Source organism: Bacillus sp. SIMBA_154 (genome assembly GCF_046536015.1).
GTDB classification, from domain to species: Bacteria; Bacillota; Bacilli; order Bacillales; family Bacillaceae; genus Bacillus; species Bacillus pumilus_P.
Genome location: NZ_JAWJBV010000022.1, coordinates 1 through 44079 on the forward strand (window position 1 = coordinate 1; position 44079 = coordinate 44079).

43 protein-coding genes and 2 riboswitches are annotated in these 44079 nt (G+C 42.0%); of the genes, 10 read left to right on the forward strand and 33 right to left on the reverse strand.

The window, feature by feature from the left end; genetic code table 11:
- Nucleotides 1-112: 112 nt before the first annotated feature.
- The 6 genes from R0K30_RS19340 to R0K30_RS19365 all read right to left on the reverse strand — a co-directional run bounded on the left by R0K30_RS19340 (nucleotide 113) and on the right by R0K30_RS19365 (nucleotide 5839).
- Complete coding sequence (locus R0K30_RS19340; RefSeq protein ID WP_099727186.1) at nucleotides 113-538, reverse strand: YwqH-like family protein; 426 nt, start codon at nucleotides 536-538, stop codon at nucleotides 113-115.
- Nucleotides 539-825: 287 nt separating this feature from the next.
- Nucleotides 826-1089 carry a YwqI/YxiC family protein gene (locus R0K30_RS19345; RefSeq protein WP_008355536.1) on the reverse strand — a complete coding sequence of 88 codons (264 nt, stop codon included), beginning with the start codon at nucleotides 1087-1089 and terminating at the stop codon, nucleotides 826-828.
- Between the two features lie 38 nt (nucleotides 1090-1127).
- The gene (locus tag R0K30_RS19350; protein ID WP_099727187.1) at nucleotides 1128-1553 is read right to left on the reverse strand and encodes a YwqH-like family protein; all 426 of its coding nucleotides are present in this window, start codon (nucleotides 1551-1553) and stop codon (nucleotides 1128-1130) included.
- 296 nt (nucleotides 1554-1849) lie between these two features.
- Nucleotides 1850-3256, reverse strand: a complete 1407-nt coding sequence (nhaC, locus tag R0K30_RS19355; RefSeq protein ID WP_099727188.1) for a Na+/H+ antiporter NhaC — start codon at nucleotides 3254-3256, stop codon at nucleotides 1850-1852.
- Between the two features lie 140 nt (nucleotides 3257-3396).
- Nucleotides 3397-4821, reverse strand: coding sequence for an aspartate ammonia-lyase (gene aspA / locus R0K30_RS19360; RefSeq protein ID WP_099727189.1), 1425 nt, complete (start codon nucleotides 4819-4821; stop codon nucleotides 3397-3399).
- Nucleotides 4822-4849: 28 nt separating this feature from the next.
- Nucleotides 4850-5839: an asparaginase gene (locus tag R0K30_RS19365; RefSeq protein ID WP_099727190.1), complete on the reverse strand. Its 990-nt coding sequence runs from the start codon at nucleotides 5837-5839 to the stop codon at nucleotides 4850-4852.
- Nucleotides 5840-6045: 206 nt separating this feature from the next.
- On the opposite strand from R0K30_RS19365, the gene R0K30_RS19370 reads away from it, so the two are divergent.
- Complete coding sequence (locus R0K30_RS19370; RefSeq protein WP_099727191.1) at nucleotides 6046-6393, forward strand: helix-turn-helix domain-containing protein; 348 nt, start codon at nucleotides 6046-6048, stop codon at nucleotides 6391-6393.
- Nucleotides 6394-6454: 61 nt separating this feature from the next.
- Here the strand turns inward: R0K30_RS19370 and R0K30_RS19375 are convergent, their stop codons facing one another.
- From R0K30_RS19375 to R0K30_RS19395, 5 genes are all read right to left on the reverse strand, one after another.
- Nucleotides 6455-6922 carry a helix-turn-helix domain-containing protein gene (locus R0K30_RS19375; protein ID WP_012011745.1) on the reverse strand — a complete coding sequence of 156 codons (468 nt, stop codon included), beginning with the start codon at nucleotides 6920-6922 and terminating at the stop codon, nucleotides 6455-6457.
- A 97-nt stretch (nucleotides 6923-7019) separates the two neighbouring features.
- A complete protein-coding gene (locus R0K30_RS19380; protein WP_410612341.1) occupies nucleotides 7020-7547 on the reverse strand; it encodes a YfjD family protein in 528 nt (175 codons plus the stop codon).
- A 21-nt stretch (nucleotides 7548-7568) separates the two neighbouring features.
- Entirely contained in the window at nucleotides 7569-8327 is a 759-nt protein-coding gene (locus R0K30_RS19385; protein WP_256499145.1) for a hypothetical protein, read from the reverse strand.
- A 12-nt stretch (nucleotides 8328-8339) separates the two neighbouring features.
- Nucleotides 8340-9536, reverse strand: coding sequence for a DUF6861 domain-containing protein (locus R0K30_RS19390; protein WP_099727310.1), 1197 nt, complete (start codon nucleotides 9534-9536; stop codon nucleotides 8340-8342).
- 4 nt (nucleotides 9537-9540) lie between these two features.
- Nucleotides 9541-9864 (reverse strand): WXG100 family type VII secretion target, encoded by a 324-nt coding sequence (locus tag R0K30_RS19395; RefSeq protein ID WP_410612343.1) that lies wholly within the window; start codon nucleotides 9862-9864, stop codon nucleotides 9541-9543.
- A gap of 226 nt (nucleotides 9865-10090) precedes the next feature.
- On the opposite strand from R0K30_RS19395, the gene pepT reads away from it, so the two are divergent.
- The 7 genes from pepT (at nucleotide 10091) to R0K30_RS19430 (ending at nucleotide 18355) form a co-directional block, all read left to right on the forward strand.
- On the forward strand, nucleotides 10091-11323 hold the full coding sequence (pepT, locus tag R0K30_RS19400; RefSeq protein ID WP_230031622.1) for a peptidase T: 1233 nt from the start codon (nucleotides 10091-10093) through the stop codon (nucleotides 11321-11323).
- Nucleotides 11324-11611: 288 nt separating this feature from the next.
- Entirely contained in the window at nucleotides 11612-11791 is a 180-nt protein-coding gene (locus tag R0K30_RS19405; protein ID WP_008345664.1) for a hypothetical protein, read from the forward strand.
- A 408-nt stretch (nucleotides 11792-12199) separates the two neighbouring features.
- Entirely contained in the window at nucleotides 12200-13057 is an 858-nt protein-coding gene (locus R0K30_RS19410) for a MurR/RpiR family transcriptional regulator (RefSeq protein WP_180275507.1), read from the forward strand.
- Between the two features lie 198 nt (nucleotides 13058-13255).
- The gene (gene garR, locus R0K30_RS19415) at nucleotides 13256-14149 is read left to right on the forward strand and encodes a 2-hydroxy-3-oxopropionate reductase (protein ID WP_249705647.1); all 894 of its coding nucleotides are present in this window, start codon (nucleotides 13256-13258) and stop codon (nucleotides 14147-14149) included.
- A gap of 7 nt (nucleotides 14150-14156) precedes the next feature.
- On the forward strand, nucleotides 14157-15578 hold the full coding sequence (locus R0K30_RS19420) for a four-carbon acid sugar kinase family protein (RefSeq protein ID WP_410612346.1): 1422 nt from the start codon (nucleotides 14157-14159) through the stop codon (nucleotides 15576-15578).
- Between the two features lie 50 nt (nucleotides 15579-15628).
- Entirely contained in the window at nucleotides 15629-16948 is a 1320-nt protein-coding gene (locus R0K30_RS19425) for a gluconate:H+ symporter (RefSeq protein ID WP_230031626.1), read from the forward strand.
- An 82-nt stretch (nucleotides 16949-17030) separates the two neighbouring features.
- Nucleotides 17031-17143, forward strand: a riboswitch (SAM riboswitch).
- Nucleotides 17144-17230: 87 nt separating this feature from the next.
- A complete protein-coding gene (locus R0K30_RS19430; protein ID WP_410612348.1) occupies nucleotides 17231-18355 on the forward strand; it encodes a 5-methyltetrahydropteroyltriglutamate--homocysteine S-methyltransferase in 1125 nt (374 codons plus the stop codon).
- Between the two features lie 53 nt (nucleotides 18356-18408).
- On the opposite strand, the gene bglH is transcribed toward R0K30_RS19430, so the two are convergent.
- From bglH to R0K30_RS19485, 11 genes are all read right to left on the reverse strand, one after another.
- Complete coding sequence (bglH, locus tag R0K30_RS19435) at nucleotides 18409-19827, reverse strand: aryl-phospho-beta-d-glucosidase (protein WP_410612350.1); 1419 nt, start codon at nucleotides 19825-19827, stop codon at nucleotides 18409-18411.
- The gene (locus R0K30_RS19440) at nucleotides 19799-21706 is read right to left on the reverse strand and encodes a beta-glucoside-specific PTS transporter subunit IIABC (protein WP_410612352.1); all 1908 of its coding nucleotides are present in this window, start codon (nucleotides 21704-21706) and stop codon (nucleotides 19799-19801) included. The genes bglH and R0K30_RS19440 overlap by 29 nt, the downstream gene beginning before the upstream one ends.
- Before the next feature lie 326 nt (nucleotides 21707-22032).
- Entirely contained in the window at nucleotides 22033-22866 is an 834-nt protein-coding gene (gene licT / locus R0K30_RS19445; protein WP_099727203.1) for a BglG family transcription antiterminator LicT, read from the reverse strand.
- 224 nt (nucleotides 22867-23090) lie between these two features.
- On the reverse strand, nucleotides 23091-23903 hold the full coding sequence (locus tag R0K30_RS19450; protein WP_230031633.1) for a YwqG family protein: 813 nt from the start codon (nucleotides 23901-23903) through the stop codon (nucleotides 23091-23093).
- A gap of 172 nt (nucleotides 23904-24075) precedes the next feature.
- Nucleotides 24076-24915 carry a methyl-accepting chemotaxis protein gene (locus R0K30_RS19455; protein WP_410612355.1) on the reverse strand — a complete coding sequence of 280 codons (840 nt, stop codon included), beginning with the start codon at nucleotides 24913-24915 and terminating at the stop codon, nucleotides 24076-24078.
- A 149-nt stretch (nucleotides 24916-25064) separates the two neighbouring features.
- Complete coding sequence (locus R0K30_RS19460) at nucleotides 25065-25799, reverse strand: energy-coupling factor transporter transmembrane component T family protein (protein ID WP_099727206.1); 735 nt, start codon at nucleotides 25797-25799, stop codon at nucleotides 25065-25067.
- The gene (locus R0K30_RS19465; RefSeq protein WP_410612358.1) at nucleotides 25789-27387 is read right to left on the reverse strand and encodes an ABC transporter ATP-binding protein; all 1599 of its coding nucleotides are present in this window, start codon (nucleotides 27385-27387) and stop codon (nucleotides 25789-25791) included. The genes R0K30_RS19460 and R0K30_RS19465 overlap by 11 nt, the downstream gene beginning before the upstream one ends.
- Nucleotides 27362-27961: an ECF transporter S component gene (locus R0K30_RS19470; RefSeq protein WP_230031641.1), complete on the reverse strand. Its 600-nt coding sequence runs from the start codon at nucleotides 27959-27961 to the stop codon at nucleotides 27362-27364. Before R0K30_RS19470 ends, R0K30_RS19465 begins: the two co-directional genes overlap by 26 nt.
- Nucleotides 27958-28644, reverse strand: coding sequence for a thiaminase II (gene tenA, locus R0K30_RS19475; RefSeq protein ID WP_099727209.1), 687 nt, complete (start codon nucleotides 28642-28644; stop codon nucleotides 27958-27960). The genes R0K30_RS19470 and tenA overlap by 4 nt, the downstream gene beginning before the upstream one ends.
- An 87-nt stretch (nucleotides 28645-28731) precedes the next feature.
- Nucleotides 28732-28835, reverse strand: a riboswitch (TPP riboswitch).
- Between the two features lie 56 nt (nucleotides 28836-28891).
- Nucleotides 28892-30019, reverse strand: a complete 1128-nt coding sequence (locus tag R0K30_RS19480) for a hypothetical protein (protein ID WP_099727210.1) — start codon at nucleotides 30017-30019, stop codon at nucleotides 28892-28894.
- Between the two features lie 141 nt (nucleotides 30020-30160).
- Complete coding sequence (locus tag R0K30_RS19485) at nucleotides 30161-30817, reverse strand: type 1 glutamine amidotransferase domain-containing protein (protein ID WP_099727211.1); 657 nt, start codon at nucleotides 30815-30817, stop codon at nucleotides 30161-30163.
- A gap of 254 nt (nucleotides 30818-31071) precedes the next feature.
- Here R0K30_RS19485 and R0K30_RS19490 point away from each other — a divergent pair, with 254 nt between their 5' ends.
- Complete coding sequence (locus tag R0K30_RS19490; protein ID WP_003214630.1) at nucleotides 31072-31236, forward strand: hypothetical protein; 165 nt, start codon at nucleotides 31072-31074, stop codon at nucleotides 31234-31236.
- A gap of 224 nt (nucleotides 31237-31460) precedes the next feature.
- Here the strand turns inward: R0K30_RS19490 and R0K30_RS19495 are convergent, their stop codons facing one another.
- The 11 genes from R0K30_RS19495 to R0K30_RS19545 form a co-directional block, all read right to left on the reverse strand.
- Complete coding sequence (locus R0K30_RS19495) at nucleotides 31461-31832, reverse strand: DUF1304 domain-containing protein (RefSeq protein WP_099727212.1); 372 nt, start codon at nucleotides 31830-31832, stop codon at nucleotides 31461-31463.
- 5 nt (nucleotides 31833-31837) lie between these two features.
- Nucleotides 31838-32092 (reverse strand): ORF6C domain-containing protein, encoded by a 255-nt coding sequence (locus R0K30_RS19500; protein WP_099727213.1) that lies wholly within the window; start codon nucleotides 32090-32092, stop codon nucleotides 31838-31840.
- A gap of 205 nt (nucleotides 32093-32297) precedes the next feature.
- On the reverse strand, nucleotides 32298-34679 hold the full coding sequence (locus R0K30_RS19505; protein ID WP_230031643.1) for an immune inhibitor A domain-containing protein: 2382 nt from the start codon (nucleotides 34677-34679) through the stop codon (nucleotides 32298-32300).
- 188 nt (nucleotides 34680-34867) lie between these two features.
- Nucleotides 34868-35161, reverse strand: a complete 294-nt coding sequence (locus tag R0K30_RS19510; RefSeq protein WP_099727215.1) for a putative quinol monooxygenase — start codon at nucleotides 35159-35161, stop codon at nucleotides 34868-34870.
- A 25-nt stretch (nucleotides 35162-35186) separates the two neighbouring features.
- Nucleotides 35187-35825 (reverse strand): nitroreductase family protein, encoded by a 639-nt coding sequence (locus R0K30_RS19515; protein ID WP_099727216.1) that lies wholly within the window; start codon nucleotides 35823-35825, stop codon nucleotides 35187-35189.
- 13 nt (nucleotides 35826-35838) lie between these two features.
- Nucleotides 35839-36282 (reverse strand): MarR family winged helix-turn-helix transcriptional regulator, encoded by a 444-nt coding sequence (locus R0K30_RS19520; protein ID WP_099727217.1) that lies wholly within the window; start codon nucleotides 36280-36282, stop codon nucleotides 35839-35841.
- Nucleotides 36283-36608: 326 nt separating this feature from the next.
- Nucleotides 36609-37910 carry a pyrimidine-nucleoside phosphorylase gene (locus R0K30_RS19525; protein ID WP_099727218.1) on the reverse strand — a complete coding sequence of 434 codons (1302 nt, stop codon included), beginning with the start codon at nucleotides 37908-37910 and terminating at the stop codon, nucleotides 36609-36611.
- 24 nt (nucleotides 37911-37934) lie between these two features.
- On the reverse strand, nucleotides 37935-39116 hold the full coding sequence (locus R0K30_RS19530) for a NupC/NupG family nucleoside CNT transporter (protein WP_410612365.1): 1182 nt from the start codon (nucleotides 39114-39116) through the stop codon (nucleotides 37935-37937).
- 167 nt (nucleotides 39117-39283) lie between these two features.
- Nucleotides 39284-39955, reverse strand: a complete 672-nt coding sequence (gene deoC / locus R0K30_RS19535; protein ID WP_256499151.1) for a deoxyribose-phosphate aldolase — start codon at nucleotides 39953-39955, stop codon at nucleotides 39284-39286.
- 84 nt (nucleotides 39956-40039) lie between these two features.
- Nucleotides 40040-40984 (reverse strand): DNA-binding transcriptional repressor DeoR, encoded by a 945-nt coding sequence (deoR, locus tag R0K30_RS19540; RefSeq protein WP_410612368.1) that lies wholly within the window; start codon nucleotides 40982-40984, stop codon nucleotides 40040-40042.
- Between the two features lie 61 nt (nucleotides 40985-41045).
- Nucleotides 41046-41921, reverse strand: coding sequence for an aldose 1-epimerase family protein (locus R0K30_RS19545; protein ID WP_230031650.1), 876 nt, complete (start codon nucleotides 41919-41921; stop codon nucleotides 41046-41048).
- Nucleotides 41922-42151: 230 nt separating this feature from the next.
- Here R0K30_RS19545 and R0K30_RS19550 point away from each other — a divergent pair, with 230 nt between their 5' ends.
- Nucleotides 42152-43981 (forward strand): acyltransferase family protein, encoded by a 1830-nt coding sequence (locus R0K30_RS19550; protein WP_099727222.1) that lies wholly within the window; start codon nucleotides 42152-42154, stop codon nucleotides 43979-43981.
- The last annotated feature ends 98 nt before the right edge of the window (nucleotides 43982-44079 follow it).

A 44079-nucleotide genomic window follows, 5' to 3' on the forward strand; every position in this document is an offset into this window, starting at 1 on the left:
TTTTCTCTATTATAAAATGAGGAGATGTAAATTTTAAGGAAAAAAATAAAGCTGTCGAGATTTTCTCGACAGCCTGACAGCCGCTCATAGGGCGGCTGTTTCGTTTATTGTATTAAAGAGCTTTCCAGCCTCGTTCAATCAAATGTTTAACATCCTTTGCAAAATCCTCGCCCTTTTCCATCACGTCCTGGGCTCTTCCTGCAAAATTACTGGCGACAGCCAGCTCCATTTTTTTCAATTCAAAGTGCAGGATTTTTTGGTCAATCTCAGACATATATTTTTCATACTCATTATTCACGATGTCGTGCATCACACTGTAGGCTTCTTTCCGATGGCGATGAAAGTCTATTCCTCTCTCACCTTTCCATGACGAATCTAGAGCAGGCTTTTTGATTTCCTTTAAGTCTGACTGCACAAGATCTTGTTCTGTTCGAATATTGCTTTTGGCTGTCTTTAACCGAGAGATCATTTCGTCAAATTCTGCACGTTTGTTTTCAATTCCCATATGCAGATGATGCAGCATCTCGGATAAACTCATGTCATCCACCTCTATCGGACCTCATACGAAAGCACTGCGTCAGAGCCTTTGGAACCGAGCAGCTCACCTGCTTTTTCCAATCCTGACATTTCTATCGTTCGCTTTCATTAAGTATAGTATAAGGTGAAAAGCCTTATGCTTAAATAGGGAAAAGGTGTCCTTTTAACGTAGTGATTGGAAGGAAAACGGAATAATCATAGGACATGAATCTCGAATTATATATGAGTCTTTATAACTACATTTCACACCATATCAATGTAAGCAATAAATAAAACGATTATGCTGATTTATTTTGCAGCAATCGCTTCATCCTGTTCTTTTAACGTCTTCACATTAGAGCGCGTATCTTGAACATTTTTAATCAAGGCTTCTTTAAAGCTTGAGACCATTTCGCCCACCTCTGCTTCACGTGCCGTCCACTTGGTCACAAATTCAAGGCTGTTTTCACCCGCTTTATCTGCTGCTTTTTTCATTGTTAAAGCTTCGACTGCTTGGGAGACTTCATCTAATTTATCCATGACTGTTTGGTAGTTTAACTTAATTTGTCCCATTGTGATATCCTCCAGATTTGTTCAGCATGACAGTAGCTTTACAAGCTGCTCCATGCTTTTGAGATCAAGCGTTTTGCGTCCTCTACTGCGTCTTCTCCTTTTTCAGCAAGACGTGCGGCGTCTCCAGCTAAGGAACTGGCAAAGGATAAGGCAGCTTGTTCAGCTTCTAATGTATTGATTTTGAATTCAATGCGGCTCACGTAGCGTGGGTATTTGTCGTTCACGATCGTTTGCAGCGCATCATGTGCTTCATTCCGCTCTGATTTGAAATCCTGGCTTCTCTCACCTTTCCAAGAGGTCCCAAGCTTTGGCTGCTTGATTTGCTTTAGGTCTGTTTCTGCCGCATCTTGTTCACGTTCAATCTTGCTTTTCGCCTTTTTGAGTCGAGCGATCTTCTCTTCGATCTCTGCTTTTTTATTTGAAATGCCTCCGTTAAGGGCAGTCAGCATATCCGATAAGCTCATAGGGGTTCCTCCTCCTGTCAAAATATAAAAACGCTGCTTAGATTCCCTCTAAACAAGCGTAATGGTAAATAGCATTTTTTCCAATATTGTTATTATAAGGCTCAAAGACTCATGTTTGAATAGGTATTTGTGCCCTTTTTATGGTATAAATACGCTTTCACTCTCCTTCATACTACACCTAAAGACCTCTTCTGTAGGGGGTCTAAAATCACGATCACCTACTTTGTATCACATATAGTCTCTCGGTCCTAGGACAAACAAAAGCCGCCCAGTGAGGAGCGGCTTTTGCAAACGGCTTATGATGCCGATTCTTCTTTTTCTTGCTGATCTTTGACGTACCAAATGAATTTCCCAGTATATCCGTAAATAATCGCAAGACCAATGGCGACAAAGCTCAACCACATAAATGGTAAATAAGAGAATGTCGATACGCCTAGAATTCCCGCCATGTAAATCCCGTTATCTGACCATGGAACCATACCAGACGTAAGCGTACCACCGACCTCAGAGTTTCTGGATAAAACACGTCTGTCTAATTTTAATTTATCATAGCTCTTTTCCATAATTTTTGGCGTAAGGATGATTGATACATACATAGCACAGCCAAAAATATTCGCAAAGAAAGCAACAACTAGTGTGGATAGAGTGACGTTTCCTGCATTATGCAATTTCTTCTCAAACGTAGAGACGATGACTTTTAATACTCCTAAATATTCAAGTACACCACCGAAACCAAGACCGAGGATAATCACCACTAAAGATCCTAGCATATTGACAATACCGCCACGGTTTAACAGGGTATTTAAGAAATCTACATCTGAGTTAATGGAAAAGCCATTATAAGCCGTAGCAATCGCATCTGCCGGATTCATTCCTTGAAAAGCCATGGCCCAAATCGAGCCTAGGAGAGCACCAATGGCGATAACAGGCATTGAAGGTTTCTTAAATACGAGCAATAACACAACAACTACAGCCGGAATAACCATCCAGATATTAATTGTAAATGTATCATGAAGTGCATTTTTCAAAAACTCTACTTTATCTTGATCAATGTTTCGACCGCCATACATAAACCCTGTAATCGTAAACATAATCGCTGTAATCACAAAGGCTGGTATGGATAAGACCATCATAGCTCTTACATGCGCCAGCACGTCTACTTTAGAAAGAGAAGCGGCGAGTACGGTGCTATCTGATAATGGCGATAATTTATCACCAAAGTAGGCTCCAGATAAAACGGCACCTGCAACAATTGGAAGCGGAATCCCAAGACCTTCACCAATCGCAATCATGGCAATACCTGCCGTTCCAACCGTCCCCCAAGAGGTTCCTGTTGCAATGGACATAATGGCACAAATAACAAGTGTAGCTAATAAGAAAATGTTAGGATGAATAAATTCTAGGCCATAATAGATTAATGTAGGTACAACACCACCAGCAATCCATGTTCCAACAAGTGCACCAACAGCAATTAAGATCAAGATAGCATCTAAACCATTTGATATCCCTTTTGTAATCGCATTTTGAAGATCCTTATATGAATGTCCCAATCGAATCCCTAAAGCGATCACCATAAACCATGAGATAAACAGTGCTAGTTGAATATCTAATTTGAAGTAAAGAGTAAATGATAAAACAATTGCTAAAAACAAGCCAAGTACAGACACGACCTCTGTCAAAGACGGCAGACGTGGTGATTTCATTTTGTTTCCTCCCTTTGTGCGTGTGTTAAGCGTTTTCAAAATATTGTGAAAAAAGTGTGCCAATTCGAAAGAAAGTGAATTGCCTGTTTTTCTCTTTGTCACAGGCAATTCGTCATATTGATAAAATAAATTTTTTGATATTATTGTCGCTCTAGCAGCTCTTGACCCGCAATACCAGGCTTTGTCATCTCGTAAGGATTTAAGATAATATCAAGTTCTTCTTCCGTTAAAACATCATACTGCAAGCAAAGATCTCTGATCGATTGTCCCTTCAAAATAGCTTCTCTTGCAATTCTAGCGGCTGCTTCGTAGCCTAAGTGAGGGTTCACGGCAGTGATCACGCCTGCACTTTTTTCTACATATTCTTTCAAACGTTTTTCATTTGCTTCAATGTCCGCTAAACAATGATCTGTGAATGAACGGAATCCGTTATTCATTATACTAATAGATTGAAGCAAATTAAAGACCAGAACAGGCTCCATCACATTTAACTCAAGCTGACCCGCTTCAGAAGCAAGACAGATGGTGTGGTCGTTCCCAATGACCTGGAATGCGATTTGGTTAATGAGCTCTGCCATGACTGGATTGACTTTCCCAGGCATAATCGATGATCCAGGCTGACGGGCTGGCAATGCAATTTCAGCAAGACCTGCACGCGGACCAGATGCCATTAAACGAAGATCATTGGCAATCTTAGACATGTTCATCATACATACTTTTAATGCGGCGGACACTTCTGTGTAAGCATCTGTATTTTGCGTCGCATCCACAAGATGCTCTGCGCCTACAAGCGGAAGACCAGAAATATCTGCTAGCTTCTTCACCACGATCTCAATATAGCGTGGATCTGCGTTTAAGCCTGTCCCAACAGCTGTCGCACCCATGTTTACTTCATATAAATGCTGCTTCGATTGGTTAATCCGTTTAATATCACGGCTTAGAACGCGGCTGTATGCTTCAAATTCCTGTCCCAAACGGATCGGAACAGCATCCTGCAGGTGCGTACGACCCATTTTGATCACATGATCGAATTCTTTCGCTTTCTTTTGAAATACGTCCTGCATCACCTGCATCGTCTCAAGCAGAATGTCTAACTGCTTGAGCACAGCAATATGGATAGCGGTTGGGAATGAATCATTCGTCGATTGCGACATGTTCACATGTGTGTTTGGACTTAAATGAATGTATTCACCCTTTTGATGTCCCATGATCTCTAAGGCTCTGTTACCAATGACCTCATTGGCATTCATATTCATCGAAGTTCCTGCGCCGCCTTGAATTGGGTCTACAATGAAGTACTCATGCAGCTTACCTTCAATGACTTCATCAGACGCTTGAACGATGGCATTGCCAATTCCTTCATATAAACGTCCAACTTCCATATTGGCTTGAGCTGCTGCTTTTTTGACGATGGCAAAGGCTCTGATAAGTTCCTCGTGCATGCGATACCCTGTAATCGGGAAATTTTCTTTTGCACGAAGGGTTTGAACACCATAATACACGTCTGCCGGAATTTCTTTTTCACCAAGAAAATCCTTCTCGTAGCGATAAGTTGCTTGAACCATCTGATATGACCTGCTTTCTATAGAATAGTTAAATTACTAAATCTTCTGCGATTGGCGTTTCCATAATCTTTTTCACTTCTCTTGGATCTGTTGTTTTGCCTAATGCCCACATGAGTTTCGGCACGATGGCTTCTGTGTTCATGTTTCGTGAACGTGCCACCAGTTCTTGATTGATCTTGCGTCCTACTTCATACACACTCATGTCTTCTCCTTCTTCGAGACACTGAGTTGTGATGACAACAGAAATGCCTTCTTCCAGCAATTCGTTGATCTTTTCTAAAAGGTTTCTTCCTTCGAAAGGAATTCCGCCGCTGCCGTAGCTTTCGATGACGACCCCTTTGTACACACCTTTAATCGCCTCTAAAAACTCAGGCTTAAGTCCTGGGTGCAATTTTAATAGACAAACATCCGTGTTCAAGGATGCATCTAATTTAAGCGGTTTCATTGATGTTCTTTTTACTTTGCTATTGTATTCAATTTGATGGTTTTCAATCGATGCAATATATGGGTAGTTAATACTTTCAAATGCATCGTAACTTTTCGTTCTTAGTTTGATTGCGCGTGTTCCTTGAATCACTCTTCCATCAAACACGACGTATACGCCGCCTACACCGTCACATGCAAAACGAATCGCATCTGTGATGTTTTTCTTCGCATCTGTTTTCTTAAACGTAATCGGAATTTGTGAACCTGTAATAACAATCGGCTTATCAGGATTTTGCAGCATATAAGATAGAGCTGCTGATGTATAGGCCATTGTATCGGTTCCATGAGTGACGACAAAGCCGTCGTATTGATCATAATTCTCATAAATGGCTGTTGCGATATCCACCCAGTATTCAGGCTGCATATTTGTACTATCTATACTCATCAGGGACTTTGTGTCCATTGTGTACTCTGCATTAATTTCGTTTAAATAGCTTAAAAGGTCCTCAGCTTTAACACCTGGAGCCAAACCATTTTCACTCTCTACAGATGCAATCGTCCCACCAGTGGTTAAAAGCAATAATTTCTTCAACAGGTCCACCTCTTTCAGTAAAATTACTTCGTTTGTCACACATATTATAAGCCAGCTTGTGCTATTCTATAATATACGCTTTACGCGTACCTTCATTGTCATTATAGTCACATACTGCGAATTAATCAAGAAATTATTACGCATAACGCGTACACTCCATGTCAAAATATGATATACTGTTGATGTATATAAAGGAGCGTTCATGTATGATACTCGATCGTTTAACCACCCTTAGAAAAAAGAAAAAATGGTCTCTCCAGCATACGGCAGATCGCCTAGGTATCGCCAAAAGCACCTATGCCGGTTACGAATCTGGGTACCGACGACCTTCGCTTGAAGCAGTGAAGCTGCTGGCTGATTTGTATGATACGTCCATTGATTTTTTACTTGGTAGAACGGACGAGCCAGAGATAAAGCGCAAAATCTCTGATATCAAAATTGAACTGACGGAAGCAAAAGAAGGAACCATCCTCGTAGATGGCGTTCCACTAACCGATGAAGAAATCAAACAGCTTGTTGCCTTTATTCGGGCGAAAAACACTCTGAAAGTATAAACAAAGAAAAGAGAGGTCCCTATCATACGGGCGCCTCTCTTTTCTTTTTGATAACAGCTGCTTATGAATAAGGTGAAGACAGCTGGCTTAATTCCTCTAACCGCCGCTTCGCTTCTTCTTTATTAAACGAACTATAATAGCGATAATTCTCATCATCTAAGATACGGTAATGCTGACTCAGCACATTTTGCTGGAGACGAAACGTGCCTTTTTTTATCGAGGTCCGCCACCAAACCTTTCCGCCAATTGTACGTTCAACAGATAGATGCAATTCATCATGTGCCACGACTTCCAAAATCTCAAGCGGGTCATCCCCAAGTGTCCCTTTTAAAATGTCACTATCCCTGAATAATGCACAAACGGCCGCAGTTTGTGTCCAGTTGAGGCGCAGTCTGTTTTTTTCGACCTGCTGCAAATGCCGTTTCGATAAACCAAGTACCTCAGCCATGCGGTCCTGCGTATAATTCTTTTCTTTTCGAATCCGTGCCATTTGTTCTGTGACGAGGTCGATTACCATCTCTTTGTCCATCTCTCATCACCTCTTGAGCGTTCAGTCTTTACTGACATCATACACGATTTTTTCGAAAAAGTGGCGTCCTATCCTTTGAAATCATGGCGTAAACGACCTAGTCGATCTGCTCTTCGACCTGACCATGCTGCTGTTTCCAGTTCTCTTGGGCAGCCCGATTTAAATATGGATAGATGTCTTGTTTGACGGTTTGCTCGAATACTTCTTCATCTAAAATACTGTACGCCGGAATCTTGATCAACTTCCCATCTATTTTCCGAATGAGCACATCCATGAAGAGAAATCCCCTTATACTGTAACGGTGCCGGCGCATGTCGATTGATTGAATGTCTTGAAAAGGGATCGTTTGCTCTCGATGCAGCACAGCGCCATTCTCTCCGCGCTGAATTCGAAAAATCACATTTCCCCTCTTCGTAAAAGCCGGCAGAATCATTAAAAAGGAGATCCAGCCATACACAATGCCTGATAGTCCGCCTAAAAATAAAAATAATATATAATTCGATTCAAATGTAAGAGCTTCTGAAAATAGCCAAATACCGATGATACCAAAGCCGCCCGTTGCTAAGAATGCCCATACTCTTAGAAAGGGTCTGCTCCTCACTTCTATTACTTCACTTGGATTCAAGCGTCATTCTCCTTTTCTCCATTAGAATATAGAACGTAACCCGTCTCTATGAGCCGTCTCTATGCGAAATTCGTTTTCCTTTATTCCCGACACAAGCCATGAATGTTTCTCACCTGGTATAACAAATAACATGGACTCCACATCCGGCGTATTGTTTTTGTCATAGGCTACCTTCATAAGGGAATCCATCTTTCCTTTTCTCGCCTGCACATCGGAAACAAATGCCCTCACGAGTTCTTGATTCTCTGTTTTATTAAGGAAGGAAAAACACTCATCTTTCCCTTCGCTTGCTTGCTCTAACAGCATTTCAAATTCCTCTGCTTGCAGGTTAATAACAGGTATGCGGTGATCACACATGTGTATGCTCAAAAAGGCTTTCACTTGCTCCTCTGCCTGCTGATCGTCTTTCAGTTTATGGATCTGATGCACTTGTTGATCATAAAGCGTATGATGCGCATACACGCCCGCCTGCGTCGTATGAAAGGAGGTACTGACTTCTTCATCTAACTCTCCAAATCTTGAAGCCTTGACGGTATGAGATGCATCATTCATGGCCTGGATGAAATGACGGTATTCTGCTTTATAACGGTATTGTCTGTTTCGAAATTCCAGCACGTCTTTTGCCAGCAAAGAGCGGCACGCAATTTCAAACAAAAACCCAAGACGTTCATCCTCTACATCAGGATAATAGGCTTCCTTTAAGGACATGCCTTGTTCAAAATAGCCTTCACTGTAAAAACTAAAGATGAGTTCCTCGATACTTAGACTCAGCTGATCCAACTTGATCTCTCCTTATCCAAAAGAAAATGCGCCCTTAAAGAAATCGCCTGCACCCTTTATAAGCGAGTCTGCGGTTTCTTTTGTTTGTTCTATCCCTTTATGTATCATCTGATTTGCTTGATCAATGGTGTCATTGACTGCTTTCACACCTTGACCCGCCAGCTCAAATGCTTTTTTCCCTTTATCAACGACTGCATGAATCGGTTCCTTTAATTTCACTGCGACCTGTTCAGCAAAACCGGATGTCAGCTTGGCGACTTTTTCTCCAATAAATCCACCTACTGCTGATCCAATGGCGCCACCAACAACTGTTCCAATCGGGCCCGCAAAGCTTCCGAGAGCGCCGCCGACAACGGCACCTGCGACGGACCCGCCAGCGATAAAGACCGTATTATTCACTGCATTTCCAACAGCCTTTGCATTTTCACGCTTAAGAACTTCCGGCTGATCACCGAATTCTGCATAGTTCTCAGCCATTTTCAAACCACAGCCAACCGTTTCCGTTGCACCAGTGACAACTGTTGCAATGATGGCATTTCCTTTAGCAAATCTTGCCCCATTTTTCAGAACAGACTTGATTCCAGCCGTGTCCTTCCAATTGATACTCCCTTTTGTAAAATCGCGGACACTGTTCGTAAACGCAACCGTATCGTCAGGATAAAATTTCGTGAATTTCTTATGGACCAAATCAGCCATCGACCAGTTGGATCGTTTTAATAATTCTTTTTTACTCAGCCAAATCCTTGCTAGCCGGTCAAATCTCGTTCCTTCTACCTGGCTGGTCAAATCAAGCAGCAGCTTAGAATGCTGCGCTGCATAACGGCCATTTTCTTTCATAAAGGTTGTCATCCCAAGCCCGTAGTATTTCGCCTGCATCATCACGATACCAGCTAAGCTCGTGAGCGTGCCATATTGATCATAGATGCTGTACATTTTCCTTAGAATATCATCTGCATCGACCATTTTATCTGCTGCATGACGAATCGCGATATCATCACTGCTCAATTTGCTTATTAATGCTTGTCCAGCACTCCATGCGTCCCCAACACCAGAAAAACAGCTTCTATACCGAGGATCACAGCCTAAAATCAAATGATCCAGTTCACTATGTAAATCGTGGTGCTTTGTTTCGGTGGCGGAAAGCTCACCTACAAAATCATTCGCCAGCCCTGTCAGCTGATCTGGATCAACCACAATGTCACGTGCCATCACATCATCTCCCTTCTCGGTTTCTTTCTCTCCGTTCTTCTCGTCTTTTTCGCTCAATCTCTTCCATTCTGGCAATTTCGGCTTTACGCTCCTCGATCTTGACTGCTGCATCCCGCAGTTCCTGGCTCGTTTCAAGCAAGTCCTTTTCAAATTGATCATAGCGTGCCGTTGTTTCCTCAAAGCTTTTATCAAATTTATTCTTTGCTTCTCCTTGCCAGCCTGATCCTACTGCTTTCAGCCGATTCTCAAGCAGCTGCTTCGACTGCCGAATCTCATCAGCCGCTTCCTGAAACTTTTGAGCGAGTGCCAGCGTTTGACTAGAATCCAACTTTCGCACCCCTTTCTCCCAATTTAACGTACAAATGGATGATTTTATATGTCCTCATTATAAATAAAAAGACACCCAAAAAAATCACCCTAAAGAACCATTCAGCACATCGCCTAATAAAAGTAGGCCTTTTTCCTCTCTAATTGCCAGAGAAAACCTTTCTTGTTATGAAGCGCATTCAAGACGTGATAAAATGAACATATTCTACAAAAGGAGTGACGTATAGATGAAAGAGGAAATGATCAAGCGTTTCACAAGTTATGTGAAAGTAGATACTCAGTCTGATGCAGAAAAAGAAAGCTGCCCATCTACTGCAGGACAGCTGAACCTAGCGAGACAGCTTGTTGAAGAGATGAAATCCATCGGGATTCAAGAAGTAACAATGGATCAAAACGGCTATGTTATGGGAACGATCCCATCTAACACCGACAAAGAAGTGCCAACGATTGGCTTCCTGGCTCATATTGATACAGCTACTGACTTCACCGGCAAGAATGTGAAACCGCAGCTTCATGAGGACTATCAAGGCGGTGACATCACGTTAAATGAAGATTTACATATCGTGTTATCTCCAGCACAGTTTCCAAATTTGCAAAAGTACCAAGGACATACGCTCATCACCACTGATGGCACGACCTTACTTGGTGCAGATAACAAAGCAGGTATCGCAGAAATTATGACCGCCATGCATTACCTCATTCAGCATCCAGAAATCAAGCATGGAAAGATTCGAGTCGCCTTTACTCCAGATGAAGAGATTGGCAGAGGACCGCACAAATTTGATGTCGATGCCTTTGGCGCTTCCTATGCTTATACCATTGACGGCGGACCGCTTGGAGAGCTTCAATATGAAAGCTTCAACGCAGCAGGTGCCAAGGTATCGATTAAAGGAAACAATGTCCATCCAGGTACAGCGAAAGACAAAATGGTCAGTGCTGCGAAGATCGGGATGCTCTTTCACAACAAACTCCCTTCAGATGAATCTCCGGAGTATACAGAAGGATATGAAGGCTTTTTCCACCTGACGAAGTTTGTAGGAGAAGTGGAAGAAGCAGAGCTGCAATATATTATCCGTGATTTTGATAAAGAGAAGTTCAACAATCGCAAAGCACTATTTGAAAAGATTGCAAATGACTTAAAAGCGGTCTACGGCGAAAACAGTATCACCCTCAGCATTCAGGATCAATATTATAATATGAGAGAAAAAATTGAGCCGGTTAAACATATTGTGGACATTGCCCATGAAGCAATGGAAAACCGCTCAGTGACACCTGTGATCGAACCTATACGCGGCGGTACAGATGGCTCTCAGCTTTCATATAAAGGTCTCCCAACACCAAACATCTTTACTGGCGGAGAAAACTTCCACGGTAAATATGAATTTATTTCAGTGGAGAACATGGTGAAAGCAACAGAAGTCATCGTGGAAATCGCACGTTTATTTGAAGAAAAAGCATAGACATGTTTACAACCGTTCCTGTTCGGGAACGGTTTTTTAATAAAAGTTTACAATATTCTGAAACTTTTGTGACACTTAATCGTACTAATATAGACAACCCCAGAAAAATTCTTCTTGACGAGTGAAATAATTGGAAATATAATAGTTAAAAACAACCAGTATTTTAGACCTAAATTAGCAGATCATCTAAACCTTAAGAACTAAACCGATTCTGCTGCTTATTTTCAGTTATAAACATCACTCACCCTGTCTACACTGAAAGAATAGGATGAATTGGAGGAATGTCATATGATGATTTTATTGATTATCGCTTCACTTTGCTGCTACTTACTTTTCTCTTTCAAAAAAGATAACCGCACCCAAAAACGAAAAAGCGCAGAGCTTTCGGAGTTTGAAATCTTTCGTATGCGCCGCCACTACAACGGCAAACGCCGCCATCCACTAAACGATGCACCTAAACAAGTATAAATTCAAAGAAAGAGCCTCATCAGGGGTTCTTTTTGTTTGTGTAAGAACGTGTTTTAGACACAATAATAAACGACCACATCCAGTGGCCGTTTCTCTTTTTATTTATACACCTTTGCAGGTACTTGAATCATAGGAATTCCTTGATAGTATGGTGCGATTTCATAACCACAGATCCAACTGGAGCAAACAACGAAACAATCAGCGAAAAAATAATCAGGCTGATCGTTAGGCCTTTTTTCATTGTCATAGTAAAAACCCCTATTTTCTTCTATTACCAATTGAGTATACCGTGACAAAAGAACCAAAAGAAGCGTCATTTCCATATTATTCTTCTCTTTTCCACATCGGGTTTGTTTACCGTTTTCATAAGTTCCTGTATGCTTAATGTAGAATGTTAGATGAAGTGTGGTGTTTATCATAGAAGAGAATATTTTTAGTCATATTCGGACAACGTTTCATAGTTTGTCCCCAACCCAGAAAAAGATTGCCAATTACATTTTACAAAACCCTCAGAAAGTTGTGCTTCATTCCATTAGTGCACTCGCCGCTGAATGCAACACAAGTGAAACGACGATCTTTCGGTTTTTACGAAAAATTGGCTATGAATCGTACCAAGTGTTTCGTGTCCATGTCGCGCAGGATATTGCGACCAATACACCTCAATCCATATACGGCGAGATCGAGGCATCTGATAGTGTAGCAGATATTAAACATAAGGTCATAGAGTTAACAACAAACTCGATTCAGGATATGAAGCATATTTTAGAAGATCAAGCCGTGACTCAATTTATTGAACAAATGAAACAGGCACATAAAACCGTCTTCTTTGGAGCAGGTGCGTCCAGTTTTATTGCAGGAGATGCTTATCATAAGTTCCTCCAGCTTGGTTTTGAAGTGAGTCTGTGCAGTGATCCACATATGATGAATATGATTGCAACACACGCCACGGAACACGATTTTATCGTCGCGATCTCCCATTCAGGAGAGAGCAGAGAAATTCTTGATGCCGTGCAATTTGCAAAAGAAAAGGGGGCAGCAATTGCCTCTATCACGAGCTATCCGAAATCAGAGCTCGCAAAGCGCTCTGACTTTCACCTGCTCAGTTCATCAAGGGAAACAACATATCGATCCGACTCTATGATCTCCCGTATTAACCAGCTCGTCATCATTGATGTTCTTTATGTCGCAGCTGTTTTAGAGCTAGGATCAAATGCCATTGAAAACGTGAAACGATCTCGATTAGCCGTAGCTAAAAATAAAACATGAACGCATAAGACCGGAGCTGATTCCGGTCTTTTTTTGTGACTTTTCTCATATTTTCCGTTGACACGTTCCTATCACGTCATGTACATTAAATGAACAATAGTTTTTTTTCTACTATTATTTAAATTAGATAGTATATATACTAACATTAAGAAAAGAAAGCGCTTTTTGTAAGGGTTTTCTATATGGGGGGCGGACAAAGTGACAAAACAGATTGGATTCATTGGACTAGGAATTATGGGAAAACCTATGGCACTCAATCTATTAAAAGCCGGTCATACTGTGACTGTGTTTGATCTGAACGAGGAAGCCATTCGAGCATTACAAGAAGCAGGAGCAAAGGGCGCTTTTTCAGCAGCTGAGGCAGCTTCTGAAAGCGATGTCATCATCACGATGCTTCCTAAAGGCGAGCATGTAGAAGCAGTTATATCAGGTGATCATGGCATTTTAGCTACAGCTAAACCTGGCACAGTCATCATAGATATGAGCTCTATTTCACCAGTTACCTCTAGAGCATTGGCCGCCCTAGCAAAACAGCACCAGGTAGAATTTATCGACGCACCTGTCAGCGGCGGAGAACCAAAGGCGATAGACGGGACACTTTCTATTATGGCTGGCGGCGAAGAAGCCATCTTCGAACAAGTAAAGGATGTCCTGCTCGCGATGGGCACAGAAGTCGTATTAGTTGGGACAAACGGAAGCGGGACAACAGCTAAACTTGCCAATCAAATCATCGTCAACTTAAATATTGCTGCTATGTCTGAGGCGCTCGTTCTTGCCGCTAAATCAGGCATTGCAATTGATAAAATGTATGAAGCGATCCGTGGCGGACTGGCAGGGAGCGCCGTTCTCGATGCAAAGGTCCCACTGATTTTGGATCGAAACTTTGAACCTGGCGGACGCATCGACATCAACTTAAAGGATTTAACCAATGTGATGGAAACTGCCCATGATATCGGCGTTCCTCTCCCTCTTTCTAGTCAGCTGCTTGAAATTTTCCATGCCCTCAAAGCAGACGGAAAGTCTGGACTTGATCATGGCGGCATCGTTCAATATTACGAAAAAATGGCTCATGTCGAAGTGAAGAAAGGATGAGATGATCATGATGCAAAGCACTGAAATACTGAATGCCATTCCGAAAGCGGATTCAAAGAGCATTCAAACGGCATATGAACAAGCACTAAGCCATTTTCAGCATAAAATCATTGTATTAGACGATGATCCAACAGGTATTCAAACCGTACATGGCGTCTCTGTTTTCACTGATTGGTCAGAGGAAAGCATTGAAGCCGGTTTTCTTGAAGACAGCCGTATGTTCTTTATTTTAACCAATTCTCGCAGTATGACTGAGAAAGAAACTGCCGCTGCGCACGAAACGATTGCTTCAACGATTGTGAAAGTAGCTGAGCGGCTTCATCAAGATTTCATCATTGTCAGCCGGGGAGATTCTACCCTGCGTGGACACTTTCCGCTGGAAACTGAAGTACTCAGAACAACCATTGAACAACGAAGCTCCTTCCAATTTGACGGAGAAATCATTCTTCCCTTTTTCCAAGAAGGCGGACGCTTTACGATCAACAATATCCACTACGTACAGGAAGGACACGACTTGATTCCTGCTGGTGATACAGAATTTGCACGAGACCGTACATTCGGCTTTCAGTCGTCTCATCTCGGGGAGTGGATTGAAGAAAAATCAGGCGGAACGTTCACAAAAAAGAACACCACCTACATTTCGTTAGAAGATATACGGGCTTTACGCATTGATCAAATCAAGGAGCAGCTCATGACCGTGAAGGATTTTCAAAAGGTGGTTGTGAACGCTGTAGATTATGACAATGTCAAAGTCTTTGTCACCGCCCTCATTGATGCCACCCAAGCAGGTCAGCAATTTATTTTCAGAAGTGCGGCTGCTCTCACAAAAGTACTTGGCGGCATCCACGACCAATCCATATTAACAAGAAAAGACTTGATACAAGAAGAAAGCCCAAACGGTGGTCTTATCATGGTTGGTTCTCATGTCAAAAAAACAACGGAACAATTAAGAGCGCTACAGCAAAATAAAGAGATCGCTTTTATTGAATTTAATACACATCTCGTGTTAGAACCCAAAGAATTTCAAGAGGAAATTGACCGCGTGATTGAGCAAACCGAAATGTTGTTAGCATCCGGTCAATCTGTTGCTGTTTATACAAGAAGAGAACGCCTTGACCTTGGGGACAATCGTCAAGAGGAGGAATTAAAGCTTTCCGTTCAAATTAGTGATGCTGTGACAAGCATTGTCCAGCGCCTCACAATTCGCCCTAAATATCTCATTGCCAAAGGTGGAATTACCTCAAGTGATATTGGAACAAGAGGGCTTAGCGTCAAACGTGCGACTGTTGCAGGTCAAATTAAACCTGGTATTCCCGTTTGGCAAACAGGAGAAGAAAGTAAATTCCCCTTCATTTCTTACGTGATTTTCCCGGGAAATGTTGGCTCAAAGGATACGTTAAAAGAAGCTGTAGAAATACTTGAAGGATAAAGCGCAGGGAGTGTTCTCGCTCCCTTATGCACCACAAAGGAGGAAAGACCATGTCGTTAGTTTTTATTGGACTTGGCGTTTTGTTATTGCTTTTACTCATGGTTGTCTTTAAGTTAAACGCTTTCATTTCGTTGATTATTGTCTCTTTAATTGTTGCTGTTTTAGAAGGTATGTCACCACTTGAAGCGATTGCTTCCGTCGAAAAAGGACTCGGTAGTACACTCGGGCATCTAGCACTGGTTCTCGGTTTTGGAGCGATGCTCGGTAAATTGATGGCTGATTCTGGCGGCGCCCAGCGCATTGCGATGACGCTCATTGACCGATTCGGCATTGGGAAAATCCAATGGGCAACAATGCTGACTGGATTTGTTATTGGAATTGCTCTGTTTTATGAAACCGGATTCATTATCTTAATTCCATTAGTCTTTACCATTGCTCAAGCCGCAAGACTTCCTGTGTTGTATGTTGGCATGCCGCTCGTCGCTGCACTCATCACAACACATGGCTTCCTCCCTCCTCATCCAGGGCCGACAGCCATTGCCAATGTCTTTCAAGCAAACATGGGACAAACGTTGTTAGTTGGAATTATTTTAGCAATTCCTGCTGTGTTAGTAGGAGGACTACTGTTTACGAAACTATTTCAAAAAGATCAATTGCATGCACATATACCGAAAAACTTATTTAATCCAAAGGAATTTACAGAAGAGGAAATGCCAAGCTTCGGGATTAGCATTTTTACCGCTGTTTTGCCTGTATTACTTATGACATTCAGAGCATTTTTAGAAATTTTCTTCCCATCCTCTCCATTCTTGCCAACAGCTGAGTTTTTAGGTGAACCGGCGATTGCGCTATTAATCTCAGTGCTGCTTGCCATCTACACGTTTGGACTTGGCAGGGGCAAAAGCATGCAGGAAGTCATGAAGTCGATCACGGATTCTATTGGCTCCATTGCAATGATTCTATTAATTATTGCAGGCGGCGGCGCTTTTAAACAGGTGCTCATCGATAGCGGCGTCGATCAATACATTGCTGGGATCATGCAAGGAAGCACTCTTTCTCCCCTGCTCCTCACCTGGCTGATTGCTGCTGTCCTGCGTGTATCATTAGGGTCAGCAACTGTCGCCGGTCTCACCGCGGCTGGCATTTCTGCACCACTTATTGGATTAACGGGTGTCAGCCCGGAATTAATGGTGATCGCAACAGGTGCCGGAAGTATTACGTTCTCTCACGTGAATGATGCGGGTTTCTGGATTTATAAAGAATACTTTAACCTGTCAATGGCCCAAACCTTTAAAACATGGACATTGATGGTCACTGTTCTTTCACTTGTCGGACTAGCTGGTGTTCTTGTCGCTGATTTGTTTATGTAGGAAAATAAATTGTAAAAACCATTGACTTTTTCTCGAAAAGATTGAATAATTGTGTATATTAAGAAAATTGAATCAAAAGGTAACCTTATTAAGAGTGGTGGAGGGACTGGCCCTGTGAAACCCGGCAACCGCTGTTCCTAGGAACAGAATGGTGCTAATTCCTTAAGCAAGCACACGCTTGTTTGAAGATAAGGCAGAGATCTCACAGTATATGATGCTCTTCCTTATCCAAGGAAGAGCTTTTTTATTTGATATTCAACCTGTAGAAGGAAGGGATTCAGCATGACACAAGTACAAACCATTGGAAAGAAAACAACAAAGCCGCCATTTCGCGCAGATCAAGTAGGAAGTTTACTCCGTTCAGAGCGCATCAAAGAAGCACGTAAGCAAAAAGCAGACGGTACGCTGACAGCAGAGCAGCTCCGACAAATTAAAAATGCAGAAATCACACGTATTGTGGAGAAGCAAAAGGAGATTGGATTAGAGGTTGTGACAGACGGAGAATTCAGACGTGCATGGTGGCATTTTGACTTTCTTGAAGGACTTGATGGGGTCGAAGGATTTGAAGCAGATCAGGGCATTCAATTCCACAACACAACGACAAAAGCACGAGGCATTAAGGTAACGGGTAAAATCGATTTTACAGAGCACCCAATGCTAGAAGATTACCGCTTCCTTCACAGCATCGCTGGTGATCATACGGCAAAAATGACGATTCCAAGTCCGAATATGCTCTTTTTCCGTGGAAAGCTTGATGAAGGTGTGTATGACAGCTTAGATGATTTCCACCATGATGTGGCCCAGGCGTATAAGAAAGCCATCCGTGCTTTTTATGATGCAGGCTGCCGCTACTTGCAGCTAGATGATACGGCATGGGCAGTGTTCTTTTCTGAAAAAGGTCATGAACAAATCAAAGCCTTTGGCCGCGAGGAAGATGAACTTCGTGAGTCGTTTGCAAAAACAATCAATGAAGCCGTTGCCGATCGCCCAGAGGATTTAGTCATCACAATGCACATTTGCCGTGGCAATTTTAAATCAACATGGGCAGCTGAAGGTGGTTACGAAGCAGCGGCAGAAACGATTTTTGCTGGTTTAGATCTTGATGGCCTCTTTTTAGAATTTGACGACGATCGTTCTGGCGGATTTGAGCCTCTTCGATATGTGAAGAACCCAAATCTTCAAATCGTACTTGGTCTTGTGACTTCAAAGTACGGTGAGCTTGAGCCGGTTGAACAAATTAAAAAACGAATCGAGGAAGCGGCTCAATATGTGGACATTAACCAAATTTGTTTGAGTCCACAATGCGGATTCGCATCCACGGAGGAAGGCAATCTGTTAACAGAAGAGCAGCAATGGGAAAAGCTGCGTCATGTGATTGAGATTGCTGATCAAGTGTGGACTTCATAGTCCCTTGACGAAAAAAGAGACAAACCGCATCATCAGCGGTTTGTCTCTTTCTTTTATACATCTAAATAATCACCATTCGTAGCAATCACTTGTTTATACCAATCGAAGCTTTTCTTTTTCTTTCTATCTAATGTACCGTTTCCTTCATTATCACGGTCGACATAAATGAAGCCGTAGCGTTTTTTCATTTCAGCAGTTGATGCACTGACAAGGTCAATTGGGCCCCAGCTTGTATAACCGATCAAGTCTACACCGTCTGCGATGGCTTCTCTTGCCTCTAGCAAGTGGCTTCTGAGGTAATCAATCCGGTAATCGTCTTGAATCGATCCGTCCTCTTCCACTTGATCGACAGCGCCCAAGCCATTTTCTACGATAAACAATGGTTTTTGGTAGCGGTCATACAGCTGATTAAGCGTCGTACGAAGTCCTTTCGGATCAATTTGCCAGCCCCAATCACTTGCTTCAAGGTATGGGTTTTTCACGCCTGCAAATAGATTCCCACCTTCAGCCTGATCAAGGATTGCAGGATCTGTACTTGCCACAAAGCTCATATAATAACTGAAGCCGATATAGTCCACTGTATGGTTTCTTAAAATGTCTTCGTCACCATCTTGGAACTCAATGGTGATCCCATTTTCACGTAAATACCGTTTCATGTATCCTGGATAGTAGCCTCTTGCCTGTACATCTGAGAAGAACAATGTTTTACGGTCTTGATCAATCGCAGCAAACATATCTTCTGGTCTTGAGCTGTACGGATATGTGGTCATAGCTGCAATCATACAGCCAATTTTCGCATCTGGAATGATTTCGTGTCCCGCTTTAACAGCCAAAGCACTTGCAACAAATTGGTGATGGGCTGCTTGATATTGAATGCTTTTCTCGTCTTCGCCTTCTTCAAATACAAGTCCGCCACCTGTGAAAGGGGCATGTAACACGACGTTGATTTCGTTAAAAGTCATCCAATATTTCACTTTGTCTTTATATCTCGTGAACAATGTTTTAGCGTATGTTTCGTAAAGATCCACAAGCTTACGGTTTCTCCATCCGCCATAGTTTTTCACAAGTGCAAGAGGCATTTCATAATGAGAGATGGTCACAACTGGCTCAATCCCGTGCTTGTGAAGTTCATCAAACACTTTGTCATAGAAAGCAAGACCTTCTTCATTTGGTTCAGTATCGTCGCCATTTGGGAAAATACGCGGCCAAGAAATCGATAGTCTGAAGCACTTGAATCCCATTTCTGCAAAGAGTGCAATATCTTCTTTATAGCGATGGTAGAAGTCGATTGCATCATGATATAAGTTAAGGTCTTTCATTGATTCATCGAATGGGTGCATAATGCCATTTGGAGATATGTCAGCTGTAGATAAGCCTTTTCCACCTTTGTTATAAGCGCCTTCAATTTGGTTGGCAGCAACAGCGCCGCCCCATAAGAAACCTTTAGGAAATGTTTTTTCTAACTTGTTCATGTTGAATGACCTCCTCATTTTCTTCTACACTGACTGTGAGCAATGTCTCTTTCTCTGTGATCGTTCCATCTGTTTTCGCATCAACTCGTGCAAAATCGTTTGTGTTGGTGACGATAATAGGCGTGGTGACATCATAGCCTTCTTGCTGAATACCCTTGATATCAAATTCAACCAGCACATCTCCTGCTTGAACAAGATCACCGGACTGCACATGACTTGTGAAATGCTTTCCGCCAAGCTTCACCGTATCAATCCCAACATGGATGAGAAGCTCTGTACCTTTGTCACTCTTTAATCCAATCGCATGTTTTGTTTGGAAAATGGTTTCAACCTTGCCGTTGAACGGTGCAACAACACGTCCAACTGTTGGTACAATGGCAGTACCTTTACCCATGATTTCATTAGAGAATGTTGCATCATTTACTTGATTTAGCGGCTTTAATTGACCTTCAAGTGGGCTTTGTACCACTTGATTTTGAAGCGCTTCTGTATCTTTCTTTTCTTCCGGTTTGTCTGCTTTTGTTTCATCTTTCACTGGTACATCCTTGAATCCAAGTACAAGTGTCATGATGGTTGCCACAGCAAAGCCGATGACTAAACCGATTATTGAGTAGACAAACGTTGGTCCGATGAACGTTGGCATACCTGGAATACCTGCTGATCCAGACACCACATATGATTTCACTTTAAAGATGGACATGAACACGCCGCCTGCTGCTGCACCAATAAGAGCTGCAATGAACGGTTTTTTCAATCTCATGTTCACACCATACATAGCAGGTTCAGTAATCCCCATTAACGCTGTGATGCTTGTAGACATCGCCAATGATTTGAATGTTTTGTTTCTTGATTTTAAGAAAACACCGAATGCTGCGCCAGCTTGTGCCATATTTGCAACAAACATCATTGGAATAATGTAGTCAAAACCGTTTAATGTAATATTGTTGATCATGATTGGAACAAGCGCATAGTGCATGCCCGTAATGATCAATGGTGACATGAAGCCGCCGATCAAAAGTCCGGCTAAAATACCTGCATGTTTAAACAATAAATCAATTCCGCCTGAAAGGCCATTTCCGATAATTGCGCCAAGCGGTCCAACCGCTATGAGCATAATTGGTACAACGACAAGAAGTGTAACAGTTGGAACAAGGATAATTTTTAATGATTTCGGACTATATTTTTCTGCAAATCTTTCAACATATGAGCCGAGCCAGATTGTGAGTAGAATTGGAATCACCGATGAAGAGTACACAACGGCAACCACTGGCAAGCCTAGAAATTCTGTATTTCCTGCGCCCAGTAAAGCGGTTAACTGCGGATGCAGTGCTGCTGCTGCAATGGCAGCGGCGATATACTGATTTGTGCCAAGCTTTTTAGCTACGCTTACAGCAAGCAGAATCGGTAAGAAGTAAAAGGCTCCGTCTCCGATAGCTGTTAAAATCGCATACGTACTGCTTTTATCTGATATCCACTGGAACGTCAGCATCAGTGCCAATATCCCTTTGATCATACCGGCTCCAGCAATAGCTGGAAGAATCGGCGTGAAGACACCAGAGATAAAATCGAAAAGCTTTGATATCACATTTTGTTTTGATGCTTCTTCTGTACCGCCTGACTTTACATCTATTGACAGGCCTGAGTCAGCAATCATCGCTTGATAGACATTTGAGACATCATTGCCGATAATGACATGGTATTGACCGCCGCTTTGATTCACACCCATGACGCCATCTGTTGATTGCAGTTGCTCCTTATCCGCCTTTCTTTCATCGTATAAGTTGAAGCGAAGTCTTGTCATACAGTGCGTGACGTGCTTGACATTCTTTTCACCGCCGACAAGCTCTAAAACTTCTTTTGCTGTTTGTTTGTGGTTCATTGTATTACCCTCCAATCGTTGATTAAATCTTGATATAGAAAAAACCTAAACATCCATTAATGCCCGAAAAATAGCGATTCAGACATTAATCGATATTTAGGTTTTGCCTGCTTAACCAGTAACAATCCTTCATAGCGATTGATCATTATTGAATTTTATAAGTCTTTAGATATAAAAAAACCTAAATCATGCCTTATCAGAGATAGGGACAATGATTTAGGTTTTGCCTGCTTGATCAGTAACAATCCTAAAAGATTGTGGGTTATTTAGTTTATAGTTATAAATTATCATGTTAATTTTGTGATGTCAACGCTTTCTTTTTGAATTTATTTTCTTTTTATTACTCTGTCGATATGCAAAGTTAAGTATAACATCTCATCTTCTATGAGACTTCGGTTGTGTTCTTTTTGAACATACGCATTAATTTTTTCGGCGCATTGGAAAGCTGCTGTGTTTTTTTCTCTTACCACTTCATACAGAAATTCATTTTGATTTTCCATTTGTGTTTCGTTAAACAGGCGCTGCCCAAAAAACTTTAAATGCGTGACAAAACGGAAATAATTTAATGATTCCTCGTCCAAATCAATTTGAAAGTGATACTTTACGATATTCAAAATATCTTGAATGAGCTTCGTGATTTGAATAACATTTGGCATTTCCTCATTGAGCTCTGCATTGACAATATGCATGGCAATAAAGCCTGCTTCATCCTCAGGAAGATGGATGTTGAGCTTGTCCTGTATGATACGTATCGCTTCTACACCGCACATGAACTCCTCTTTGTACAACCGTTTAATTTCCCAGAGCAAAGCATTTTTGATGTCCATTCCTTTTTGATGACGTTCGATGGCAAAGGTGATATGATCCGTCAACGTCACATAGATGCTGTCATTTAAATTTTTGTTAAGGGTCGTTCTCGCATAATCAATAATCGCCTCACACACTTGCATATACTCGATTGGAATATCATAAAGCAGGGTTTTGAATTTTTCTGATATATCTTTATTTTGAATGGAAAATACTTTTTCGATACGTTCTTCGTCAATCGGGTCTCCGCTTTTCTTTTGAAACGCGATCCCTCTGCCCATAATGACCAGTTCATGCTGCTCGTCATCATACGCACTGACTACGTTATTATTGATTACTTTCGAAATGATCAATTGATACCCCCCAGTACATTCCACTTTTTCGAGCATCTCATTGTAGATTGATATGTCATTTTATTATTATCTTCAAAAAAGAGGACTTTAAGATGATTTTACATTTTTTTTTGATACGGTCAACTAGAAAGAATGACATATTACCTCTCAAAAATGACGAAATAGGGGCAAAAAAGGCTAAAAACATACACAAAAACACTCTATGAAGAGTGTTTTTTACAAAATTAGGAGCAATCCCAATTATAGGCGATATTCTCGAAATTTTTCCGTTTGAGGTCTTCTGGTTTGATAAAAAAGTTGGCGATCCCGCAATCTCCCCACAGCAGGTCAACTTCATCATCTGAGTCAATTTGCAATAATAGAACGGTATGTTCTTGATCTACATATGTACGCGGGTCCTCTTGTGTAAACCCTGGATACCCGCCTAATTTATGACCAAAGCCACTCGCTATGTCATAAAATTCATCTAGCAGGGCATCTGCTTCATCAGCATCAACATTCGCATCTTCAAATAGGTCCCAGCTTTGTTTGCCTGTGACTTTTTCAAATCGAAAATCTCCTACGCTGATCGTTTCGCTTGATAATTCACCTGTAATCGCGCCTTCCTTCGTGACAGGAAAATAAAAATCATCTGGGATTTTCACAAAAGAAAAATCAGTTAATAACTCTTCTTCTGCTAAGAAAGGTTCCTCAATGAATTTGATCCGAAAATCTTTTTGCTCTGTTTTATGGTCAATATTCATCCCATAAAGATCATCATGCACAGAAATAAAGATTTGCAGAAGTCCTGTTTCTGGATAATCTTTCAGCTTCGGCAGCTGACCGAAATTCATTTGTGCCAAAAGCTTCATAGGGTGTCCTTCACCGTCAACTGGATATACGTCGTTTTTTGGGAAGTAAGGATCACCAGCTATTTTGCTGTCGTATGGTCCTGTTTTTCCTTGTTTCATCTTTAATTGAATCATTGGTTTTTCGGTTTGCTTTAACAACGGACGGTAGGGCGCGAGTATTTCTTGCAGCTTCGCTGATAGTGTCATGATGATCTTCCTCCTTATGAATAGGTCTAAAGACCAAACTGGTCTCTCTTTTTCTATCATACAGAAGTGTACCCTGCCTGTCAGCGATCAACCGGTCAATATCCTGACACATATCTCACCTTAAAACGTTAAAAAACCTCCGATACAGCTGGAGGTTTTGGTCCGGAAGTTTTTATTTCACTTGATAGTTTACTAAGTCGTCTGCCAATGTTTTCATCGTTTCGTTTGTTTCGTGAAGTCCTTCAATAATTTTTGTAAAAGTGCCGACAAGCTCTGCTTGATGTTCAGAGGAAGCCACAATTTGTGAAATTTCTTCTTCCATTCCTTTAATAGAGCTCTGTACATCTTTTAGCGCTGTTTCGATATCAGTTGTCGCTTGCTTCGCATGAGTGGATAGCTTTCTCACTTCTGTTGCGACCACTCCAAAGCCTGCCCCTGCTTCACCTACTCTTGCAGCCTCTATGGATGCGTTGAGTCCGAGTAAGTTCGTTTGATCAGAGATACCTTTGATGAGATTGGACACTTGATTGATTTTAAAGGAATTTTCGACAGTGGTTTTCGTATTTTGTAGAATTTGTTCACTTGTCGCTTGTAGTTCCTCTGAATGTGCGGCAACTTGCTGTACCATCGCGACTAGTTTTTCGGAAGCTTGGTTGCTCTCCGTCATGATGTGATCTAATCGTTGTTGATTGGTTTGGTCATACGCAACACAGAAGGCAGCGGCAACTTGACCAGTCTCATCTGTAATCGGGACGGCTACGATATCCATAGGAATCCCATATACTTCTTTCGGGATTTGGATAAACGATGGCTCTCTCCCATTTTTCAGCATCGCAAAGTTTTGAAATCCATCAGCCACTGTATCACCAGCTTTAAAACCTAAATCAATGTCCCCATGTTGCTGATAATAAAGAACCTTCTCTTTCCCTAAAACAGAAAAGGTTAGTTGCTCTCTCATAGCTAGTCCAATGATTGGTAAAGCGTCTATTATGTTATCAATTCTCTGTGACATTCGCTCACGTTCATCCTCTCTTTTTCTCAGTACACCTTCTTTATCGGTTCTTTATATGATCTATTCCAGCCTGCAATGTATACTAATATCAATCAAATGACCTAAGACATATAAAAAGCCCACATTCTATCAAGAGAATGTGGGTGTTTTTAAAAAAAGAAAATGCATATGGAGACACTGACACCTATGAAAAAAAGATACAAATAGTCGATCCATGAGGTGCTGATGATATGATAATACGTTCGCTCCCTCGTCCCTGTGAAGCCTCTTGCTTCCATCGCAATCGCTAGGCGTTCAGATTTTCGTACACCCTGCGTGAAAAGAGGTAGTGCATAACGTATAAAGGCTTTCCAGCTGTTTTTTTGCTTGTAGCCTCTGATTTTATGCGCAGCCTTCATTTGCTTCAATTCACTTTGAAACAACGGGATAAACCGGAAGCCGGCAAGCATTCCATACGCCCATTTTGGTGACATTCGGCATTGATGTATTAAGCTCATCATAAAGGCTGTCAAATCTGTTGTGGAGGTAAAAAGGAGACCAAATGTCACAAAGCCAAGCATTCTGAGAGATATGGTGAGTCCATTTCTTAAACTCTCCTCTGTGACATGAAACCAGGCCCACTTCCAAACAGTATGATCCCCCTTGCCGAAGGCCGCCATCATCCAAAACACAAGAATAAAAAAGAGCAAATAAGGGATAAATCTTGTGATAAGATACTTGATATTCCAACTGCCTAGTACAAGCCCGATGCCCAGAGCAAACAGCCAGATGATGAACGTTGTTTTAGGATCAGAAATCGCCATCAGACAGCACATTGCAAGAAGGTGAGCGAGTAATTTCATAACTGGATTCACAGTGGATAGAAAGGAGTGATTACTTTGCAATCGTCAGCACGTCCTTTCTTTCAGCCACATAGCGATAATGCAAAGGCACTCTCAGCTGATAAGAATCAATGAGTTTCTGATTTGAAAATAAATCATAAGGCGTGCCATCATACACATGCTCTCCTTGGTGAAAAAGCAGCACCTGATCTGCGCACTCATCGACGATCTCCATATCATGTGTGACCATCATAACAGTGGTGCCTTGGCGTTGGCGCTCTTTTAAACGTCTGATTAATTCCTTCGCCGTTTTTTCGTCCTGCCCGAAAGTCGGTTCATCTAACATTAATACATCCTGATCAAAAAGAAGCATTGTGGCGACACTTAATCTTCTTTTTTGCCCTAAACTTAAGGTGAAAGGATGTGCTTTCGCATGCTTCTCTAAGCCGAACTCTTCCAATAGCTGAACCGTTTTTTCTTGTACAACTGATTCTGGCCAATTTCGCTGTCTTCCGCCAAATGCGATTTCATCAAACACCGTGTCTTGTATAAATTGCAGCTCTGGATTTTGAAAAACAAAGCCTGCTTTTTCATATAGTAATCGGTCAGACCACTTTTTGAGATGTTTTTCTTTTAAGAAAATGTGGCCTTTTTTGATTGGCTCTAAGCGGATTAAATGTTTGAGACATGTACTTTTTCCGCTTCCATTTTCCCCGATGATCGCCACCCAATCTCCTGCTTTTATATCCAACCGAAGGTCATTCATAATCCTTTTTTTCCCGTAGCTTAATTGAAGATCCTCTGTTTGAATGATTGTCTCTCGATCTGTTGATCGGACTTTCTCACGCCGCTCTTTGCTTGACTCAAAGGTTTGCATAAGTGTTTGACTCAGTGGGTGAAATGGATCTTGAATAATAGTGGACCATTTCTCGGGAAATATTTTTGGACGCCAAATGCCTGCCTCTTTCATTTCTCCCTCATATGCTGTCATCACATCTTTCGGAGATCCATCTGCCAAAATGCAGCCTTGATCATCTAATAAAATAACCCGGTCCATCCATTCGATGACACCGTCTAGCACATGCTCCACAAAAATCATGGTTTGATCCTGATCAGCTGCAAGCTGCTGTAGCAGCTGAAATATCTCCATTCGCCCTGCTGGATCAAGCTGTGCAGTCGGTTCATCAAAGAACAGAACATCCGGCTCTAACGCTAGTAAACAAGCAAGCGCCAATCGCTGCTTCATGCCGCCTGATAATGTGTGAATATCTGTATTCGGATCGACATCCAGTTGTACTTTTTGCATGAGATGCCGAATGATGTCATCCATCTCTTCACGAGGTACAGAACGGTTCTCTAAGCTAAATGCAATTTCTTCATTGACCCGGTGCATACAAAACTGGGAATCAGGGTCTTGAAACATGACGCCTGTATGTCTTTGTAACATCACTTCTCCCTGCACGTCTGCTTCCATATGTTCTGGAATAATTCCAGCAAGAACCGAAATGAGCGTGGATTTTCCGCTTCCGCTTGGCCCTAAAATGAGCACCTTTTCCCCTTTTTGAATAGAAAGAGATACTTCATGCAGAACGGGCTTAGGCTGTTCATAAAAACGGACAGTGAGATTATTGCACGCGAGAAATGAATCCATGCTGTTCACCTTTGTTTCGTTTTTCTTTCATGATGGCATATTGATTCAGTACACCGGTCTTGGATAATGCATCCACTACAACTTTCGCTAAGCATCCCCCAAGTATCATACCGCTGATGATTTGAGTCACAAGTGTCATGAGTAAAACTTGAGGCGTGTAATAACCAAATCCATTGGCCATCAGGCTATATGCCATCGCTCCAACAGCAGCAAAGGCACCAGACAGCATAAGTGTCCACATGCGATATCGTTTATAACCAAAAAGAGCGAAGGCGATTTCTGCCCCAAGTCCTTGGCATACACCAATCAGCAGAGCTGAAAGACCGAAGTGGCTGCCTGTCAGTAATTCCACGGAGGCTGCGGCTGTTTCTGCAATGAGGGCAGCTCCCGGCTTTTGGATGATATAAGCGACGATTGGACTGGCAATCACCCAAATTCCAAACATGATATTGCCTCCTGCTGGACCCACAAGTGCTGTAATCGGTAAATAAAGAGTGGACCACCCTAAGTAGATCACACCGCACGCCACAGATAGAATCACGGCAAGGACGACTTCTTTCATCTTCCACGTCATGATGAATGCACCTCCAGCTTGACTGGCCACTCTTCCACAGTGAACGCCATTTCCCAGAATTTGTACTCAAGCTGACAGCTTAAGAAGAAGTGCTGTTTCATTTTTTCTTTTTCTTTCTCACTTGCTCCTTCCGCCCACTGATCAAGCCTTTTGCAAAGCTCAACTGTAACAGAGTCAGTTAACCCGCCATAAAACGTGATCCACTCATAAAATGGATGTGCCGGGTCAGGCTGCACGTCTGAAAGCATTCGTTTGCCTATTTCCCAATATGTCCAAGGGCAAGGAAGCAAAACAGCAATAATTTCTCCAAGTGTGCCTCCCTGTGCGACTTGCAGCATGTGATGAATATAGTGATGAGCACTCGGCGCCAACGAAGCACCTTGAAGCTCATCATATGCTACACCTGCCACTCGGCAAAGGTTTTGATGAGGATGCGTCTCACTATCTAGTACAAAAGCCATCTGCTGATGGAAAAAGGCAATGTCCTCTCTATCTGTACACCTGCTGATTGCTGCCGCATAAATTTTAATAAATGCATGTAAGTATTCTGCATCTTGTTTGACGTAATGAATGATCTGTTCCTTTTCAAGCTTTCCTGCTGCCAGCCCTCTGACAAACGGATGCTGATAAATGGCTTCAAATAATGGTTCCGCTTCTTTCCTTAATTGCGTTGAAAATGTCATAAAAAAAGCCTCCTCTTCTTCAGTTGAATAAATGAAAAAGCCACCCCAAATGGAGCGGCCTTCTTATCAATTCAATCATGAATAAGACAAGGTCCAGCTCCACTTCCCTCCGCTAGTACGAACTAGATCAGGTTCAAAGGGTCCAAGATTTTCTCTTGTCTCAGTCATACATGACTCCCCTAGTGGACTTTTGTCATTTAATTATCTTTACTCTACACATGTGGCGATTTGATGTCAACCGCCTTTCTTAATTCAATGTTTTAATTGTTGGCAGCTTCTCGATCCCTGCAGCATAGTAAAAATTAAGGACACTGAAGAAATCAATCGGCTTTCCTGTTTTTAAATCAACCGCTAAAATATGATCGCCGTAATTTGTCAAATCATCAAGGTCTAGGCGTCTTGGTGTTGTCTTCCCGAGAGTATCAACAAAGGTATCATGATAATATTGCCCGCTTGCAAACGATGATTGATGGTACATAAACAATGTCTCCACATCTAAGTAGACGAGAATGGCCTCTGAGGAACTCGCATAAGGAGCTGAGTACGACACTGGTGCCGAAATGCTTTTCACTTTCACACTTGAAATCGAATGGGTTCTCTGTTCATATTTTCCATCATATGAGAAATAAAACACACGCTTCCATTCATAATCTGCTGTCTTCGATTGCTTGTTATATACTTTTGTGCCATTTGCAAATACATCACCATTTGCATACTCAGCTACAAAGTATTGCAGGGTTGACGATAGAGATACAGCACCTGTGAAATTAGGTGGATTTTTTGCATTAACCTGTAACGTGTAGGAGTCTCCGAAGTCTCCACCGCTTGTGATACCAAATGCGTAATCACCAGCTGGTAAATTGGTTAACCCAAGAAGACTGCCAGCCGGCTGAATGAGATCCGTTGGGTAGGCTTGTCCTGTTTCATAATCAACAACAAATAATTGGACGAAATAATCAGGATTTGAAGAGGTAATCCGGCTGATGAGTGCCTGGGGTGAAGACGTGCTTAAAAACCATAAATCAACTGGATCGTCCTCTGTTAAGACAGCCGATTGGTTGATTGCTAGTCCATCAATGGAGCGTACGGCAGACGTGCGCAGCTTTCCATCTTTAGCGGCTTTTCGTTTGATACTGATTCCGTTTTTCTTATCTACTTTAAATGTTTTTTTCATTTGCTTCTGTTGAATAGCGGTTCCTTCATCCTGCTTCAAAAACGACTCTTGCACTTGCTGAATGGCTTTTTCCGTCAGTGGCGACACTTTTCCATCTGATTTTGGCGCTTCTTCTGCTTTTAACGCTGGTGAAAATAAACCTGTTGTCACAAGTAAAACAGACAGTAAAGCTGCGGTGATTTTTACGTAAAATGCTCTCACAGGAACATCCCCTTTTCCCTCATTTGGGTTTTTTACCCTGTGATCATTTTACCATTATTCCAGTAATTGTTTCGGTCTTTTTTAGGACATTTTTATAACAAAAAAACCAGCCGTATGCGTTACGACTGGTTTTTGGTCATTTTATACAATGGTTTTGACAAATAGTCGTGCTGTTTCTGCACTTGATCCTGGGTTTTGTCCAGTAATGATTTGTCCATCAACAACAGCGAATGGCGCAAAAGCTTCTCCTTTTTCAAACACCGCTCCTTGCTCACGAAGCTTTGTTTCCAATAAAAATGGAACCTTTGATGTCAGCTGAACGGCATCCTCTTCCTCGTTCGTGAACCCTGTTATTTTTTTTCCCTCAATAAATGATTTTCCATCACGATCCTTCACATCAACAAAGGCTGAAACACCGTGGCAAACGGCTCCGACTGCACCATTTTTTTCTGAAATCGCTAAGATCGCATCAGCTACCAGCTGATTGGATGCAAAGTCGATCATTGGGCCATGTCCTCCCGCAAAGAAGATCCCATCATAATCAGCTGGGTTCACATCTGTTAGCGCCTTTGTGTCTTGAAGTAATTCAAATACATCCTGATATTGCGCTGGAACACCTTCAGGAATTGAATTTTTATCTATCGGTACAGTTCCACCTTGAATGGAGACAATTTGTACGTCTAGTTCATTTTCTTTAAAGATGTGAAATGGCTCCGCCAATTCTTCTAACCATAAGCCTGTTGGGTGTCCGTTCATTTCCGGGCTGCTTGTCGATACTAATAAAACTTTCTTACTCAACTTGATCATCCTTTCGATTCATCATGTGGTTATTTTATATTTTGCACAATTAAATATCAAGCAATTCGACTTCGGTGCAACTCTTTATGTGATACCCGATTTTCTAAAAAATATGCCATCACTTCAAATCTCATCACTATGTCACATTCTGTTGGTAGGGAATTTCATGTAAAATTGCCATTGAGTGATATAATATGAGGAAAGATTGACAGACCTCTCGTGCTGGAGGGAACTTTTAAAGGAGTGGAAAAGAGATGAAAACCTATTCGATTGTGATGATCATCATCACGCTCTGTATCATATTGGCCGTCTTCTTGATGAACCTAACAGGGGTCATGTACGGAAAAATCATTTTGGCTGTTGCCGTAGCTCTTTGTCTGACATCCATTATCCGTTTGATGGGTCTTCGAAAAAGATAAAGCCGCCCTTATCAGAGCGGCTCAGCTTGTTGACAAAGGGCTAAAATGATCTTTATTTTAGCCCTTTGTCTTCTTTTCAGCGTGATAGAAAACCTTTGAAGTCTACGTGTACCGGAGCAGAGCGAATTTGAGATTCGTGAGCACCTGCACGCAGGACTGACACCGAATGCGAAGGTTTGTCTACACGCTGAAAGCCGTCCTTATCGGGGCGGCTTTATTTAAGATTAAATCGCCAGCATAAGCGCAATTAATGCGAGCAAGGCTGGTACTCCTTGTTTGATGATAATGGATTTATTGGATGTTACACCGCCAAATACCGCTGCGATGATCACACAAAGAATGAAAAATAGCTGAATCATATATCCAACGGTATTCGATCCGAGAATGAGCCCCCAAATGAGCCCTGCAGCTAGAAACCCGTTATAAAGTCCTTGATTGGCAAACATCACCTTCACATTTGGATCTTTTTGTAAGTGTTCAGGGAGCCGGAAAGATCTCTTAGCCATCTTTGATTCCATAAAAAACATTTCTAGTAACATGATGACAATGTGTTCTATCGCGACAATTCCTACTAAAATCATTGCTAAAATATTCAATTTAGTTAATTCCTTTCTGATAGACGATCACGAATCTCTATTTTGTCCGTGTATAAATCAAAGTCTTGTATTAATTCTAGCGCTTCAGTAAACCGACTTTGTGGAATGTCTTTCATTTTCCTTACACCGAATTCCCTTTTAATAAAAGCCATGATGGTATTGATATGAAGCTTACCATGGCCATCATACTCCAAATGGCTGCAAAAAGTCTGCATCGTCCCTCGAATCACCTTTAATTGCTTGGCAGTGACACAACTCATTGGTAACGCTCATCCTTTCCTGTTTTTTAACAGCTAAAAAGAACCGTGAATGAAAGAAAACCTTCCAGTCTCTATTATATAATGGTTTCATTCGGATATCAAAATAAAAAAGAACAAACATTCGATCAAAAAACGATCATGTGATAAAAATCCTTATCTCAACACATCAAAAAGCCGGATTCAATGGTAGAATCCGGCTTTCTGTTTAGTTACTTTTAGAAATTAATACCTTTCCAACAGAACGATCCTTACTTTGTCCAATGACTTTAAAGGATAGACCATATGTCGGCACATCGCGTCCTGCATCTGGGTTATTTGGATTCACATAATTCTTTTGATCACTAAATGTACGAGTCGGACGAATATAGCGATCTTCCAAGGTTAAGCCTGTTGTCGCTGTATAATCAATATTCAGCTTCGTACTTGGATTCAAAGAGAATGCTGCATCATGTACTTGGAAACCTGTCGCCGCGATGGAGCCGTCACTCCATTTCAATACTTGCTGATCCGCATCTACGACACCAAGGAAGCCGTTCCCTGGATGCTTTCCTACCCAGTTATCACTATACGATTGATCGACATACCACACGACCAAACCGTTATTATAGCTCATCAGACTTGCTCCACGTTTGATAGACTTTAAGCCTTTATCGACATCAGCATAAGAGCGCCACTCTAGTAAATAGTATTGCGCTGCATATTGTTTTCCATTAGACTGCGAGAAACCATTGAAGGTGAAAGTGGACGTTCCCTCGGCATCATCTGACCACACTTTCGTTCCATTTGCTGTTACGTTCAGATCATCTACGAACAAGCCTGGTAGCGAATAGCCTGCATCGGTTGTGTATCGGAATTGCAGATCGATTTTCTTCCCTGCATAAGCAGAAAGATCAAAGGCTGCATCTACCCAGCCGTCTGATTTTCCGTCGATGCCATTACCTTCGTTAGCACCTGCTTCATTTCGGTCATTTGTTATGTTACCAGCAATGGTTTTCCATTGCTCGGTTCCAGTTTCACGAACTTCTACATATGCATAATCATAATCTTCTTCGATATCGTACCATGCTTTAAACGTAAGCTCTGCTTTGCTTCCCTTCGACAAATCAATACCTGTTGTCGTCATGGTTGCATTCAAATTGTCACCCGTCCCGCTGAAGTACGCGTATTTCCCCTCGGCAGGCTTTGTGACCACAATCTCTTTATCTGGTAAATCTACGCGAACCGCATCATGGTTGGTTCCTTTTGTTGCTGCTTCATCAATTAATACTGTTTTGCTTTTCTTTAATGTTTTACCATCAATGGTTTGTCCTGAAAGCCAGTTGCCGCCATGCAGGTTTTGAAGCATTTCTTTTGCATATGGACTAAAGCCTGTTGGTTCCGTACCAGGTACTTTACCTGCCCAGCTCCCACTTGACATGATAGACCAGTAAGAAACGGGCTCTCCTTTACCTGTGTATTGTGTATCATACTCATCAGGAAGACCAAGATCATGCCCGAATTCATGTGTGAAAACGCCTGCTGCACCATCTTCAGGCTCAATGGTGTAATCTAATGCTCCTAATTTTCCGCCTTGACCCGCTTCAGATTCAGTATTCGGAATTTCAAATACATCACCAAGTGACCAGCGGTGAGACCAAATGGCGTCAGAGCCGAGCTGTCCGCCGCCTGCCTCTTCACCTACGCCAGCGTGAACGACCATGAGATGATCAATGATGCCGTCTGGCTCGTTATAAACGCCGTCTCCATCAACATCATAGCGGTCCCATTGATCATATTCACCGAGGTCAATATTCGGATCTTTTGCTGCTGCTTCAAGGGCTTCTTTCACCAATTCACGCGGTCTGCCATCACTGCCTTCATCGTCAGGGACATTCCCGCCGTAATAAGCTGCTTCATGCTTGGCTGTATACCAGCCAGCAACTGTTCCACTGACCGTGTAACTGCCGCCGGACTGCTTTTCATAATATTGCTTCATGGATACTTTTCGTTTTCCATCTGGACCGATGTAGCCATTTTTTCCGAAAAGCATATCTTGATAGTGCTGTTGATCGTACTTGTCATAGTACATATCAGTCTCTTCTTTTTTAATACTATTATGCTTATAATCTTTAAAATCTACTAATAAAACCAGTACTTTATCATTGCGAACGTCGCCTTTATACTTTTCTTTTTTGACAGGTTTTACTTGGCTGCCTTCTTTTCCTTTATGCTTCTTTAACTTTTTCTTTTGGGCTAGTTTGTTATGTACTTCTTGTTTGTATTCTTTCAGGAATTCAGGCTCTTCTGTTAAGGTGCTTGCGCTTTGTTTCATCGCAGCTTCTTCTTTTTTCTTTAGATAGTTCTTTAATGCCTTTTGGGTTTCTGCCTCATTGGCATTGTTTTTGATTTTCCCTTGTTTTTTCAAGGCTTTGATGAGGCGGTCTTCATTCACGACACTTGCGTCGAATGGAATACCCGAATAATGACCACCGTCTGAGGATGTTGATTTTTCTGAGGTGTGGGCAGATAGAGGTGTGCTGAAAGCTGTCAATGTGCCTAAACTGAGGACAGCTGTTAGTGCTATGCTCGTCCATTTCCCTTTTTTCATATTGGTTCCTCCCTAATTTGGTAATAAATAATATCTAATTCTAGCATATTCCAATATACTTAAGTCGAAAAACATTTTATTTTCAGAAACTTTGTGGAAAATGCACAATACGGGAATGAAACGGGCGGAACCATGTGTCGAAAATAAAAGAACCCTAGGCAATAAACGCCTAGGGTGATTGTTGTTTTCTATGAAAGCTGCTCGCCTTGAAAGGCAACAACATCAAGTGGAGCGGCTAAGAATTCTTTTGCCTTCGCTACGAAAGCTTGGAAATGTGCACTTGCATTATGGCTCTGAACTGCTGCTTCATCTTTCCACACTTCTAACATTAAAAAGGCATTTTCCTTTTCTGTATCCTTGAACAGCTTGTAGGATACATTGCCTTCTTCCGCTTGCGAAGCTTTCATTAATGCATTAATTTCTTCTAGAAATTCGTTTTCTTTTTCTGGATGAATGGTCATCCCTGCATGAGTAATAATCATATAATCGTCTCCTTTTGAAATGATATTATTTCCACTCTGTAATACGATCAATCGGTAAGCGGTAAGATGCATAGCCTTCGTCAGCAGCTTTCCCAATTGATAGCAGCATCACTGGTACATAACGTTCTTTATCCCAGCCAAATGTTTCAGCGATGACTTCTTTATCATATCCGCCAATTGGGTTTGTATCATAGCCGTGTGCACGTGCAGCAAGCATAAGCTGCATAGACACAATTCCACCGTCAATTAAGATGGTTTCGCGATTGACTTGCTCTGGAAGAGCGTCAAAATGTGCAGTTAATGCAGCAATTTGTCTTTCTTTCACTTCTTGCGGCATGTAGCCGTTCTCTACTGCTTTTGAATAAATTTCTTCTAAGTATTCATTGTTTTTCATATCTGCAAATACAGCAATGACAGCTGCCGATGTTGACACTTGAGTTTGGTTGAATTTTGCAAGTGGTGCAAGCTTTTCTTTTCCTTCTGGGCTGTCAATAACCATGAAGCGCCAAGGCTGTGCATTCACTGATGATGGTGCAGTTGTTGCTTCTTCTAAAATCTCTGTCATTTCTTCTTTGCTGATTTTTACAGCTGGGTCATAGTTACGAATCGAGCGGCGCCCTTTCATAATGTCCATAAAATCGTTTGTTTTTAATGCTGTAGCCATGTGTAACACTCCTTTAGGTTGTTTGAATCTTTTCGATGTTTTGTTGTAAACGGATGAGCACATCAGTGAGAAGCTTTCGTTCTTCATCACTTACGTTTTCAAGCATTTCTGAGATAAATCGTTCTTTTTCTTTTTTAGAAGCTTCGATTCTTGTTCTGCCTTCCTCTGTCAGACGGACAAGTGTGACTCGATTATCTTCCGGCTTTCTTCTGCGCGTGACCATCCCTTTTGTTTCTAACTGTTTTAAGTGACGCGTCACAGCCGCACTATCAATATTTACTTTTTTCTGTAAATCTGATTGGCTGATTTCATCGGCTTGAAATAACAGTGATAGCAACTCCAGTCTTGATTGGCTGATGCCCGTGCATGCTTCGAACTTCACGCCCATCATACGGTTTACACACTGCAAACGATATAATATCTCTGCTTCTTCAGAGCAAAATGCTGTCAATGCCATCCCCTCTTTTCTATTCAGATCAATTAGTTGATATATCAATCATTGACTCATCAACTAATATACACCCATTGTTTGATGATTGCAAGAGGTTTGTTTCATAAAGTGAAATTTTTTTCAATAGAAAAAGACGAGCTGTACGCCCGCCTTATGTTCCTGTTGTCGATGTTGGTCCTGCATAGTGACTAATGATTCCAATGATGATCAAGACAGCAAAAATGAAGAGAATCAGTTTGAGCATCTCATGGATTATCCCCTCCCACCTTTCTAACTAAAATTGACATAAAAAAAGACAAAAGCGATCAATCAATCACTTTTGTCCTTTATCTTTATTCTGTAATTACGGTGTGAATTAAAGTTGGTGCATCGGCATGATCAGCAATGCGGATGTTGTCGTAAATTTTCTCCATCACATTCGCAACATCTTCACGATTCGCATGCAGCGTCACGAGAGACTCGCCTTTTTCTACACGATCGCCCACTTTTTTGTTCAGCATGATGCCGACAGATAAATCGATATCATCTTCTTTTGTTGCACGTCCTGCTCCAAGAATCATCGCTGCAACACCGATTTCGTCTGCGACGATTTCAGCAACCACACCTGATTCTTTTGCAGGAACTTCGATTTGGTAAGGTGCTTGCGGCAGTTTTTCCGGCTGATCTACAATCGAGCCGTCTCCACCTTGATTTTCTAAGAATTCCTTGAATTTATCAAGTGCTTTGCCGTTTTTCATGACTTCAATTAGCTTTTCTCTTGCTTCATCAAGTGTCTCTGCTTTTTTCGCAAGAACAACCATTTGACTTCCTAATGTGAGCACAAGCTCGTTTAAGTCTTCAGGACCTTCGCCTCGGAGTGTATCAATCGCTTCTTTCACCTCAAGGGAATTTCCAATTGCTAAGCCTAACGGCTGAGACATGTCAGAAATAACAGCCATCGTTTGTCTGCCAACGTTGTTTCCGATACGAACCATTGCTTTTGCCAGCTTCTCAGAGTCTTCAGGTGTTTTCATGAAGGCACCTGCACCTGTTTTCACGTCTAGTACGATTGCATCTGCACCAGCAGCAATTTTCTTACTCATAATGGAGCTTGCAATGAGCGGAATGGAGTTAACGGTCCCTGTCACATCACGAAGAGCATACAGCTTTTTATCAGCTGGTGTGAGGTTGCCTGATTGCCCAATGACTGCTACTTTATGACGGTTCACCAGCTCGATGAACTCGTCTTTTGTAATTTCTACGTGGAAGCCTTTCACAGCTTCAAGCTTGTCCACTGTACCGCCTGTATGCCCAAGGCCGCGCCCTGACATTTTCGCAACAGGTACATCAAGTGCTGCCACAAGAGGAGCGAGTACAAGAGTTGTTGTATCGCCTACGCCGCCTGTTGAGTGCTTATCTACTTTAATGCCGTCAATGGCAGACAGGTCAATCGTATCACCTGAGTTCGCCATAGCGAGTGTTAAGTCTGCACGTTCTTGATCCGTCATATCTTGGAAGAAAATCGCCATAGCCAAGGCACTTGCTTGGTAGTCAGGAATTGTTCCGTCCGTATATCCTTTGACAAAGAAAGAAATTTCCTCTGAAGATAATTCTTTTCCGTCACGTTTTTTCGCAATGATATCTACCATTCTCATTGTTCTCACCATTCCTTTTTTAAATTAGTAAATCAAACCGACAACGCCTGCAGTTAAGAAGCTGACGAGTGTTGCACCGAATAACAGTTTTAATCCAAAGCGTGCGACAACGTTTCCTTGTTTTTCGTTTAAGCCTTTGACTGCTCCAGCAATGATACCTATAGAGGAGAAGTTCGCAAATGATACAAGGAATACAGAGATGATGGCTTCTGTACGTGCAGTGAAATGTAGAGCGTCGCCAGACAGCGCCAGCATCGCCACAAATTCGTTGGACACCATTTTGGTTGCCATAATACTTCCTGCTTGTACCGCTTCGCTCCAAGGTACACCGACTAGGAAAGCAAATGGAGCAAAAACATATCCAAGTACATCTTGGAAAGAAACGCCAATGACCGCTGTGAAAATTCCATTAATCATCGCAATTAACGCAACGAATCCAATCAGCATCGCAGCTACAACAATGGCTACTTTGAAACCATCCATGATATATTCGCCAAGCATTTCAAAGAAGGATTGTTTTTCTTCTTCTACAACTTCGAGCATGTCTTCGTCCTTAGACACTTCATATGGATTGATGATAGACGCGATAATAAATCCACCAAATAGGTTCAGCACAAGTGCTGTCACAACGTACTCTGGTTTAATCATTTGCATGTACGCACCGACAATGGACATCGATACAGTCGACATCGCAGAAGCACACAATGTATAAAGACGCTGCTGAGGTAATAATCCGAGCTGTTTCTTAATGGAAATAAAGACTTCTGATTGACCTAAAATCGCAGATGCTACTGCGTTGTAGGATTCTAGTTTCCCCATTCCATTCACTTTACTAAGCAAATACCCGATTCCGCGTACGATAAGCGGGAGAATACGCCAATGCTGCAGGATACCGATCAAGGCAGAAATAAAGACAATCGGCAGCAAGACGTTAATGAAGAAAGTTGACGCATTATCATTCATTAACCCGCCAAATACGAAGTTGATTCCTTCACCGGCATAGCCTAGAAGCATTTGGAATCCCTTTGCAAATCCTCCGACTAGGAAATTTCCTACACCTGTATTGAGCAGAATATAACCTAAAATAAATTGCAGTACAATCATGACAATGACTGGACGGAATTTCACTCGTTTTTTCCCGTTACTAGCCAGCCATGCAATGGCGAGAATCACCAGCAAACCGATGATACCAATCACGTATTTCATGTTTTTCCTCCTCGAATGAATTCGTTTACATTAATGCGCTTGTATGGAATAAACCCTATTTCGCAAACAAATCGCGGAAGAAATTCCCATAAATGAGATCCTTCCGCATATGACTTTTTCATCATTTAATGCATCATGATTGTTATCCTACCATAGGACCGTATGAATTAATAGTCTTTCGAAGGAGCTGATTGATCCCCTTTAATAATGGAAACGCCTGCACTGGCACCAATGCGGGTAGCACCTGCAGCTGTCATAGCCTCAACATCTTCTTTTGTTCTCACGCCGCCTGATGCTTTCACACCGATATCAGGTCCGACTGTTTTACGCATCAATGCGATGTCCTCAACGGTTGCACCGCCTGTACTAAATCCAGTCGATGTTTTCACAAAATCAGCGCCAGCTTTCACAGAAAGCTCACAAGCTCGTACTTTCTCTTCATCTGTGAGTAAACACGCTTCAATGATGACTTTCACAAGTGCCTTACCTTTCGCTGCGTCTACAACCGCACGGATATCTTGTTCAACCACATCATATGCGCCTTCTTTCAGTGCCGCAATATTGATGACCATGTCCACTTCTGTTGCTCCGTTTTCAATCGCATCCTTTGTTTCGAATGCTTTGACCGCCGTTGTACTTGCGCCTAACGGGAAACCGATGACTGTACATACATCAACGCCTGTTCCTGCTAGTTCTTTCGCTGCAAGTGACACCCATGTTGGATTGACACAAACGGATGCAAATTGATGAGTTTTTGCTTCTTCAAGTAACTGCAAAATCGCAGCTTTAGTTGTATCTGGTTTTAGTGCTGTATGATCAATGAGCTTTGCTATCGTCATGCTTCACACTTCCTTTTAATTATGATACTTTCATCATAAATGACTATTGAACAATTGTAAATATAGTTATGAAATTTTGTTCATCTATTTTGTGACATTTAAAAGAGCTCTTGCTGTGTGCTGATCAATGATCAATACGTTCGCATATTTTCCTCTAAGTGCTCCGTGGATAGAGGCAACCTTTCGATGGCCGCCAGCGACAAGAATAGACCGTTCTTTTTTCCTTAAATCATCAAGCTCCACACCTATTGTCCGATTGTTAATCGCTTCACTGCAAATACGTCCTTCATGATCATAAAAGCGTGAACAAATATCTCCAACGCTAGATGCCTTAAGCAGCGCTTTTTCTTCTTCACGGAAATAACCAAGCCTAAACAAAAGCGCCTCTTCCCTTACCGTCCCAACAGTAAACACAGCGATATTCGCCTGTTTGCCCATTTCAATGATCCGCTGAATATGTCTGTCCTGTTCGACCATCTCTTTAACAGCTGCACTATCAAACACAACAGGAAGCGGCAAATAGCGTGGTGCTGTTTGAAAGGCCTCCGCAAACAGCTGGATGGTTTCCGCAGAATATGTATTGACATGTGAGTGGCTGATTCCGCCCTTCAGCTGGACAACCTCTACACCTTTTACCTGTTTAGGTTGCATGTTTTGTGCAATTTGATACATCGTGGTTCCCCAGCTCACCCCTACGATATCACCGTCTTTCACCGTGTCTTGCAAGTAATCTGCACCAAATTGGCTCAGGTAATCGGTGATGGTCGGATAGTCGTCCTTTGGCGAAAACACTACATGAGCTTCGAGCAGATCATATTTTTCCTTAAGCAATGAAGACAGCTCGTTTAAATCCTCAAACGGGTCCATCACCGTGATTTGGACGTACCCTTTTTCCTTCGCATATTGAAGCAGCCGAGACACAGTCGGTCTAGACAGATCAAGCTGTTTGGCGATTTCCTGCTGACTGTAATCAGATAAATAATAGAGCCTTGCCGCTTCAATACTTAGTTGCTGTTTCTCACGATCCATTCGTACGCCTCCTTTTTTTCTTCTATCATAACAAATTGTTCACCTGATCATGCACAAATGTTCATTTGAAGAAAATCGTATAGGCGGCACGGAAGGTCTCATTCTTCTCTAAAGTTTGAATGCCGAATTTCTCCTTGTACTGCCCATTCGTCCCTTCCATATCGGCGATGCCATACCAAGGCTCAATACAAACAAAAGGAGCCATCGTTCTCTTTTCCTGATCATAAGGAGACCAAATGCCAACGAATGGAAAACCACTGAGGTCGATCTCAACCCCATGACCTGCCTGGGAAAACAATGACACTCGATTGATATGACTAAAGATCATCGCATCATGCTGGAAAAGCTCTGCCTGGAGCTGAATCGGCTCAAGCTGAACTCCTTTCCTCTTCTCTCTTACAAGTGAATCCTGAAGTTCATATTGGACTGGATCATGTTCGGTGGAAGGTGTCAATGTCAGTGAATAATCTGCTGTTTGCTCCCCTTCAACAAGCGGGACATGAAATGCTGGGTGCCCACCAATAGAGAAATACATCGTGTCATCTCCGTCATGATCAATTTCCCAGGAAATCGTCAGCCCATTTTCCGACAGTTCATAACGAATGCGGGCTGTAAATTCATAAGGATATTGCTCAACGTGGCGGCCATTTGATTGATATTGAAAAGCTACTTTATCTTTCGCTTCTTCAAATAGATCAAAATCGACATCACGAAGAAATCCATGCTGCGAGAGTTCATACGTTTGATCGCCTATCTTGTATTGATCATCCTTTAATCGTCCAACAATCGGAAATAAGACGGGTGAGACCCTGCCCCAATAAGCCGGATCACCAGACCACATATAGTGACGTCCACTTTCCTTGTGAAGCACCTCTCTGACTTCGGCACCCCTCTTATTGATCTGAATCAATAGCTGATCATTTTCAATCGTTCTCATTCAACACATCCCCCTTTCATTCTTCTTTTATTATGACAGGGATTTTGGTTTTGAGTATTCCCACCCCATCCATTCTTCTTCAAATAAAAAAATTTTTTTAAAAAAGACAGAAATTCGCCAACAAAATGTGATGCTGATTCGTCTAATCTTATATAAAATAAAAGAATCGTTGTTCTTTTGGAGTAAACAACAAATAAGAAGCGTTCGACATTGATGGGGGATTCATTTTCATGAACAGCAAGGAAAACCGTTTACGTTACATATTAGGATTAGATGGGCTGAGGGCTGTTGCCGTATTGGCGGTCATTGCTTATCACTTACATATCGGACCCGCAAGCGGCGGGTTTCTTGGCGTTGATTTGTTTTTTGTGATTTCTGGTTACTTGATTACGACGATCTTGCTGCATAAGCAGGATTTGGGCTATCAAGAGCTTTTGCCATTTTGGATGGGCCGGATCAGAAGGCTTCTTCCAGCTGCCTACATCATGATTTTTTTAACTGTCAGCTGGTGCGCCATTGCTGGTTCAAACGCATTATTGTCCATTCGTGGCGATGCCTTATCATCCTTTTTTTATGTGAGTAACTGGTGGTACATTTTTCATCAGCTTTCTTACTTTGACAGCTTCAATGCTGTATCTCCACTGAAAAATTTATGGTCTTTGGCAATAGAAGAGCAATTTTATATTATTTGGCCGGTGCTGTTGATTGCTGGACTGAAATGGATGAAAAATAGAGCCCACCTCCCCATGATCACCTTTGGCCTTGCACTCGTCTCCGCCTTATGGATGGCGATTCTCTATTCGCCAGATACTGACCCAAGCAGGGTTTATTATGGAACAGACACTCGTGCATTTGCGCTCCTGATTGGGTGCAGTCTCGCATTTGTTTGGCCGATGCAAAGACTGTCTAGCAGAAAATTACTTCCTGTTGGCAGACGTATTTTACATATCGCTGGATTTGGTTCGTTTGCGATTTTCCTTCTATGTGTTTATGCAGTGGACGAATTTGACAGCTTTCTCTACCAGGGCGGTATGTTTTTATTCTGTCTTAATGCAGCAATCTTAATTGCATGCATATGCCACCCTGCAAGTCTCGTGGGGAAATGGCTGTCCTTTAAACCCCTCGTCTGGCTTGGGAAGCGGTCTTATGGCATTTACCTGTGGCATTATCCCATCATTGTGCTGACCACACCGGTTATTGAAATTGGACAGCCTTCCATGGGGCGTGTCACATTGCAGCTCATGGCAATTCTACTGATTGCAGAGGCTTCCTATCGCTGGATCGAACAGCCCATTCGACAGCTTGGATTCAGACAATATTTTGCCTCTTGGTCTATTTGGAAAAAAGGAATCAAACAATGGTCTATGTCCAATAAAGTGTTCCTTGGGATTACCGCAGCTCTCTTGATTTTGTTTACAATTGGCATGTCTAGCTCGTCTCATACATCCCCACATGCCAAGGAAGTGACACAAATTAAGACGGCACCAAAAAAAGCAGGAGACCCTGACCCTTCGGAATCAAAAGCAAAGAAAAAGAAAGAAAAACACGGAAAAAAAGCAGGAGATCACAAACAATTTCATCAAATTCTCGCCATTGGTGATTCCGTCATGTTAGATATTGCTCCTAATCTCGAAAAGGTATATGAACAAATCACCATTGATGCGAAGGTTGGCAGACAAATGAATGAAGCCATCAGTATCGCCCCTCAATATGCTTCATTGAATCATGCTGATTCCGCCATTATTATTGAGCTTGGGACAAATGGTTATTTTACTGAGGGCACTTTGACATCATTCATTCAGCATTTTTCAAAAGCACACATTTTCCTTGTGAACACGAGAGTTCCAAGGTCTTGGGAAAATGATGTGAATGCAGTGATCCAGCGAGTGGCCGATCAACATCGCAATGTGACCTTGGTCGATTGGCATTCGGCCGCTACAGGACAGCCAGCCTATTTTCAGCCAGATGGTGTCCATCTTTCAACAAAAGGATCTGACACATTGACACAGCTCATTACAGCAAGCATCAAGAAAAAAGGAGATGTGTCGTCATCATCATAAAAAGACTAGCATGGCGCTAGTCTCAGACCGTAGACAAACCCCACCTTTACTTGAAGTGAAAGTGGGGTTTTTACTTATTTTGATAAAATATATCAGTT

Coding starts and splice junctions, on each gene's coding strand:
- R0K30_RS19340 (WP_099727186.1), bottom strand. CDS start 538: ATGAGTTTATCCGAGATGCTGCATCATCTGCATATGGGAATTGAAAAC.
- R0K30_RS19345 (WP_008355536.1), bottom strand. CDS start 1,089: ATGGGACAAATTAAGTTAAACTACCAAACAGTCATGGATAAATTAGAT.
- R0K30_RS19350 (WP_099727187.1), bottom strand. CDS start 1,553: ATGAGCTTATCGGATATGCTGACTGCCCTTAACGGAGGCATTTCAAAT.
- nhaC (WP_099727188.1), bottom strand. CDS start 3,256: ATGAAATCACCACGTCTGCCGTCTTTGACAGAGGTCGTGTCTGTACTT.
- aspA (WP_099727189.1), bottom strand. CDS start 4,821: ATGGTTCAAGCAACTTATCGCTACGAGAAGGATTTTCTTGGTGAAAAA.
- R0K30_RS19370 (WP_099727191.1), top strand. CDS start 6,046: ATGATACTCGATCGTTTAACCACCCTTAGAAAAAAGAAAAAATGGTCT.
- R0K30_RS19375 (WP_012011745.1), bottom strand. CDS start 6,922: ATGGACAAAGAGATGGTAATCGACCTCGTCACAGAACAAATGGCACGG.
- R0K30_RS19390 (WP_099727310.1), bottom strand. CDS start 9,536: ATGGCACGTGACATTGTGGTTGATCCAGATCAGCTGACAGGGCTGGCG.
- pepT (WP_230031622.1), top strand. CDS start 10,091: ATGAAAGAGGAAATGATCAAGCGTTTCACAAGTTATGTGAAAGTAGAT.
- R0K30_RS19405 (WP_008345664.1), top strand. CDS start 11,612: ATGATGATTTTATTGATTATCGCTTCACTTTGCTGCTACTTACTTTTC.
- R0K30_RS19420 (WP_410612346.1), top strand. CDS start 14,157: ATGATGCAAAGCACTGAAATACTGAATGCCATTCCGAAAGCGGATTCA.
- R0K30_RS19425 (WP_230031626.1), top strand. CDS start 15,629: ATGTCGTTAGTTTTTATTGGACTTGGCGTTTTGTTATTGCTTTTACTC.
- R0K30_RS19430 (WP_410612348.1), top strand. CDS start 17,231: ATGACACAAGTACAAACCATTGGAAAGAAAACAACAAAGCCGCCATTT.
- bglH (WP_410612350.1), bottom strand. CDS start 19,827: ATGAACAAGTTAGAAAAAACATTTCCTAAAGGTTTCTTATGGGGCGGC.
- R0K30_RS19440 (WP_410612352.1), bottom strand. CDS start 21,706: ATGAACCACAAACAAACAGCAAAAGAAGTTTTAGAGCTTGTCGGCGGT.
- R0K30_RS19450 (WP_230031633.1), bottom strand. CDS start 23,903: ATGACACTATCAGCGAAGCTGCAAGAAATACTCGCGCCCTACCGTCCG.
- R0K30_RS19455 (WP_410612355.1), bottom strand. CDS start 24,915: ATGTCACAGAGAATTGATAACATAATAGACGCTTTACCAATCATTGGA.
- R0K30_RS19465 (WP_410612358.1), bottom strand. CDS start 27,387: ATGGATTCATTTCTCGCGTGCAATAATCTCACTGTCCGTTTTTATGAA.
- R0K30_RS19470 (WP_230031641.1), bottom strand. CDS start 27,961: ATGACGTGGAAGATGAAAGAAGTCGTCCTTGCCGTGATTCTATCTGTG.
- tenA (WP_099727209.1), bottom strand. CDS start 28,644: ATGACATTTTCAACGCAATTAAGGAAAGAAGCGGAACCATTATTTGAA.
- R0K30_RS19490 (WP_003214630.1), top strand. CDS start 31,072: ATGAAAACCTATTCGATTGTGATGATCATCATCACGCTCTGTATCATA.
- R0K30_RS19500 (WP_099727213.1), bottom strand. CDS start 32,092: ATGAGTTGTGTCACTGCCAAGCAATTAAAGGTGATTCGAGGGACGATG.
- R0K30_RS19505 (WP_230031643.1), bottom strand. CDS start 34,679: ATGAAAAAAGGGAAATGGACGAGCATAGCACTAACAGCTGTCCTCAGT.
- R0K30_RS19510 (WP_099727215.1), bottom strand. CDS start 35,161: ATGATTATTACTCATGCAGGGATGACCATTCATCCAGAAAAAGAAAAC.
- R0K30_RS19515 (WP_099727216.1), bottom strand. CDS start 35,825: ATGGCTACAGCATTAAAAACAAACGATTTTATGGACATTATGAAAGGG.
- R0K30_RS19520 (WP_099727217.1), bottom strand. CDS start 36,282: ATGGCATTGACAGCATTTTGCTCTGAAGAAGCAGAGATATTATATCGT.
- R0K30_RS19525 (WP_099727218.1), bottom strand. CDS start 37,910: ATGAGAATGGTAGATATCATTGCGAAAAAACGTGACGGAAAAGAATTA.
- R0K30_RS19530 (WP_410612365.1), bottom strand. CDS start 39,116: ATGAAATACGTGATTGGTATCATCGGTTTGCTGGTGATTCTCGCCATT.
- deoC (WP_256499151.1), bottom strand. CDS start 39,955: ATGACGATAGCAAAGCTCATTGATCATACAGCACTAAAACCAGATACA.
- deoR (WP_410612368.1), bottom strand. CDS start 40,984: ATGGATCGTGAGAAACAGCAACTAAGTATTGAAGCGGCAAGGCTCTAT.
- R0K30_RS19545 (WP_230031650.1), bottom strand. CDS start 41,921: ATGAGAACGATTGAAAATGATCAGCTATTGATTCAGATCAATAAGAGG.
- R0K30_RS19550 (WP_099727222.1), top strand. CDS start 42,152: ATGAACAGCAAGGAAAACCGTTTACGTTACATATTAGGATTAGATGGG.